General features: G+C 71.4%; 51 protein-coding genes (1 of these 51 cut by a window edge). 26 read left to right on the top strand and 25 right to left on the bottom strand.

Translation table 11 applies throughout. From position 1 onward, the window contains the following. Positions 1-125: 125 nt before the first annotated feature. The 4 genes from ACFV9D_RS17620 to ACFV9D_RS17635 form a co-directional block, all read right to left on the bottom strand. A complete protein-coding gene (locus ACFV9D_RS17620) occupies positions 126-431 on the bottom strand; it encodes a hypothetical protein (RefSeq protein WP_385146410.1) in 306 nt (101 codons plus the stop codon). A 104-nt stretch (positions 432-535) separates the two neighbouring features. Then, positions 536-2,200: a BCCT family transporter gene (locus ACFV9D_RS17625; protein ID WP_385146412.1), complete on the bottom strand. Its 1,665-nt coding sequence runs from the start codon at positions 2,198-2,200 to the stop codon at positions 536-538. Between the two features lie 168 nt (positions 2,201-2,368). Continuing rightward, positions 2,369-3,712: a M14 family metallocarboxypeptidase gene (locus tag ACFV9D_RS17630; protein WP_385146414.1), complete on the bottom strand. Its 1,344-nt coding sequence runs from the start codon at positions 3,710-3,712 to the stop codon at positions 2,369-2,371. Beyond that, complete coding sequence (locus ACFV9D_RS17635) at positions 3,709-5,700, bottom strand: Xaa-Pro dipeptidyl-peptidase (RefSeq protein ID WP_385146416.1); 1,992 nt, start codon at positions 5,698-5,700, stop codon at positions 3,709-3,711. Before ACFV9D_RS17635 ends, ACFV9D_RS17630 begins: the two co-directional genes overlap by 4 nt. A gap of 203 nt (positions 5,701-5,903) precedes the next feature. On the opposite strand from ACFV9D_RS17635, the gene ACFV9D_RS17640 reads away from it, so the two are divergent. The 7 genes from ACFV9D_RS17640 to ACFV9D_RS17670 all read left to right on the top strand — a co-directional run bounded on the left by ACFV9D_RS17640 (position 5,904) and on the right by ACFV9D_RS17670 (position 14,659). Next, positions 5,904-7,427, top strand: coding sequence for a M1 family metallopeptidase (locus ACFV9D_RS17640; RefSeq protein WP_385146418.1), 1,524 nt, complete (start codon positions 5,904-5,906; stop codon positions 7,425-7,427). Between the two features lie 104 nt (positions 7,428-7,531). Continuing rightward, positions 7,532-8,509: an ADP-ribosylation family protein gene (locus ACFV9D_RS17645; protein ID WP_385146420.1), complete on the top strand. Its 978-nt coding sequence runs from the start codon at positions 7,532-7,534 to the stop codon at positions 8,507-8,509. A gap of 263 nt (positions 8,510-8,772) precedes the next feature. After that, a complete protein-coding gene (locus ACFV9D_RS17650) occupies positions 8,773-9,804 on the top strand; it encodes a LacI family DNA-binding transcriptional regulator (protein ID WP_385146422.1) in 1,032 nt (343 codons plus the stop codon). Between the two features lie 156 nt (positions 9,805-9,960). Beyond that, entirely contained in the window at positions 9,961-11,262 is a 1,302-nt protein-coding gene (locus tag ACFV9D_RS17655) for an ABC transporter substrate-binding protein (RefSeq protein WP_385146424.1), read from the top strand. Positions 11,263-11,434: 172 nt separating this feature from the next. Beyond that, positions 11,435-12,403 carry a carbohydrate ABC transporter permease gene (locus tag ACFV9D_RS17660; RefSeq protein ID WP_385146426.1) on the top strand — a complete coding sequence of 323 codons (969 nt, stop codon included), beginning with the start codon at positions 11,435-11,437 and terminating at the stop codon, positions 12,401-12,403. After that, positions 12,400-13,239, top strand: a complete 840-nt coding sequence (locus ACFV9D_RS17665) for a carbohydrate ABC transporter permease (protein WP_385146428.1) — start codon at positions 12,400-12,402, stop codon at positions 13,237-13,239. Before ACFV9D_RS17660 ends, ACFV9D_RS17665 begins: the two co-directional genes overlap by 4 nt. A gap of 52 nt (positions 13,240-13,291) precedes the next feature. Next, positions 13,292-14,659 (top strand): GH1 family beta-glucosidase, encoded by a 1,368-nt coding sequence (locus tag ACFV9D_RS17670; protein WP_385146430.1) that lies wholly within the window; start codon positions 13,292-13,294, stop codon positions 14,657-14,659. Here ACFV9D_RS17670 and ACFV9D_RS17675 read toward each other — a convergent pair. Beyond that, positions 14,649-15,599 (bottom strand): oxygenase MpaB family protein, encoded by a 951-nt coding sequence (locus ACFV9D_RS17675; protein WP_385146432.1) that lies wholly within the window; start codon positions 15,597-15,599, stop codon positions 14,649-14,651. The two genes, ACFV9D_RS17670 and ACFV9D_RS17675, sit on opposite strands and share 11 nt — an antisense overlap. A 126-nt stretch (positions 15,600-15,725) precedes the next feature. Continuing rightward, positions 15,726-16,214 carry a hypothetical protein gene (locus ACFV9D_RS17680; protein WP_385146434.1) on the bottom strand — a complete coding sequence of 163 codons (489 nt, stop codon included), beginning with the start codon at positions 16,212-16,214 and terminating at the stop codon, positions 15,726-15,728. Between the two features lie 162 nt (positions 16,215-16,376). On the opposite strand from ACFV9D_RS17680, the gene sph reads away from it, so the two are divergent. Then, positions 16,377-17,375: a sphingomyelin phosphodiesterase gene (gene sph, locus ACFV9D_RS17685; protein WP_385146436.1), complete on the top strand. Its 999-nt coding sequence runs from the start codon at positions 16,377-16,379 to the stop codon at positions 17,373-17,375. Between the two features lie 579 nt (positions 17,376-17,954). Next, positions 17,955-19,019: an RCC1 domain-containing protein gene (locus ACFV9D_RS17690; RefSeq protein ID WP_385146438.1), complete on the top strand. Its 1,065-nt coding sequence runs from the start codon at positions 17,955-17,957 to the stop codon at positions 19,017-19,019. A gap of 145 nt (positions 19,020-19,164) precedes the next feature. Here ACFV9D_RS17690 and ACFV9D_RS17695 read toward each other — a convergent pair whose 3' ends face one another. Continuing rightward, positions 19,165-19,632, bottom strand: coding sequence for a hypothetical protein (locus ACFV9D_RS17695; protein ID WP_385146440.1), 468 nt, complete (start codon positions 19,630-19,632; stop codon positions 19,165-19,167). 103 nt (positions 19,633-19,735) lie between these two features. Continuing rightward, the gene (locus ACFV9D_RS17700) at positions 19,736-20,218 is read right to left on the bottom strand and encodes a macro domain-containing protein (RefSeq protein ID WP_385146442.1); all 483 of its coding nucleotides are present in this window, start codon (positions 20,216-20,218) and stop codon (positions 19,736-19,738) included. Positions 20,219-20,420: 202 nt separating this feature from the next. Between ACFV9D_RS17700 and ACFV9D_RS17705 the strand changes: the two genes are divergently transcribed. Continuing rightward, entirely contained in the window at positions 20,421-21,173 is a 753-nt protein-coding gene (locus tag ACFV9D_RS17705; protein ID WP_385146444.1) for a MerR family transcriptional regulator, read from the top strand. Positions 21,174-21,369: 196 nt separating this feature from the next. Here ACFV9D_RS17705 and ACFV9D_RS17710 read toward each other — a convergent pair whose 3' ends face one another. From ACFV9D_RS17710 to ACFV9D_RS17725, 4 genes are all read right to left on the bottom strand, one after another. After that, the gene (locus tag ACFV9D_RS17710) at positions 21,370-23,547 is read right to left on the bottom strand and encodes a 3-hydroxyacyl-CoA dehydrogenase NAD-binding domain-containing protein (RefSeq protein WP_385146446.1); all 2,178 of its coding nucleotides are present in this window, start codon (positions 23,545-23,547) and stop codon (positions 21,370-21,372) included. A 62-nt stretch (positions 23,548-23,609) separates the two neighbouring features. After that, the gene (locus ACFV9D_RS17715; protein WP_385146448.1) at positions 23,610-24,824 is read right to left on the bottom strand and encodes an acetyl-CoA C-acetyltransferase; all 1,215 of its coding nucleotides are present in this window, start codon (positions 24,822-24,824) and stop codon (positions 23,610-23,612) included. Between the two features lie 33 nt (positions 24,825-24,857). Then, positions 24,858-26,000 (bottom strand): acyl-CoA dehydrogenase family protein, encoded by a 1,143-nt coding sequence (locus tag ACFV9D_RS17720; RefSeq protein WP_385146450.1) that lies wholly within the window; start codon positions 25,998-26,000, stop codon positions 24,858-24,860. Next, positions 25,997-27,178 carry a CaiB/BaiF CoA transferase family protein gene (locus ACFV9D_RS17725; RefSeq protein ID WP_385146452.1) on the bottom strand — a complete coding sequence of 394 codons (1,182 nt, stop codon included), beginning with the start codon at positions 27,176-27,178 and terminating at the stop codon, positions 25,997-25,999. Before ACFV9D_RS17725 ends, ACFV9D_RS17720 begins: the two co-directional genes overlap by 4 nt. A gap of 152 nt (positions 27,179-27,330) precedes the next feature. Here ACFV9D_RS17725 and ACFV9D_RS17730 point away from each other — a divergent pair, with 152 nt between their 5' ends. After that, positions 27,331-27,846 carry a hypothetical protein gene (locus tag ACFV9D_RS17730; RefSeq protein WP_385146454.1) on the top strand — a complete coding sequence of 172 codons (516 nt, stop codon included), beginning with the start codon at positions 27,331-27,333 and terminating at the stop codon, positions 27,844-27,846. A 70-nt stretch (positions 27,847-27,916) separates the two neighbouring features. Beyond that, the gene (locus tag ACFV9D_RS17735) at positions 27,917-29,122 is read left to right on the top strand and encodes a saccharopine dehydrogenase family protein (RefSeq protein WP_385146456.1); all 1,206 of its coding nucleotides are present in this window, start codon (positions 27,917-27,919) and stop codon (positions 29,120-29,122) included. Positions 29,123-29,140: 18 nt separating this feature from the next. Here ACFV9D_RS17735 and ACFV9D_RS17740 read toward each other — a convergent pair whose 3' ends face one another. Both ACFV9D_RS17740 and ACFV9D_RS17745 read right to left on the bottom strand, forming a co-directional pair. Then, positions 29,141-29,515: a VOC family protein gene (locus tag ACFV9D_RS17740; RefSeq protein WP_385146458.1), complete on the bottom strand. Its 375-nt coding sequence runs from the start codon at positions 29,513-29,515 to the stop codon at positions 29,141-29,143. Positions 29,516-29,649: 134 nt separating this feature from the next. After that, entirely contained in the window at positions 29,650-30,345 is a 696-nt protein-coding gene (locus ACFV9D_RS17745) for an endonuclease V (RefSeq protein WP_385146460.1), read from the bottom strand. An 85-nt stretch (positions 30,346-30,430) separates the two neighbouring features. Here ACFV9D_RS17745 and ACFV9D_RS17750 point away from each other — a divergent pair, with 85 nt between their 5' ends. Then, on the top strand, positions 30,431-30,730 hold the full coding sequence (locus ACFV9D_RS17750; RefSeq protein WP_385146462.1) for a YciI family protein: 300 nt from the start codon (positions 30,431-30,433) through the stop codon (positions 30,728-30,730). Positions 30,731-30,802: 72 nt separating this feature from the next. On the opposite strand, the gene ACFV9D_RS17755 is transcribed toward ACFV9D_RS17750, so the two are convergent. Beyond that, on the bottom strand, positions 30,803-31,897 hold the full coding sequence (locus tag ACFV9D_RS17755; RefSeq protein ID WP_385146464.1) for a WD40/YVTN/BNR-like repeat-containing protein: 1,095 nt from the start codon (positions 31,895-31,897) through the stop codon (positions 30,803-30,805). Positions 31,898-31,972: 75 nt separating this feature from the next. On the opposite strand from ACFV9D_RS17755, the gene ACFV9D_RS17760 reads away from it, so the two are divergent. The 3 genes from ACFV9D_RS17760 to ACFV9D_RS17770 all read left to right on the top strand — a co-directional run bounded on the left by ACFV9D_RS17760 (position 31,973) and on the right by ACFV9D_RS17770 (position 34,928). Then, positions 31,973-32,434, top strand: a complete 462-nt coding sequence (locus ACFV9D_RS17760; protein WP_385146466.1) for a (4Fe-4S)-binding protein — start codon at positions 31,973-31,975, stop codon at positions 32,432-32,434. Positions 32,435-32,560: 126 nt separating this feature from the next. Then, positions 32,561-32,977, top strand: a complete 417-nt coding sequence (locus tag ACFV9D_RS17765; RefSeq protein WP_385146468.1) for an SsgA family sporulation/cell division regulator — start codon at positions 32,561-32,563, stop codon at positions 32,975-32,977. A gap of 283 nt (positions 32,978-33,260) precedes the next feature. Further along, positions 33,261-34,928, top strand: a complete 1,668-nt coding sequence (locus ACFV9D_RS17770) for an ABC-F family ATP-binding cassette domain-containing protein (RefSeq protein WP_385146470.1) — start codon at positions 33,261-33,263, stop codon at positions 34,926-34,928. On the opposite strand, the gene ACFV9D_RS17775 is transcribed toward ACFV9D_RS17770, so the two are convergent. Further along, positions 34,914-35,387: an ATP-binding protein gene (locus ACFV9D_RS17775; RefSeq protein ID WP_385146472.1), complete on the bottom strand. Its 474-nt coding sequence runs from the start codon at positions 35,385-35,387 to the stop codon at positions 34,914-34,916. The genes ACFV9D_RS17770 and ACFV9D_RS17775 overlap by 15 nt on opposite strands. A 169-nt stretch (positions 35,388-35,556) precedes the next feature. Here ACFV9D_RS17775 and ACFV9D_RS17780 point away from each other — a divergent pair, with 169 nt between their 5' ends. The 3 genes from ACFV9D_RS17780 to ACFV9D_RS17790 all read left to right on the top strand — a co-directional run bounded on the left by ACFV9D_RS17780 (position 35,557) and on the right by ACFV9D_RS17790 (position 37,815). Then, positions 35,557-36,408: a helix-turn-helix domain-containing protein gene (locus tag ACFV9D_RS17780; protein WP_385146474.1), complete on the top strand. Its 852-nt coding sequence runs from the start codon at positions 35,557-35,559 to the stop codon at positions 36,406-36,408. Positions 36,409-36,416: 8 nt separating this feature from the next. Beyond that, complete coding sequence (locus ACFV9D_RS17785) at positions 36,417-36,635, top strand: hypothetical protein (RefSeq protein ID WP_385146476.1); 219 nt, start codon at positions 36,417-36,419, stop codon at positions 36,633-36,635. Between the two features lie 205 nt (positions 36,636-36,840). Continuing rightward, positions 36,841-37,815, top strand: coding sequence for an acyl-ACP desaturase (locus ACFV9D_RS17790; RefSeq protein ID WP_385146478.1), 975 nt, complete (start codon positions 36,841-36,843; stop codon positions 37,813-37,815). A gap of 43 nt (positions 37,816-37,858) precedes the next feature. Here ACFV9D_RS17790 and ACFV9D_RS17795 read toward each other — a convergent pair whose 3' ends face one another. The 3 genes from ACFV9D_RS17795 to ACFV9D_RS17805 form a co-directional block, all read right to left on the bottom strand. Then, entirely contained in the window at positions 37,859-39,196 is a 1,338-nt protein-coding gene (locus ACFV9D_RS17795; RefSeq protein ID WP_385146480.1) for an SDR family NAD(P)-dependent oxidoreductase, read from the bottom strand. Positions 39,197-39,294: 98 nt separating this feature from the next. Then, positions 39,295-39,555, bottom strand: coding sequence for a WhiB family transcriptional regulator (locus ACFV9D_RS17800; protein ID WP_385146482.1), 261 nt, complete (start codon positions 39,553-39,555; stop codon positions 39,295-39,297). 66 nt (positions 39,556-39,621) lie between these two features. Then, positions 39,622-40,425 carry a VOC family protein gene (locus tag ACFV9D_RS17805; protein ID WP_385146484.1) on the bottom strand — a complete coding sequence of 268 codons (804 nt, stop codon included), beginning with the start codon at positions 40,423-40,425 and terminating at the stop codon, positions 39,622-39,624. Positions 40,426-40,548: 123 nt separating this feature from the next. Here ACFV9D_RS17805 and ACFV9D_RS17810 point away from each other — a divergent pair, with 123 nt between their 5' ends. Continuing rightward, positions 40,549-41,196, top strand: coding sequence for a TetR/AcrR family transcriptional regulator (locus ACFV9D_RS17810; RefSeq protein WP_385146486.1), 648 nt, complete (start codon positions 40,549-40,551; stop codon positions 41,194-41,196). A 79-nt stretch (positions 41,197-41,275) separates the two neighbouring features. On the opposite strand, the gene ACFV9D_RS17815 is transcribed toward ACFV9D_RS17810, so the two are convergent. From ACFV9D_RS17815 to ligD, 3 genes are all read right to left on the bottom strand, one after another. Further along, entirely contained in the window at positions 41,276-42,016 is a 741-nt protein-coding gene (locus ACFV9D_RS17815; protein ID WP_385146488.1) for a class I SAM-dependent methyltransferase, read from the bottom strand. A gap of 220 nt (positions 42,017-42,236) precedes the next feature. After that, on the bottom strand, positions 42,237-43,145 hold the full coding sequence (locus ACFV9D_RS17820; protein ID WP_385146490.1) for an alpha/beta fold hydrolase: 909 nt from the start codon (positions 43,143-43,145) through the stop codon (positions 42,237-42,239). Between the two features lie 100 nt (positions 43,146-43,245). After that, positions 43,246-44,268: a non-homologous end-joining DNA ligase gene (gene ligD / locus ACFV9D_RS17825; protein ID WP_385146492.1), complete on the bottom strand. Its 1,023-nt coding sequence runs from the start codon at positions 44,266-44,268 to the stop codon at positions 43,246-43,248. A gap of 52 nt (positions 44,269-44,320) precedes the next feature. On the opposite strand from ligD, the gene ACFV9D_RS17830 reads away from it, so the two are divergent. Further along, positions 44,321-45,391, top strand: a complete 1,071-nt coding sequence (locus ACFV9D_RS17830; protein ID WP_385146494.1) for an ATP-dependent DNA ligase — start codon at positions 44,321-44,323, stop codon at positions 45,389-45,391. 15 nt (positions 45,392-45,406) lie between these two features. Here the strand turns inward: ACFV9D_RS17830 and ACFV9D_RS17835 are convergent, their stop codons facing one another. After that, entirely contained in the window at positions 45,407-47,320 is a 1,914-nt protein-coding gene (locus tag ACFV9D_RS17835) for an AMP-dependent synthetase/ligase (RefSeq protein ID WP_385146496.1), read from the bottom strand. Positions 47,321-47,842: 522 nt separating this feature from the next. Between ACFV9D_RS17835 and ACFV9D_RS17840 the strand changes: the two genes are divergently transcribed. Then, positions 47,843-48,040 (top strand): hypothetical protein, encoded by a 198-nt coding sequence (locus ACFV9D_RS17840; RefSeq protein WP_385146744.1) that lies wholly within the window; start codon positions 47,843-47,845, stop codon positions 48,038-48,040. 124 nt (positions 48,041-48,164) lie between these two features. After that, positions 48,165-50,243 carry an MDR family MFS transporter gene (locus ACFV9D_RS17845; RefSeq protein ID WP_385146498.1) on the top strand — a complete coding sequence of 693 codons (2,079 nt, stop codon included), beginning with the start codon at positions 48,165-48,167 and terminating at the stop codon, positions 50,241-50,243. Between the two features lie 49 nt (positions 50,244-50,292). Here the strand turns inward: ACFV9D_RS17845 and ACFV9D_RS17850 are convergent, their stop codons facing one another. Continuing rightward, a complete protein-coding gene (locus ACFV9D_RS17850) occupies positions 50,293-50,745 on the bottom strand; it encodes a YchJ family protein (RefSeq protein ID WP_385146500.1) in 453 nt (150 codons plus the stop codon). Between the two features lie 145 nt (positions 50,746-50,890). Between ACFV9D_RS17850 and ACFV9D_RS17855 the strand changes: the two genes are divergently transcribed. Then, entirely contained in the window at positions 50,891-52,687 is a 1,797-nt protein-coding gene (locus tag ACFV9D_RS17855) for an FAD-dependent oxidoreductase (protein ID WP_385146502.1), read from the top strand. 15 nt (positions 52,688-52,702) lie between these two features. Here the strand turns inward: ACFV9D_RS17855 and ACFV9D_RS17860 are convergent, their stop codons facing one another. Further along, the gene (locus ACFV9D_RS17860) at positions 52,703-53,089 is read right to left on the bottom strand and encodes a VOC family protein (RefSeq protein WP_385146504.1); all 387 of its coding nucleotides are present in this window, start codon (positions 53,087-53,089) and stop codon (positions 52,703-52,705) included. Positions 53,090-53,106: 17 nt separating this feature from the next. Here ACFV9D_RS17860 and ACFV9D_RS17865 point away from each other — a divergent pair, with 17 nt between their 5' ends. Together ACFV9D_RS17865 and ACFV9D_RS17870 are read left to right on the top strand one after the other, a co-directional pair. Further along, positions 53,107-54,450 carry a 6-phospho-beta-glucosidase gene (locus ACFV9D_RS17865; protein WP_385146506.1) on the top strand — a complete coding sequence of 448 codons (1,344 nt, stop codon included), beginning with the start codon at positions 53,107-53,109 and terminating at the stop codon, positions 54,448-54,450. Between the two features lie 77 nt (positions 54,451-54,527). After that, positions 54,528-55,519, top strand: partial view of a M64 family metallopeptidase gene (locus ACFV9D_RS17870; RefSeq protein ID WP_385146508.1) — the 5' portion only. 904 nt of this gene lie beyond the right edge of the window; the window shows 992 of its 1,896 coding nt (coding positions 1-992); it begins with the start codon at positions 54,528-54,530; its stop codon lies off the right edge, out of view.

The raw sequence follows: 55,519 nt of genomic DNA on the forward strand, positions 1-55,519 counted from the left end.
AACCCCCCCCTTGCTCGGGCCCCCTCTCCTTTTTTCAACCCCCCGGCGCCCCGGCCCCCGGCGTCCCCCGGCCCCGCCCCCCCCCCCCCCCCCGCCCCCCCCCCCCCCCCCCGGGCCTGTGGGGGTCAGTTCCAGGGCTTGGGGTTGTTGTCGTCGGCGTCGACGCAGTTGCGGATCTTGCGGTCCAGGGCGTCGGCCTGGGCGCGGGCCTTGCGGGCCTCGGCCGTGGCGCCGAGGCGCTGGAGCTTGGCGGCCTTCGCGCGGAGGTCGGCCGACTGCTGGCGCATCTTGCTCACGTTGCAGACGACCTCCTTGCCGGCCGCGTGCGCGGGCTCGGCGGTCACCGTCTGACCGAGCAGCAGGCCCCCGGCCAGCAGCGTCGTCGCGGTGAGGGCGGTCAGGGTGCGGCGCAGCGGCTTCGCGTACGTCATGGTGCTCTCCAACTTCCGGGCCGTGGGGCCCCTCCCCCAACCCTCGGCCGGGGGACCCCCACGAGGCATGGTCAATACCGGCCGGTAACCTTAACCCACAGCGATCAACTCCCGTCAGCCGGCGTACTGGTACCGGGGCCGATCCGCAGTTCGAAGTCGCCGTCGTACTTCTCGTGGCCCGCGATCACGGCGAGTTCGACCACCTCCACCCCGACTTCGCCGCGGACGATCAGCGGGTCCTTGCGCAGGTCCCGCATCAGCGCCACGCACATGCCGATCATCACGAGCACGAACGGCGCCGCCACGAGGATCGTGAGGTTCTGCAGACCCGCGAGGGCGTCCCCCTGGCCGTCGCCGATGAGGAGCATGATGGCGGCGACCGCTCCGGTCAGCACACCCCAGAACACGACCACGGGGCGCGTCGGTTCGAAGGAGCCGCGCTGCGACAGCGTGCCCATGACGATCGAGGCGGCGTCCGCGCCGGAGACGAAGAAGATGCCGACGAGGATCATCACGATCAGGCTCATGGTTCCGGTGAGGGGGAACTCCTGGAGCACACCGAAGAGTTGGCCCTCGGGAGTGCTCTCCTCCGGCAGCCGGCCCTCCTCGCTCAGCTTCATCGCCGTGCCACCGAAGACGGCGAACCAGACCAGGCTCACCGCGCTCGGCACGAGAATGACCCCGCCGACGAACTGACGGATCGTCCGGCCCCGGCTGATCCGGGCGATGAACATGCCGACGAAGGGCGTCCAGGAGATCCACCACGCCCAGTAGAAGACCGTCCAACTCCCCAGCCACTCGTGGATGTTGTCACCGCTGGTCGCCTCCGTGCGGCCGGCCAGCTGCGGCAGGTCGCCGATGTAGGCGGCGATCGAGGTGGGCAGCAGATCGAGCACGACGATGGTCGGGCCCGCGATGAAGACGAAGAGGGCGAGCACCAGGGCGAGCACCATGTTGGTGTTGGAGAGCCACTGGATGCCCTTCTCGACGCCGGAGACGGCGGAGAGGACGAAGGCGACGGTCAGGACGGCGATGATGCCGACGAGCAGTCCGGTGCCCGTCTTCTCCATCCATCCCAACTCCTCGACTCCCCCGCCGATCTGCAGCGCCCCGAGGCCGAGCGACGCGGCCGAGCCGAACAGGGTCGCGAAGATGGCCAGGATGTCGATGACCCGGCCGGGACCGCCGTACGCCCGTCGCTCCCCCATCAGCGGGACGAAGACGGCACTGATGGTCTGCCGCCGGCGCCGCCGGAAGGTGGAGTACGCGATGGCGAGGCCGACGACGGCGTAGATCGCCCAGGGGTGGAGCGTCCAGTGGAAGAGCGTGGTGGCCATCGCGGTCTGCATCCGCTCGGCCGAGTCGACGGGGTGCGTGCCGGGCGGCGGGGTGCCGTAGTGCGCGAGCGGCTCGCTCACCCCGTAGAACATCAGGCCGATGCCCATGCCCGCGCTGAACATCATCGCGATCCACGAGACGGTCCGGAACTCCGGCCCCTCGTTCTCCTGGCCGAGGGTGATGCGGCCGTAGCGGCTGATCGCCAGCCACAGCGCGAAGACGACGAAGCCGGAGGCGGCGAGCATGAACGCCCAGCCGCCGTTACGGATCAGGCCGTCGAGAAGATCGCTGGAGGCGGTCTCCAGGCTGTCCGTGGCCGTGGCACCCCAGATCACGAAGGCCACGGTCAGGACGGCGGTGACACCGAACACGATCCGGTCGGTGCGGGCGCGGTGGCCGTGCCCGGGCCGGCCGGGGAGGTCCGCCGTCACCGGCAGCCCCTCCCGACCTCCCCGATCGCCGCCGCCTCCGCGGCCGCCCCTTCTCTGATCTTCCTGCGACACAGGTGGCACCTTTCACGGCATTACGGGACGAACTGAACTCACTCCCGTAAGGCAGTACCACATGCGACGCGATTCTCCGGGGACCAACTCAGCCCGTCAGCAGACCTCCACGGGCCGACCGGTGGTGAGGCGGTAGGTCGCTCTGCCGTCCAGCAACAGCGGAACGAGCGCGCGCTGCGACTGCCGCAGGGGTACGAGAACCCCGTCGCCGTCCCGCCGGACCGTGATCCCGTGCAGGGCGAGCTCGTCGCCGAACTCGGCGTACTGCACCCGGTCCAGGCGGTAGCCGCAGGGCGGATCCTGGATCGTCTCGGCGGGCTCGGCCGGGTCGTTGTCGGCGCCGCCGAGCAGCACCGGGCCTCGGTCGGCGAACCCCGTGTGCCGCGCCGCCGCCGTGACCGCGCCCAGCCGTCCGCGCCGCTCGTCGACGTAGGCGAAGGCACCCTTCAGCGCCGCGAGTTGGGTGGTGACGCGGCGCCGCTGGTTACGGGCGGTGTCGTCCTTCTCGGCATCGGTCAGGGCCTCGACGCGGGTCTCGACGAGCAGGCCGACGGAGTGCTTGACGCCGGCCGTGTTGCGCAGGATCCGCTCCTGACCGTCGCCCGCGACCTGCTTGATCGGCTTGCCGGTGAGCGGATCGGTCCAGATGCCGTAGATGCCGCTGCTGAAGCCGGCGGCCCCGGCCGACGGCCGGACGTAGGACTCCGACAGGGTGTGGGCCTCGTCGTGCACGCGGGCGTCGGTGTTCAGGTTGCGGGGCCAGAGCGCGAGCAGGTCCTTGTCGTAGTGGGGCGAGGTCCCGCCGTACTCGTGCAGGTCGTGGACCACCTCCGGGCGGCGGTCGCGGATGAGGGCGGCCAACGCGCGGCCCTCGGCGGTCTGCAGGGCGATGTGGTCGCGGTTGACGTCGACGCCGTCGGCGTTGCCGCGGGTGTCGGCCTCGCGCCCGTCCGGGTTGGCGGAGGGAACGACGAGGACGGTGGTGCGGGAGAGGAAGCCTGGGGGTACCCCCACGCCCCCGGGGCGTAGGGGGAGGGTGTCCGGGTCCCGGGCGTACGCCAGGTCCCGCACGGTGGTGAGGCAGGCCTCCCGGCCCGACGGCTCGTCACCGTGCTGGCTGCAGACCAGCAGCACGGTGGTGCCGGCGTCGGCCGCGCCCACGGTGGCGAGCCGGAGCGGGCGCCCCTGCTTCGTCGTGCCGATGGTGCGCACCGAGACACGGTCGCTGCCCCGGTCGACGGCGGCGAGGAACGCGGTTTCCTCCGGCTCGCTGGTCCACCGGGCGCCCCCGCTCCGTTCGAAGCCCGTCCTCGGGGGCGACGCGGGGGCCGCCGTGCCGGCGGCCTCCGCGGGGACGGCGACGAGCGGGAGGCCGAGGGCGGCGACGCCGGCCATGAGGGCGAGTGTGCGCCGGGAGCGGGGGTGCGGGGTGCGCGTCATCGAACCTCTCCGGGGATGGGGTGGCCCGAGCGCGGGTGTCCGACGCCGGTCAGGCGGCCGGTGGTGGGCGCCGAGCGCGCGGCGTCCGTGCCGGCCGTCGCCCGGCTGAAGGCCTCGGAGCCGCCGACCAGGGGCAGTTTGGCAGAGGTACGGGCGAGATCGAGGGTGATCGTCGGCGTGGCGGACGGAGGGTCGAGCAGGTCCTTGTCGGTACCGCCGACGATCAGCGCGAGCCGGTGCCCGGCCGGGACGACGTGGTCGGTGGCCGCCAGCTTCAGCGTCATCGTGTACGCCCTGCCGGGGGTCAGCAGCCGGCCCTTCGAGGGGTTCGCCCAGGTGCCCAGATCCGCCCAGCCGCGGCTGACGACCGTGAAGTCCACGTCTGCCGTACGGGCCTTGGTCTCCTTGAAGCAGGCGCTGTCGCCGCTCGTGCTCGCGCCCCAGCACGAGCGCTCGGTGAGCGTGGTGATGCCTTCGCCGGCCGCCGCGTAGTCCCGGATCGTGTCCGGGCCGAGGTCGACGAGGACGGCCGTCAGATGAGCGGTCGCGGTCGTCGGGGTGGCCGTGACCGTCACCGTGGAGGAGCCGGAGAGCCGCAGGTCGCGACCGAGCGGCCGGGTGACGAACCCGGCCTTGGCGGGGGTCGACTCGTCGATCCGCGCGGCCCAGTCGATCTCGCCCAGGCCCGGGTCGTCGGTGAAGGTCTCCGTGGCGCCGGGTGCGGCGGGGGTGCGGCCGAGGGTGCCGACGCCGGGCGCGGTCCCCGTGCCCGGGCGCAGGGTGGTGGTCTCGGTGGCGCGCGGCGGCCAGACCCGGTCGGTGGTCCACCGGTCCGGGGCGCGCTCGATGTCGGCCATCGGCTCGCGGTCGATGCCGTTCTCGTAGCCGAGGAGGTAGTGGTCGAACCAGCGGTGCAGGGTGCGGACCCAGTCGGCGCGGCGGAAGTCGAAGGGGTCGACGTGGCCGGTCTGCGAGAGCCAGATCTTGCGCTCGACGCCGTGCGCGGCGAGGGCGTCCCACCACTGGCCGAACTGGTTGGCGCGGACGTTGAGGTCCTGTTGCCCGTGCACGACGAAGACGCTGGCCTTCACCTGGCCCGCGTCCTGGACGTGGTCGCGCTCGCTCCAGGCGCGGGTCCAGTCGCCGCTGTACGGGGTGGCGGCGGTGATGCGCTCCTGAACGGCGCCGCAACGGGCGTTCGCCTCGGGACTGTTGACGTACTCGGAGAGCCAGCTCGGGTTGGCGTTGTAGAGCGGCGCGCCCTGAGAGTGGAAGTAGTCGTACCAGGAGGAGATCGCGCCGATCGGCACGATGGTCTCCAGGCCCTCGACGCCGGTCGCGGCGACGCCGTTGGCGATGGTCCCGTCCCAGCTCTTGCCGATCATGCCGACCTTGCCGGTGGACCAGGTGGTGGCCCGGGCCCGGTCGGAGCCGGTACGGGTGGTGTATCCGCGGGCCCGGCCGTTCAGCCAGTCGACGACGGCCTTGGCGGACTGGACGTCGGAGCGCCCGCCGACGTCGTCGCAGCCGTCCGAGCGGTTGGTGCCGGCGAGATCGACGGCGACGAAGGCGTACCCACGGGGAACGAAGTAGTTGTCGTAGAAGAGCGGGAACTGGACGGGGTTCCCTGCCGCGTCGTACGTCTTCTTCTGGCCTTCGTTGCCACGTCCGCAACAGGCGTAGTACGGGCTGGCGTCCATGATGACCGGGATCTTCCGGCCCGCGGCGGCGGGCTCCCGGGGCCGGACGATGTCGGCGGCGACCCGGTCGGTGCGGCCGTCGCCGTCGCCGTCGAGGCCGGTGTCCACCCAGACGGACTCGCGGATCGCGTCGGCGTAGGAGTGGACGGGCTGCGACTCCCGTACGGGGGCCTGCGCCTGAGCCCCGGTCGGGGACACGAGCGCGGCCATCACGGCGGCCGCGGCGGCCGCCACCAGGGTTCTGCACGACAGACGGGCTCTGCGGGTTCTCCGCACAGGTATCGGCATGGGGCGGAACGTACCCCGGTCAACTCCCGAGCAAAAGAGTGCAGTCGGGAGCAGGAAGACATCGACAGGGGCCCGATCACGCATTTCGGCCGCATGGCGATCGTGTGACAGGTGGGGCCCTGGACATGACGCAGCGTCATGGTCCTGAATAGTGTCGATAAGGACCGAAGACCATTCGTGCTTCTTACTGACTTGGAGCTCTCGTGCACCGCAGACTTGTCGTTCCGAGCGCGCTCGCGGCCTCTCTCCTGCTGGCGATCCCGGCATCGGCCGCCGACTACGCGCCGGGCGCATCGGGCATCGGCGATCCCTACTACCCGGCCAGTGGCAACGGCGGATACGACGTCTCCCACTACGACCTGCGGCTGAAGTACCAGCCCGCGACCGACCTCCTGGAGGGCACGGCGACAATCCTCGCCACGACCACCCAGAACCTCTCCCGCTTCAACCTCGACCTCGGGCTCAAGGTGAGCGAGGTGCGGGTGAACGGCAAGAAGGCGCGGTTCACCACGACCGGCGAGCAGGAGCTGGAGATCACTCCGGCGACCCCGCTGGAGAAGAACCGTACGATCTCGGTCGTCGTGCGGTACGCGGGCAAGCCCTCCGAGGTGAAGATCGGCGGCTGGACCGCCTGGCACCGCACCCCCGACGGCGGTGTCGCCGCCCAGGAACCGGACTCGGCCGCGTGGTGGTTCCCGTCCAACGACCACCCCCTGGACAAGGCGACGTTCGACGTCTCGGTCTCCGTACCGGACGGCACGCAGGCGATCAGCAACGGCGTGCTGCAGTCGCAGTCCTCGAGGCTCGGCTGGACGCGCTACAACTGGCGTTCCAACAAGCCCCAGGCGACCTATCTGGCCACGCTGGCGGTCGGCAGGTTCGACATCACCACCGACAAGACGGCGAACGGGCTCCCGGTCCTCAACGCGTACAGCAAGGACCTCGGCGACAACGCGGGTGCGGCGCGGGCGTCGATCGAGCGGACGACCGAGGTCGCGGAGTGGCTGGAGGAGGTCTTCGGGCCGTACCCCTTCAACGCGCTGGGCGGCTACGTCCCCAACGTGACCAGCGGCTACGCCCTGGAGACGCAGACCCGGCCGTTCTACAGCCCGCGGCAGTTCGCCAACGGGGCGAACGTGTCGGTGGTCGTCCACGAGCTGGCGCACCAGTGGTACGGCGACAGCGTCTCGGTCGACCACTGGAAGGACATCTGGGTCAACGAGGGCTTCGCCCGCTACAGCCAGTGGCTGTGGTCGGAGAAGGAGGGCGAGGGCACGGCCCAGGAACTGGCCGACTACGTCTACGAGACCCGCAGGGCCGAGGACCCGTTCTGGAAGGTCGAGCCGGGTGACCCGGGGCCGGAGAACCAGTTCCACATCGCCGTGTACGACCGGGGCGCACTGGCGCTCCAGGCGCTGCGCAACGAGATCGGCGACGAGGACTTCTTCGCGATCCTGAAGGGCTGGCCGACGGAGTTCGCGTACGGCAACGCCAAGGTCGCCGACTTCGTCTCGTACGCGGAGCGTGTCTCGGGCAAGCCGCTGGCCGCTCTCTTCGACACCTGGCTGTACCAGCCGGTGAAGCCGGCGTCGTCGACGGCGGCGGAGGCCGGGCTGTCGGCTCGGTCCGCGGGAGCGGACACGGCGCCCACGGCGAAGCCGGTCGAGCCGAAGTCCTGGAAGAAGATCGCGGAGACGAACACGATCCACGAGCACGACGAGCACTGACGCCGCACCGCGCGCCCTGCCGTCGCCCTGAAGGGGCGGGGCAGGGCGCGCGTCCGTGTCCCGGTTAGGCTCGCGGCCGGACGGAGCGGGAGCGGAGGACGGTCATGGGCGTGGAGCGGTACGGCGATCCGGTGGTACGGGAGGCCGTCGCGCGACGGGTCGATGCGGCGTGGGGGCTCGAACTGCCCCGCTCCTTCTTCCGGTTCCTGGACTTCCTCGCCTCCCTCGGGCCGGCCGAGGAGCGGGCGATGCGGGACCTGGAACTCGCGCCGTACGGCGTCATGGACCTGTTCGCGGATCCCTCGGCGCTCCCCGGCGAGGGTCTCGACATCCGGGTGCACGGGCGGTATTACCGCGATCCGCCGGAGTTCCTCACCTTTCTGCACGGTGGGACGGACGGGCTCCATTTCGGGCTCTGGTCCGACGACGGGCGCGGCTGCGACGGAGTCGCCTCGTACTGGACCAACGACGGCGGCGACATCGAGCGCCGCCACCACACCCCGCTGGAGGCAGTGCGGGCGCAGATCGAGTCGGCGGAGCGCGACCTCGCGGACATGGTGGCCGACGGGGAGGACGTGCAGGAGCGGCTCGAGGGTGTCGGGCGCCTGCGGGTGGCCCTGACGGGCTTCGAGACCGGGGAGCGTACGGAGACGGGGCTCGCGTACTCCGAGGCGTACGAGCGTCGTCGGCCGGCCGTCGACACGGACCGGATCACGACCCTGGACGGTGCAGGCGCTCTGGTGTCCGGGGCGACGGCGCTCGACCGCCCGCCGCTTGGCGCGGCGGACGAGTACCGCTTCGGCACGTTCATGGAGAAGCTGTTCGAGGACGCGGAAGCTGTGCGGGCTGCCCGCGACGAGGCCCTGCGGCGGGCCGCCGCAGGCGATCCGGCGGAAGCGCTGGTGCTCGGGCGGGACCTGCACTGGGCGTCGTACGGCGAGCCGGAGCGCGAGGGGTACGCGCGCGAGCTGCTGGCCCTGGCCTACCGGGAGCTCGGCCGCCCGGCCCTCGCGGAGATCGCGGCGGCCCACGACCGTCACCGCGCGCTCGCGAACGTGGAGGTGCTGCGGCGGACGCGCTGAGGCGGCGCGACCGACGGGCCGAAGCCCTGAGTGGCGCGGACCGACCGTCGGCGCCCTGCGCGGCGCGGACCGACCGTCGACGCCCTGGGGCGGCGGGGACCGACCGTAGGCGCCCTGAGGCGGCGCGGACCGACCGTCGGCTCCCTGAGCGGCGGGGACCGGGCCCGCGAGAGCGCTTTCCCCGGGCGGGCCCGCCGGTCCCGCCACCGGATACCCTCGACGCTGTCAACACCGTCACCCACCGTGCCCGTGAGGAGCCACCCTTGAGCGAGTCGACGACGTCCGGGACGCGCCCGACCCTGGAAGCCGTCGCCGCGCGCGCCGGGGTGTCCCGGGCGACGGTGTCCCGTGTCGTCAACGGCGGGGCCGGGGTCCGCGAGGCCCTGGCCGAGAAGGTGCGCGAGGCCGTCGAGGAGCTCGGCTACATCCCCAACCACGCGGCGCGGACGCTGGTGACCCGGCGCAACGGAGCCGTCGCCGTGATCATCGCCGAGCCCGAGTTCCGGATCTTCTCCGACCCGTTCTTCGAGCAGCAAGTGCGTGGGATCAGCCGCGAACTCACGGCGCACGACGCCCAGTTGGTCCTGTTGTGGGTGGAGGGCCCGGGCGATCACGAGCGGATCGCGCGCTATCTCGGGGGCGGCCATGTCGACGGAGCGCTTGCCTTCTCGCTCCACAACGACGATCAACTGCCCGAGATCGTCCGACGCGTCCAGGTGCCCACGGTCTTCGGCGGACGCCCGGGCTGGACCGGACCGGCGGACGAGCCGCCGGTGCCGTACGTCGACTGCGACAACCGTGGCGGAGCCCGCGCCGCCGTGCGCCATCTGCGCGCGCTCGGCCGCCGGAACATCGCGCACATCACCGGCCCGCGCGACCAGACCTCCGCGCTCGACCGCCTCGACGGGTACCGCGACGAGCTGCCGGACGCCGGGCCCGACCTGGTGGCCGAAGGGGCGTTCACGAAGGAGAGCGGGGCCCGGGCGATGAGCGAGCTGCTGACCCGCCGCCCCGACCTGGACGCCGTGTTCGCGGCCAACGACCTGATGGCCTCGGGTGCGCTGCGGGTACTGCGCGAGCACGGCCGCCGGGTGCCGGAGGACGTGGCACTGGTCGGCTTCGACGACATGCTGCCGGTGGCCGAGGCGACCGATCCCCCGCTCACGACGGTCCGTCAGGACATCGAGGGCATGGGCCGGTTGATGGTACGGCTCCTGATGCGCACTCTCGACGGCGCGGGCGTCGCCGAGCCCGTGATCACGCCGACCGAGCTGGTCCGGCGCGCCTCCGCGTGAGGATCGCGCACCGGAACTCCGCGTAAGGGCCTTGAAGTCCGGGGCGAACTGCCCCGGTAAATCGAGCTGTTACGCGTTCGACTCTTGACGGGAACCTCGCCGGGAAGGCACGCTCCTGACGCATTCCTGAGAGCGCTCTCACGACGGAGGCTTCCCATGCCCACTGCCCGAGCCGCCAGAACGACCGCCGTCCGTCTGGGCGCCGTCGTTCTCACCGGCGCCCTGCTCGCCGCCTGCGGACCCGGTGGATCCGGCGCCTCCGACGGCGCGGGCGGCAAGGTCACGATCACCGTCGACCTCTACGGCGCCTTCGGCTTCAAGGAGGCCGGGCTGTACGCCGCGTACGAGAAGCTCCACCCGAACGTCACCATCAAGCAGACCGACACCGAGGACGAGCAGGACTACTGGAAGTCGCTCCAGACCCGGCTGGCCGGCGGGGGCGGACTCGCCGACGTCCAGGGCATCGAGGTCGGCCGGATCGCCTCGGTCACGCAGCAGCAGGCGGACAAGTTCGAGGACCTGACGAAATACGGCGCGGAGAGCCTGAAGGGCGAGTTCGCCGACGCCAAGTGGTCCGCCGCGACCACCAAGGACGGCAAGGTGCTCGGCCTCGGCACGGACGTCGGGCCCGAGGCGATCTGCTACCGCACGGACCTCTTCAAGCAGGCCGGACTCCCCACCGACCGCGCCGAGTTGGCGCAGAAGTGGTCCACCTGGGACGGCTATCTGGAACTCGGCCGGCAGTACAAGGCCAAGGCCCCGGCCAAGAGTGCCTGGATGGACAGCGTCGGCAGCCTGTTCACGGTCATGATCGGTCAGGAGAAGGAGCGGTACTACGACGCCTCGGGCACGCTGATCTACGCCGACAACCCGGCTGTGAAGACGGCCTGGGAGACCTCGGCGAAGGCCGCGGAGGAAGGCCTGAGCGCCAAGCTCGACCAGTGGTCGCCGCAGTGGAACCAGGCGTTCTCCACCGGCTCCTTCGCGACGCTCCCCTGCCCCGCGTGGATGCTCGGCTACATCAAGGGCCAGGCCGGCGACGCGGGCAAGGGCAAGTGGGACATCGCCAAGCTGCCCGGCAGCGCCGGGAACTGGGGCGGCTCCTATCTCTCCGTACCGCGCGCGGCGAAGCACAAGAAGGAGGCGTACGAGCTGATCAAGTGGCTCACCGCCCCCGAGCAGCAGGCCACGCTCTTCACGAAGCAGGGGAACTTCCCCTCCTCCACCGACGCCATCGCCCAGGTCGCGTCGGCGACGGACCCGTACTTCTCCGGTGCGCCGATCGGCCAGATCTTCGGCGACGCGGCCAAGGCGGCTCCGGTGCAGGTGCTGGGGGTCCACGACAAGAACGTCGCCGATCAGATCACCAACGCGCTGAGCGAGGTGGAGCGCAAGGGCACCAGCCCCGACAAGGCCTGGTCGAACGCGCAGAAGGGCGTCGAGAACGCCATCGGCTGAGCGCGCGCGGGGGCCGCGGCCGTGGCCCCGGCCCGCCCCGGCACCCGAGCTGCTGCTCGCGCTGCCGGGCGCCGCGCCGCCTAGGGCACCCGCCCGGCACCCGCGGGGCGGGCCGCCGACCCATCGGCCCCGCCGACCCGTCCCCTCCGCACCCGACCCGAAGGGCCGCACTGTGACCCTCACCGCCTCCGGGCCGGCGACGGCGCCCGTCCCGCCGCCGCCGGCCCGGTCCACCCGCACGGCGGCGCGCCGCAGATGGGGCGCCCTCGTCCCGTACGCCTATCTCGCCCCGTTCTTCACCCTGTTCGCGGCGTTCGGTCTCTTCCCCCTCCTCTACACCGCGTTCGTCTCGCTCTACCGGGTCGAGTTGCAGACCCCCGGCGACATGGAGTGGCGCGGCCTCGGCAACTACGCGGCGCTGCTCACCGACGAGTTCTTCTGGACCGCGCTGCGCAACACCTTCACCATCGGGGTCCTGTCGACGGTGCCGCAGCTCGCGATGGCGCTCGGCCTCGCGCATCTGCTCAACTACAAGCTGCGGGGCCGGACCTTCTTCCGTACCGCGATGCTGCTGCCGTACGCGACCAGCGTGGCCGCCGCCACGCTCGTCTTCGCCCAGCTCTTCGGCCAGGACTTCGGGCTCGTCAACTACGCGCTCTCCCTGGTCGGTTTCGGCCCCGTCGACTGGCAGAACGGCACGCTGGCCTCGCAGATCGCCGTCTCCTCGATCGTCGTCTGGCGCTGGACCGGGTACAACGCCCTGATCTATCTCGCCGGGATGCAGTCCATCCCCGCTGAGCTGTACGAGGCGGCGGAGATGGACGGCGCCTCGCGGTGGCGGCAGTTCTTCCACGTCACCCTGCCCGGGCTGCGCCCCACGATCGTCTTCACCACGGTCGTCTCCACCATCGGCGCGACCCAGCTGTTCGGTGAGCCGCTGCTCTTCGAGGGCTCGATCTCGGGCGGCATCTCGCACCAGTACCAGACCCTCGGGCTCTATCTGTACGAGCAGGGCTGGGGCTTCTTCCACCTGGGCCGGGCCGCCGCCATCGCCTGGCTGATGTTCCTGCTGATTCTCGTCCTGGTCGGGGTCAACGCCCTTGTCCTGCGCCGTCGTTCACGGAAGGAGGTCCGGGCATGAGCGTGCGCGTCGCCGGCCGTACGGGCCACGGGGGCCGGATCACGTACGCGATCCTCGTCCTGGCCGTTCTGGTCTCCGCCTTTCCCTTCTACTGGACGATCGTCGCCGCGAGCCGTTCCAACGCCGAGCTCGCGCAGGTGCCGCCGACCCTGCTGCCGGGGCCGAACCTCTTCCGTAACTTCGAGGCGGTCATGGAGGAGGCCGACATCGGCACGGCGCTCCTCAACTCCTTCGTGGTCTCGGGCTCCATCACCGTCGGCACCGTGCTGTGCTGCACGCTGGCCGGGTTCGCCTTCGCCAAGCTGCGCTTCCGCGGCCGTGGCGCGCTGCTCGCGATCACGGTCGGCACGATGATGATCCCGCCGCAGCTCGGGGTGATCCCGCTCTTCATGCTGATCGCCGAACTGGGCTGGGTGAACCAGCTGCAGTCGGTGATCCTGCCCGGTCTCGTCTCGGCCTTCGGGGTCTTCTTCATGCGCCAGTTCCTGGTGCAGTCGCTGCCGGACGAACTGATCGAGGCGGCCCGGGTCGACGGGGCGTCCTCCGCCCGGATCTTCTGGTCGATCGTGGTGCCCGTCGCCCGGCCCGGGATGGCGGTCCTCGGCCTGCTCACCTTCATGGCCGCCTGGAACGACTTCTTCTGGCCGATCATCGCCCTCTCCTCGCAGGAACCGACCGTCCAGGTCGCGCTGCGCCAGCTCGGCGGCGGCTACGTCCACGACCAGTCCGTGATCATGGCGGGCACCCTGCTCGGCACGCTGCCGGTGCTGCTCGTCTTCGGTCTGCTCGGCCGCCAGATCGTGGGCGGCATCATGCAGGGCGCCGTCAAGGGCTGAGCCGTTCAAGGCCGTCCCGAATTCCCCTTCCTCTCATAGGAGTTCTCCGTACATGAACGCTCTCTTCCCTGACGGATTCCGCTGGGGCGCGGCCACCGCCGCCTACCAGATCGAGGGCGCGGCGGCCGAGGACGGCCGTACGCCGTCCATCTGGGACACGTTCAGCCGGACACCGGGCAAGGTGCGCAACGGCGACACGGGTGACATCGCCGCCGACCACTACCACCGGATGCGCGAGGACGTGGCCCTGATGCGGGAGCTGGGCCTGACGGACTACCGCTTCTCCCTCTCCTGGTCCCGGATCCAGCCGACCGGGCGGGGCCCCGCGGTGCAGAAGGGGCTCGACTTCTACCGCGGACTGGTCGACGAGCTGCTCGAAGCCGGGATCCGCCCCGTCGCCACCCTCTACCACTGGGATCTGCCTCAGGAGTTGGAGGACGCCGGTGGCTGGCCGGAGCGCGCGACGGCGGAGCGGTTCGCCGAGTACGCGGGCCTCGCCGCCGAGGCGCTCGGCGACCGCGTCACCACCTGGACGACCCTCAACGAACCGTGGTGCGCTGCCTTCCTGGGCTACGGCTCCGGGGTCCACGCCCCGGGCCGTACCGACGACGCGGCCGCGCTGCGCGCCGCCCATCACCTCAATCTGGCCCACGGCCTGGCCGCCCGGGTCCTGCGCGCGTCCGTGCCCGCCACGGCGGAGCTGTCGCTCACCCTCAACCTCCATGCGATCAGGGCTCTTTCGGACTCCCCGGAGGACGTGGACGCGGCCCGCCGCATCGACGCCGTCGGCAACCGGATCTTCCTCGACCCGGTCTTCCACGGCCGCCTGCCGGCCGACCTGGTCGAGGACACGGAGCCGATCACGGACTGGTCCTTCGTGCGGGACGGCGACCTGGAGGTGATCTCCACACCGATCGACTCGCTCGGGATCAACTACTACTCCCCCTCCGTCGTCGCCGCCGGCACTTCGGAGTCCCCGTCGCCGTGGCCGGGTGCGGCCGACCGGGTGCGGTTCCTGCCCGCGCCCGGGCCGCGCACGGCGATGGACTGGCCGGTGGACGCCGACGGCCTGCACGAGCTGCTGATGCGACTGCGCGACGAGCTGCCCGGCGTCCCGCTGCTGATCACCGAGAACGGCGCCGCGTACGACGACTACGCCGACCCGGAGGGCCACGTCCACGACCCGGAGCGGGTGGCGTACGTCGACGCTCATCTCGCCGCCGTGCACCGGGCGATCGCCGACGGCGCCGATGTGCGCGGGTACTTCCTGTGGTCGCTCCTGGACAACTTCGAGTGGGCGTACGGCTACGGCAAGCGGTTCGGCATCGTCCACGTGGACTTCGCGAGCCAGCGCCGTACGCCGAAGGACAGCGCGCGCTGGTACGCGGAGGTCATCGCGCGCGGTGGTCTCACCCGCTGATCCTGGCTTCGCGGCGGTCCGATCCGCTGATCCTGGCCTCGCGGCGCGCCCTCCTCGCCAGGGGCAGGTAACGCAGCCGCTCGGGGAGTACGGGCACAACGGCCCGTACGATCCGGGCGAAGCGGCGCAGCCGTCGTTCCTGCTCGTCGGTCCACTCCAGGCCGATGGCCTCGCGGGCGTCCGGCGGCAGCAGGCCGACGGTGACGAAGGAGCGGAAGCGGGCGAGGCGCGGCAGGATCACCGGCCACAGCGCCTTGAGCAGGAGCCGCAGCGGCAGGGGACCGCGGTCGGGCGGGGGGACGGGCTGGTCGGTGGCGACGAGCTCGCGCACGACGACGGTGGCCTCCAGCTCGCCGAGCATCTTGCGGTAGTACGGCCAGAACTCCTCGATCGTCTGGGGCATGTCCCGGTCGTGGATGCCGAGGATGCGGCCGACCTGGAGCCACTCGGCGTAGAGCCGCCGTTCCTGGGCCTCGGTGAGCGGGCGGTGGAGCAGACGCAAGCCGTGGTGGTAGACGGGGAAGCCGGTGGCGTGGACCCAGGCGTAGTTCGAGGGGGTGAGCGCGTGGTAGGGGCGGCCGTGGGCGTCGACGCCCTGGATGTTCCGGTGGAGCGCGCGCAGCCGGCGCCCTTCCTCGGCCGCGGCCTCGCCTCCGTACACCCAGAGCAGGGCGGAGCGCAGCGAGCGCTCGCCGCGGCCCCAGGGGTCGGTGCGGAAGACGGAGTGCGCGTCGACCCCCGCGCCGACGGCCGGGTGGGCGACCTGCAGCGTGAGCGCGGCGGGCAGCATGAGCAGCCCCCGGACGTCCCCGGCGACGCTCCACAGCACCCCGCCGACGGGCGGCGGCGCGGGAGCGGCGGCGACGCGCCGCGCGGTGGCCTTCTCATGGGGCCTCGCCGCGGAACGCTCCGGGCTCGCGGGCTCCTGCGCTCCGGTCATGGGGCACTCTCCTTACGTTCTCAGCCTGCCCCGGCCGGGCTTTTCCGGCAAAAGGCACACATGAGGTCGGGGCCGCGTCCCGGGCCTCAGCCCGGGGCGCGGCCCCGACCTCATGGTGCGTGGATGTCAGCCGCGGTCGGCGCCGACCGGCTCGCCGACGATGCGGCCCGCCAGGGCGTGAGCCCAGGCGTCGACGTCGGCGGAGAGCTCGCGCTCGGCGGCGGCGCGCTCGGCGGCGATGCGCTCGGCACCGGCGGCCAGGATCGCGTCGCGCTCTCGCATACCCTCGGCGCGGGCGGCGGCGATGGCGGCCGTGCCGTCCTCGGTGGCCTTGGAGCGGATACGGGCGGCGTCGTGGCGGGCCTCGGCGAGCTCCGCCTCGTACTGCTCACGGATCTGCGTGGCCTCGGCGCGCAGGTCGTCGGCGCGCTCGGTGCCGCCGGCGATGGCGTCGTCGCGCTCGGCGAGGGTGCGGTTGATCTTCGGCAGGATGCCCTTCGCCAGGATGAGGAAGGTGAGGGCGAACAACACCACGCCGAGGATGAGCTCAGCCGTGACGGGGTTGAGCGGACCGAGGTCCATGTCGAAGATCGTCGAATTCTGCGCGAGGGTCATGCGCGCATGATACCTGCTCGGAAAAGGGCCGATTTCCGCGGCCGTCGAGAGGCGACGGGTTCGTGCTGACATGACCGCGCAAGATTCCCGGCATCCAATGGCTACCGCAAGGTAACTACGGCTGATTTGATGTGCGGCGCCGCTCCAACCCCCCACCTACACATGGGAGTTTCCGTGCCGCTCGCCGCACACCGCCGTCGTGCCTCCGGCGCCGCCCTGTCCCTGACGCTCGCCGCCGCGACCCTCGCCACGGCAGCCCCCTCGGCCTCGGCCGCCGAGGCCCCCCGTCTGAAGGTGCTCAGCTACAACACCTTCCTGTTCAGCAAGACGCTCTACCCGAACTGGGGACAGGACCACCGGGCCAAGGCGATACCCGCCGCCGGCTTCTACCAGGGCCACGACGTCGTCGTGATCCAGGAGGCCTTCGACAACTCCTCGTCCGACGCCCTCAAGGCGAATTCCGCCGCCCAGTACCCGTACCAGACCCCGGTCATGGGTCGCAGCAAGACCGGCTGGGACGCCACCAGCGGCGCCTACTCCGCGACGACGCCGGAGGACGGCGGCGTGACGATCCTCAGCAAGTGGCCGATCGTCCGCAAGGAGCAGTACGTCTACAAGGACGCGTGCGGCGCGGACTGGTACTCGAACAAGGGCTTCGTCTACACCGTCCTGAACGTGAACGGCACCAAGGTCCACGTCGTCGGCACCCACGCCCAGTCCACCGACCCGGGCTGCTCGGCGGGCGAGGCGGCGCAGATGCGCAGCCGCCAGTTCAAGGCGATGGACGCCTTCCTCGACGCCAAGAACATCCCGGCGAACGAGCAGGTCATCGTGGCCGGCGACTTCAACGTGGACTCCCGGACGCCCGAGTACGGCACCATGCTGAGCGACGCGGGCCTCGCCGGCGCGGACGCCCGCACCGGCCACCCGTACTCCTTCGACACCGAGCTGAACTCGATCGCCTCCGAGCGCTACCCGGACGACCCGCGCGAGGACCTCGACTACGTGCTGTTCCGCTCGGGCAACGCACGCCCGGCGGGCTGGACGAACAACGTCGTCCTGGAGCAGAGCGCGCCCTGGACGGTCTCCAGCTGGGGCACGCAGTACACGTACACCAACCTCTCCGACCACTACCCTGTTGTGGGTACTTTCGAAGAGTAAGTGTGGCGGTTGGCTGTCGCGCGTCCGAAGGTACGTGTCTCGGGGGACGTCCCCGAGATACGTACCCCACGGCGATGCGGTACGGCCGGCCGCTCGACGACGCACCCGCGGCGCCGCCGACCGCCGGTCCGTCGGTCGAGTTCGAGCGGGCCGCCGCCGAGGCTGTCGGTGACACGGTTCTTACCGGCACTCCTCCATGGCGAGTGCCTCGTCCCACCGATCCGCGCCCAGCAGATCGTCGGCCGCCGGCGGCGGCCGGTCGAGACGGCCTCGTATGCCAAGACTCAGGGACGGCTGGTCACCTCGGCCGGGGGTGGGCGATGGAAGAGTCACTGCAGGGGTCGGCCAGGACGGCACCCCCGTGCTTCACTCCAGGCGAGTAGACGGGGCCTCCCAAGTCGTCCTCGAACAGCCACAAGAGCTCGTGTGGCCGATGTGCCGGTCAGTCGTTTGCCGCAACCCGGCCCCGGTGTCGGTGTCGCCCCGCACCTTCTGTCACTTGATGAATCACCGTGGTCAGTCCATGTAGGAGCCAGCCGACACGGCCGCTCATCCCCACACCACACCCCGAGGTGACACATGCGACTGCTCCAAACACGACGGCGCAGACCGAGAACTGCCCTGTCTACGGGACTGCTCGTCCTGACCGCCCTGGCTGCGTGGGCGTTGCCCGCCGCGCCGCCGGCCGCCGCCCAGGTCCAGCGAGTCGAGTCCTGGGGCTACAACGGCTTCGGCCAGCTCGGCGACGGCACCACCGACAACCGGCACACCCCGGTCACCGTGGCCGGACTGACCGCCGCCAACACCACCGGCCTCGCCGCAAGCACTCACGGCTTGGCCGTGCTGTCCAACGGCACCGTCAAGGCCTGGGGCGCCAACGACTACGGGCAGCTCGGCGACGGCACCACCTCCGACCTCTCCGACCCCGACCACCTCACGCCCGGCACGGTACCCGAGCTGAGCGGCGTGACGGCGGTTGCCACCGGCTGCCTCCACAGCCTTGCCCTGCTGTCCAACGGCACCGTCAAGGCCTGGGGCAACAACTTCTCCGGCCAGCTCGGCGACGGCACCACAGGCTCCATCAGCACCACTCCTGTCACCGTCATCGACCCCAGCAACCCCAGCGTCCCCCTCAGCGGCGTAACCGCGATCGCCGCCGGCTGCGACCACAGCCTCGCTCTGCTGTCCAACGGCACCGTCAAGGCCTGGGGCGACAACAGCGCCGGGCAGCTCGGCAACGGCAGCACCGGCGGCACCAGCGGCACCCCCGTCACCGTCGTCAACCTCACCGGCGTCCGAGACATCGACGCGGGGGACTCGCACAGCCTCGCCCTGCTGTCCAACCAAACCGTCCGAGCCTGGGGCGACAACAGCGACGGCCAGCTCGGCAACGGCAGCACCGGCGGCACCAGCGGCACCCCCGTCACCGTCGTCAACCTCATCAGGGTCCGAGGCATCTCCGCCGGCCGCTCCCACAGCCTGGCGCGCCTGTCCGACGACACTCTCAGAGCCTGGGGCGGCAACGACCAGGGGCAGCTCGGCAATGCCAGCACCACCGGCAGCGACACTCCCATCACCGTGCGCACCGGCATCGGCACCATCAGCCTCATCGTCGCGGGCAGCTTCCACAGCATGGCGGCCTGAGGCCCCACGCCGCACCCCACATAGACGGTCCCTGGTACCGCGGCGCGGGCGTCCCTGAACCCGTGATCGCCCTCGGCCCGCCGCGCCCCCTCTGCCCGGCGGGCCGAGTCGTCCGCCGGGCCGTTTCGTCCCCGCGTCCTGACGCCTAGTACCCGTACATACCGAACTGGGCATAGGCCCAGAGCCCCACGACCCCCGCCACGCAGATGAGCACCACCCAGGAGCCGAAGCTCGTGTGGCGGCTCTTGCGGGGGCGGACCGGCCTGGCCGGGCGCTCCGCGCGTGCGGCGCGCTCGGTGCGGGAGCGGGGCGGCTCGCTGTCGGCGGCGGCGACATCGGCGAGCAGGCGGCGGCAGACCGCAGCCAGTTCGCCCGTCCCGACGGTGAGGTCGACGACTGTCTCGGACCGGGCCGGCGCCGTGGTACCGCCGTCGAGGAGGCGTCCGGCCCGGACGCGCGCCTGGTCCTTCCCACCGGTCGGGGCAAGGCTTATCCAGCGCCCCACGTGCTCTCCGCGGATCACCACCCCGCCGCCCCGCTCCCGGTACACGGTGTGCTCCCGCCACAGGACCGCGGCCAACTCCGTGGCCGTCTCCCTGAGTTCCGTGTACATGACCCTCCCCAGTCACCATTCCCCGTATTCGAACAAGCACGTGACTCTAGCGGCAGGTACACGCCATCCGACGCGCGGGTGGGGCGGTGCCCCTTACGGCCGGTTACGCCTCGAAGTCGTACACGGTGACCGGTATCCCCCGCTCCACCAGCCGCGCGACGATCAACGGCTCCACCCGCGCCCACTTCCCCCCGGCCAGCCCGCACCCGATTCGCGGCATGTGCACGGAGGCCCCCAACTCCGCCGCCTTGTCGGCGAGCAGCCCGAGCGCCGCGTCGATCGCCTCGTACCGCACCGGCACGCCCGTACTCCGACCGGTCCGTATACCGCGCTGCCCCACCAGATTGGCCACCCAGACATACGCCCCGACCTGCACGAACTGAGCGGCGCCCAACCCGAAGTCGTTCCGCGCCCGCTCCCGGTGCCACCGCCGAAAGGCCACCTCCGGCTCGGCCCAGCGGCGCGACACCGCCAGCACGAACCCCTTGCCCCACCCACCCAGGTCGTTGCAGACGTGCGCGATGATCTTGACCCCCTTGCCCTGCGGCGCGGTGGCGTCCCCTTGTACATACGTGATCCCCGACATGCCCCCACCGTACGAGTCGCCTGTGACAGAGCACCGCGCTCGGCAGCGCTCGACCGTCCAGGGTGGCGCCCGGCGGCGCCCGGCCCGCGGGTCGCCCTCGCGTGCATACGGCAATGACCTGATGCTTTTACAACGCTGGTGAGACAGCAATACTGTTGCACTGACGGGGGAACCGCACGGCACCGGAAGCGAGGCACCTCAGATGGGCACCGAGGCCGAGGAGCAGATGCCGACGTTCACCGTCGACGAGCTGGCCGCGCGGGCGGGGGTCACCGTGCGGACCGTTCGGTTCTACAGCACCAAGGGGCTGCTGCCGCCGCCGGCCATCGGGCCGCGGCGGGTCGGGCGATACGGGGCCGACCATCTCTCCCGGCTCGCGCTGATCGAGGAGCTCCAGCGACAGGGCATGACGCTCGCCGCCATCGAACGGTATCTGCACCAGCTGCCGCCCGATCTCAGCGCACGGGATCTCGCCGTCCACCGGGCCCTGGTCGCCTCCTGGGCGCCCGAGTCCGCCGAGGAGATCACCCGGCGCGAGCTGGAACGGCGCGCCGGGCGGACCCTGGCCGACACGGACGTCGACCGGCTCGCCGCCATGGGTGTCCTCGACAAGGGCGCCGAACCCGACGTCTTCCGGCTCGACTCCACGCTGCTGCGGCTCGGGGTCGAGCTCCTCGACGTGCCCATCGCGCACGAGACGATCCTCGCCTCCCGCACCGTCCTGCTCGAACACGCCCGCGCCGCCGCCCAGGAACTGTCCCGGCTCTTCCGGGACGAGGTGTGGAACCCGTACCGGGAGAGCGCCGAGGACCCGGATCACCTCGCCGCGATGAAGTCGCTCTCCGCGCACATGCAGCCGATGGTGATCCAGGCCCTCGTCACCGCGTTCCAGCGCTCCCTGAGCGAGGAACTGCGGGCGGCGTTCGGTGCGGAGACGGCCGCGAAGAACGACTAGCCGAGCAGCTTCGGGAGGGTGCCCGGGGTCAGGCCGCCCACCAGGATCGGGATCCTCCGGCAGGACGGGAGGCTTGGGCGCGACGGGTGTCGGCGGCTGGCTGAAGCCGGCGGATCCACGCGTAACGGCCCCGCCGCACCGCTCGATCGGATGATCGAAGGGGGGCGCGACGGGGCCGTTCAGCAGATCGGAGGCGTCACGCGTCCGTGAAGACCTCGCCCCGCTCGGCCTTCTCCACCAGGAGCGCGGGCGGCTGGAAGCGGTCCCCGTACTTCTCCGCCAGCTCACGCGCGCGTGCCACGAAGCCGGCGAGGCCGCCTTCGTAGCCGTTGATGTACTGGAGCACACCGCCGGTCCACGCGGGGAAGCCGATGCCCATGATCGAGCCGATGTTGGCGTCGGCGACCGAGGTCAGGACGTTCTCCTCCAGGCAGCGGACCGAGTCCAGCGCCTCGGAGAACAGCATCCGCTCCTTCATGTCCTCGAAGGGGATGGTCACGTCGGAGCGTGTGAAGTGCTCGCGGAGGCCCGGCCACAGCCCGACCCGCTTGCCGGTCTCGTCGTACGCGTAGAAGCCCGCGCCACCGCTGCGTCCCGTACGCCCGAACTCGTCGACCATCCGGTCGATCACCGCGTCCGAGGGGTGCCCGGCCCACGTCCCGCCGGCCTCCTCGATCGCGCGCCGGGTCTCATTGCGGATCTTGCGCGGCAGGGTGAGCGTCAGCTCGTCCATCAGGGAGAGGACCTTGGCCGGGTAGCCGGCCTGCGCCGCCGCCTGCTCGACGGAGGCCGGGTCCGCCCCCTCGCCGACCATCGCGACACCCTCGTTGATGAACTGGCCGATCACCCGCGAGGTGAAGAAGCCGCGCGAGTCGTTCACGACGATCGGGGTCTTGTTGATCTGCCGCACCAGGTCGAAGGCGCGCGCCAGCGCCTCGTCGCCGGTCTGTTCGCCCTTGATGATCTCGACCAGCGGCATCTTGTCGACCGGCGAGAAGAAGTGCAGTCCGATGAAGTCGACCGGGCGGGTGACTCCCTCGGCGAGCACGGTGATCGGCAGCGTCGAGGTGTTGGAGCAGAGCAGCGCGTCCGGCTCGACGACGTCCTGGATCTCCTCGAAGACCTTGTGCTTGAGCGCGGTGTCCTCGAACACGGCCTCGATCACGGCGTCGCAGCCCGCCAGGTCCGCCGGGTCGGCGGTCGGGGTGATCCGGGCGAGCAGCTCGTCGCGCTTCGCCTCGGTCGTACGACCCCGCGAGAGCGCCTTGGCGAGCAGCTTCTCCGAGTACTCCTTGCCGCGCTGCGCCGCCTCCGCCGTGACGTCCTTGAGGACGACCTCGATGCCCGCGCGGGCGCAGGAGTAGGCGATGCCCGCGCCCATCATGCCCGCGCCGAGGACGGCGACCTTGCGGACGGGCCGCGGCTCGATGCCCTGGGGGCGGTTGGCGCCGGAGTTGACGGCCTGGAGGTCGAAGAAGAACGCCTGGATCATGTTCTTCGCCGTCTGGCCGGTGACCAGCTCGGTGAAGTAGCGGGCCTCGATGGTCAGCGCGGTCTCGAAGTCGACCTGCGCGCCCTCGACGGCGCACGCGAGGATGTTGCGCGGGGCCGGGTAGGGGGCGCCGTTCAGCTGCTTCTTCAGGTTGGCCGGGAAGGCCGGCAGGTTGGCGGCGAACCGCGGGTTCGACGGGGTCCCGCCGGGGATCTTGTACCCCTTGACGTCCCAGGGCTGCTGCGACTCGGGGTTCGCGTCGATGAAGGCGCGCGCCTTGGCGAGCATCTCCTCGGGCGTGGCGGCCACCTCGTGGATCAGGCCGTTCTCCAGGGCGCGCTGCGGGGAGTACTGGGCTCCCTGGAGCAGCACCTTGAGCAGGGCGTCGGCGATGCCCATGAGCCGTACGGTACGGGTGACGCCGCCACCCGCCGGGAGGAGACCGAGGGTGACCTCGGGCAGGCCGATCTTGGAGCCGGGCGCGTCGAGCGCGACACGGTGGTGGGAGGCGAGCGCGATCTCGTAACCGCCGCCGAGCGCCGCACCGTTGACGGCCGCGACGACCGGCTTGCCGAGCGTCTCGATCCGGCGCAGGGACTTCTTGATCTCGGTGCCGGTGTCGAAGGCGATCTGCGCGTCCTCCGGTCGCAGCCGGATCATGTCCTTGAGGTCGCCGCCCGCGAAGAAGGTCTTCTTGGCGGAGGTGTAGATGATGCCGCGGATCGAGTCCTTCTCGGCCTCGGCGCGGTCGGCGATCGCCGCGATGGAGTCCTTGAACGCCTGGTTCATGGTGTTCGCGGACTGGTTGGGGTCGTCGAGGACGAGGGTGACGACGCCGGTCTCGTCCTGCTCCCAGCGGATGGTGGTGCTCTGGCTGCTCATTGCTGCTTCTCCGTAAGGCTGCTGAAGGCCTGTGAAGGCTGGTGGAGGCTGGGGACGGACGGTCAGACGCGCTCGACGATCGTGGCGATGCCCATGCCGCCGCCGACGCACAGCGTGGCCAGGCCGTAGCGCTTGTCCTGGCGCTCCAGCTCGTCGACGAGGGTGCCGAGGATCATCGCGCCGGTCGCGCCGAGGGGGTGGCCGAGCGCGATCGCGCCACCGTTGACGTTGACCTTGTCCAGGCTGATGCCCATGTCCTTGACGAAGCGGAGCACGACGCCGGCGAAGGCCTCGTTGATCTCGACGAGGTCGATGTCGTCCATGGTCAGGCCGGCCTTGGCGAGCGCCTTGCGGGTCGCCGGCGCGGGGCCGGTGAGCATGATGGTCGGCTCGGAGCCCGAGACGGCGGCGGCCACGATCCGCGCGCGCGGGGTCAGCCCGTACCGCTCGCCGACCTCCTTGGAACCGATCGCGACGAGCGAGGCGCCGTCGACGATGCCGGAGGAGTTTCCGGCGTGGTGGACGTGGTCGATCTTCTCCACCCAGTGGTACTTCTGCAGCGCGACCGCGTCGAAGCCGCCCATGTCGCCGATGGTCGCGAAGGACGGCTTGAGGGCGGCGAGCGAGTCCGCGGTGGTGCCCGGGCGCATGTGCTCGTCGTGGTCGAGGACGACCAGGCCGCTGCGGTCCTTCACCGGGACGACGGAGCGGTCGAAGCGACCGTCCTTCCAGGCGGCCGCGGCGCGCTCCTGGGAGAGCGCCGCGTACTCGTCGACGTCGCGGCGGGAGAAGCCCTCGATGGTGGCGATGAGGTCGGCGCCGATCCCCTGGGGGACGAAGCCGGTCTCGAAGTTGGTCATGGGGTCGGCGAACCATGCGCCGCCGTCGGAGGCCATCGGCACCCGCGACATGGACTCGACACCGCCGGCGAGGACGAGGTCCTCCCAGCCCGAACGGACCTTCATCGCGGCCATGTTGACGGCCTCGAGGCCGGAGGCACAGAAGCGGTTCTCCTGGACGCCCGCGACGGTGTCGGGGAGACCGGCCGCGATGGCGGCGACCCGGGCGATGTCGGAGCCCTGGTCGCCGACCGGGCCGACGACGCCGAGGACGATGTCGTCGATCGCCGCCGGGTCGAGCCCGGGGAAGCGGGCGCGGATCTCGTGGATGAGGCCGACGACCAGGTCGATGGGCTTGGTGCCGTGCAGGGCGCCGTTGGCCTTGCCGCGGCCGCGCGGGGTGCGGATCGCGTCGTACACGTACGCTTCGGTGCTCACGAGAAGCCTTTCACGATGAGGGTGGAGAGGGAATCAGCCCAGCAGGGAACGTCCGATGATCTCCTTCATGATCTCGGTCGTCCCTCCGTAGATGGTCTGGATACGGCCGTCGGTGAAGGCCCTGGCGACCGGGAGCTCGGCCATGTAGCCGTATCCCCCGTGCAGCTGGAGGCAGCGGTCGGCGACCCGCTTCTGCAGTTCGGAGGCCCACCACTTGGCCATCGAGGCATGGACGGCGTCGAGTTCCCCGTTCGAGTGATCGACGATGCAGCGGTCGAGGAACGTGCGGGTGACGGCGCACTCGGTCGCCATCTCGGCGATCTCGAAGCGGACGTGCTGGAGCTTGGCCAGCGGTCGCCCGAACGCCTCGCGTTCCTTCACGTACGTGGTGGTGATCTCCAGGAGGTGTTCGGCGGCGGCGATGCCGGCCACGGCGATGGCCATCCGCTCCTGGGCGAGATTGGTCATGAGGTGGACGAAGGCGCCGTTGAGCTCGCCGAGGAGGTTCTCCTTGGGGACGCGGACGTCATGGAAGAACAGCTCGGCGGTGTCCTGCGACTTCTGCCCGATCTTGTCGAGGTTGCGGCCGCGTTCGAAGCCCTCCATGCCGCGTTCGACGACCAGCAGCGAGAGGCCGTGGGCGCCGCCCTCGGGCGTCGTCTTCGCGACGACGATCACCAGGTCGGCGAGGATGCCGTTGGAGATGAACGTCTTGGAGCCGTTGAGCACCCAGTGGTCGCCGCGGTCCTCGGCGCTGGTCCGGATCCCCTGGAGGTCGGATCCGGCGCCCGGCTCGGTCATCGCGATGGCGGTGATCAGCTCGCCGGTGCAGAAGCCTGGCAGCCAGCGGCGCTTCTGCTCCTCGGTGGCCAGCGAGGTGAGGTACGGGCCGATGATGTCGTTGTGCAGACCGAGGGCGATGCCGGGTGCGCCGGCGCGGGTGAACTCCTCGGCGAGCACGGCGCTGTAGCGGAAGTCGGCGTTGCCGCCGCCTCCGTACTCCTCGTCGACGGCGAGGCCGAGCAGCCCCTGACGTCCGGCGGCGCGCCAGGCCTCGCGCGCGACGATGCCGTCCTTCTCCCACTGCTCGTAGTGGGGCAGCACCTCCTTGGCGAGGAAGGTGCGGACGGTCTCGCGGAACGCCTCGTGGTCGGCGGTGTAGAGCTGACGCTTCATGCTTGGGGCTCCTGAGGGGCTTCGTCGCGGGTCGGCCGAGGGGCTTCGGCGCTGGTCAGGGCGGGGACGGCCCAGTCGCGGGCGACCGCTTCGGTGTCGGCGCCGGGCCGGGCGGGTCCGGACCGGACGGTGCCGGGGGTGGCGGAGAACCGGGGCGCGGGTGCGGGCTGGGTGAATCCGGCGTGCTCGACGAAGGTGCCCCGGGCGGCGAGATGCGGGTGGGCGGGGGCCTCGCGCATCGAGAGCACCGGCGCCACACAGGCGTCCGTCCCTTCGAAGACGGCCGTCCACTCGTCGCGCGTGCGGGTACGGAAACGGTCGGCGACGGCGGTGCGCAGCTCGTCCCAGCGTCCGAAGTCCTTACGGGCGGGGGCGACGTCCTCGATGCCGAGCAGGCGCGTGAACTCGTCGTAGAACTGCTGCTCCAGCGCGCCGACCGCCATGTACTGCCCGTCGGAGGTCTCGTAGGTGCCGTAGAAGGGGCAGCCGCCGTCCAGCAGGTTGACGCCGCGCCGGTCCTGCCAGCCGCCGGCCGCCAGCATGCCGTGGATCATGGTGGCGAGGTGGGCGGTGCCGTCGACGATGGCCGCGTCGACGACCTGGCCCTCGCCGTGCGTGCGCGCGTGCTGGAGGGCTGCGAGCACGCCGATGACGAGGTAGAGCGAGCCGCCCGCGTAGTCGCCGACGAGGTTGGCGGGGACGGTGGGCGGGCCGTCCGGGTCGGGTCCGATCATGCCGAGGGTGCCGGTGATCGCGATGTACGCGATGTCGTGTCCGGCGCTCGCGGCGAGCGGGCCGTCCTGGCCCCAGCCGGTCATCCGGCCGTAGACGAGCTTCGGGTTGCGGGCGAGGCAGGCGTCGGGGCCGACGCCGAGGCGTTCGGCGACACCGGGACGGTAGCCCTCGACGAGGATGTCGGCGCGTTCGACCAGGTCGAGGACCGTGGCGGGGCCGCCGTCGGCCTTGAGGTCGACCAGGACGGAGCGCTTGTTGCGGTTGGTGAGGTCGTACGCGGGGTCGATGCCGAGCCCCGAACCGCCGGGACGGTCGATCCGTACGACGTCGGCGCCGAGATCGGCCAGGAGCATGGCGGCGAACGGACCGGGCCCGATCCCCGCAAGCTCCACCACGCGCACCCCGGAGAGCGGGCCGTTCCCACCGTTCGCCTGCGCTGCCATCGAGCCCCCAGGACCGTGTGTGACACCAATGATGTAACACCGGTGATGCTAGGAACGTGTTCCACTCCGCACAAGCCCCCCGGCCGAGCAAGCGCTTGGAAATTCGACGGATCGGCCAGGTCCGGACCGGCGTCGCCCTATAGGGTCCCGGCATGCTCACATCACGACGCCGGATCACCGCCCTGCTCGCGGCACCACTCATCGCCACCCTGCTGATCTCCTGCTCCGCCCAGGGGGACGACACCACGACCGACGCGGCACCGAACTCGACCGCATCGGCGCTCGCCACCGCCGAAGCGAGCGCGGACAACGGGGCCGGCGCGGGCACCGAGGCGGCGGAGGACGACCCCTCCCCCACACCCGGTCCCGAACTGGTGCGGGACGCCTTCGCCGGGCTGCAGGCCACGCTCAACGACAGCTGCGCCACCGACTGCGCGTACTTCCTGGGCCGCGTCCATGACGAGCTCGACCGGCTCGACCGCGCCATGAAGGCGGACCCGAAGGGGCCCGGCCACTTCCCCGAGCCGATCGCCTGGATCGAGAAGCTGCGCACCACCCTGGCCGGCGACCGTACGTACGCGAACCTGAAGAAGCACCAGACCCTGCTGATCGGCACGCGGGACCGCATCAACACCTGGATGCAGGACCACCCCGACGACTACCGCTGACGTACCCCGCCGGAGCTACCGCTAGGCTCCGCGCTCGCAGGGGAAGCCGTAGGCGAAGGCGAGGGGCTGGATGGACACCGGAAACGGCACGGGGCGGGACGCGGCGGAGCGGCCGTACGACGTGGTCCTCTTCGGAGCGACGGGGTTCGTGGGCGAGCTCACCGCGGAGTATCTGGCCGAGCACGCTCCGACCGGCTGCCGGTGGGCGCTCGCCGGGCGCAGCCGCGCGAAGCTGGCGGCCCTGCGGACGCGGCTCGCCGCCCGGTGGCCGGGATGCGCGGAGCTGCCGCTGCTGGTCGCGGACTCCGCCGACGAGGACGCCGTGCGCGAACTGGCCGAGTCCACCCGGGTGGTGGCCACCACGGTCGGCCCCTACGTCTGGTACGGCGAGGGCCTGGTCGCCGCGTGCGCGGAGGCCGGCACGGACTACGTGGACCTCACCGGCGAGGCGGAGTTCGTCGACCTGATGTACGTACGGCACGATGCGCGCGCCCGGGAGACCGGGGCGCGGATCGTGCACGCGTGCGGCTTCGACTCCGTACCGCACGACCTGGGCGTCTACTTCACCGTCCAGCAGCTGCCGAAGGACGTGCCGCTGCGGATCGACGGATTCGTGCGCGCGGGAGCGATCTTCTCGGGCGGGACCTTCGCGTCCGCCCTCACGGCGATGGGGCGCGGCCGGGAGATCCTGCGGGCGGCGCACGAACGACGCCTGCACGAACCCCGGTTGGTCGGCCGACGGGCGCGGGCGCCGCTGAGCGGGCCGCGCTTCAGCCGGGAGACCGGCACCTGGGCGCTGCCGCTGCCGACGCTCGATTCCCAGGTGGTGGCGCGGTCGGCGCGGGCCCTCGAGTCGTACGGCCCGGACTTCCGCTACCGCCACTACGCCTCGGTGAAGACCCTCCCGATGGCGCTCGGCGGCGCAGCCGCGGTCGGCACGGGTGTGGTGGCGGCCCAACTGGCGCCCGTACGCCGCTGGCTGATGGAACGTTACGAACCCGGTCAGGGGCCGAGCGCGGAGCGGCGCGCACGGAGCTGGTTCTCCGTGCGGTTCGTCGGTGAGGGCGGTGGGCGACGGGTGTTCACCGAGGTGTCGGGGGGCGACCCCGGATACGACGAGACGGCGAAGATGCTCGCCGAGTCGGCCCTGTGCCTCGCCCTCGACGATCTACCGAAGACCGCGGGGCAGGTCACGACGGCGGTGGCGATGGGCGACGCGCTGCTCGACCGGCTGCGGTCGGCGGGCATCCGCTTCCGGGTGGCGTACGAGGGCTGACCGGGCCGGCCCTCGTGCTCAGTGGCGGATGAGACAGAAGGGATGGCCGGCCGGGTCCGCGTAGATCCGCCAGCCCCGGTCGCCGTCCCCTTCGTCGAGCTGCCACGCCCCGAGCGCCAGGACCGCGTGGTGTGCGGCCTCCAGATCGGCGACCCGCACGTCCAGGTGGAACTGCTGCTCGGGCGCGCCCCAGACCGGGGGCCGGTGGTCGGCCACGCCCTGGAAGGCGAGCACCGGCGCGCCCGCGGCGTCGTGCAGGGTGGCCCAGCCGTCGCCGACGGCCCACTGGGGGTCGGGACGGTTGATCTCGCCACCGAGCAACTGTTGGTAGAAGCGGGCCAGTTCCAGCACGTCGGTGCAGTCGAGCACGACGCACTGCAGGGTGCCGATCATGCGATCACCCCGCCCGCGACGACGTGGATCGAGCCGCGTTCGAAGGGACGCGGCGAGGTGGGAACGGGGGTTGTCATGCACCCCACTCTGCCGCCCATGATCGCGTCCCGCCATCCGTACTCGTACTCAGGCGCCTACTCAGGTCCCAGCGCCTCCTTCAGGGCGCGGCGACAGAGGGAGTCGGCGTGACGGGTGGTCTCGGGGATGCGGTAGCGCGGGGAGAGGAGGAGGGTGTGGGCGCAGGCGTTGTCCAGGGAGACGCGATGGCCGACGGAGACGAAGACGGGCTTCACGCCGGCCTGGGTGCGCAGGGCGCGGCCGACCTCCTCGTCGCCGGCCACGAGCGGGCTGGAGTCACCCCGAGCGGCGCCGGGTTGGTCGTACGTGAAGGTGAAGGGGTTCTTCGCGACGCCGATCGACGGCCGCCCGGTCAGCACTCCGAGGTGGCTGGCGAGGCCGAAGCGGCGCGGGTGCGCGAGGCCGTAGCCGTCGCAGACGAGGAGACCGGGGTCGGCCTCCAGCGAGGCGAGCGCGGCGAGCACCGTGGGGATCTCGCGGAAGGCGAGGAGTCCCGGGACATAGGGGAACGAGACCCGGCCCACCGCCGTGGCCTCCTCCACCACGTCGAGCGTCCGGGCGTCGAGCACGACGGCCGCCGCCGCGACGAGGTCGCGCTCGTCGTCGTACGCCACGTCCAGACCCGTGACATGCCCCGTGCCGGGCACAGGGCCCGGCTCGTCGAGCACGAGGCGGCCGCGCAGTTCTCCCTGCACGGCACGGGCGGCGGACTCGTCGGCGGGCCAGCCCGAGGGAATGTCGATGATCATCATGGTGACGGCCAGCCTACGGCGCCCCTCCGTCCGACTGGCGAGCGGTTTTCCCGCCACCGCCCGGCTCCCCGGTAGCCTGGCGATCATGTTCGTACTGGAATTGACCTACACGGCCCCCGTCGAGCGGGTCGACGCCCTGCTCGAGGCGCACATCGAGTGGCTCGACGCGCAGTACGCCGCGGGCGTCTTCATCGCCTCGGGGCGGAAGAACCCGCGCGACGGCGGGGTCGTCCTCGCCGCCGGGGTCGACCGCGCGGAGATCGAGAAGATCGCAGCGGCCGACCCCTTCAGCGTCGAGGGCGTCTGCGCGTACCGGATCACGGAGTTCTACGCGACCAAGACGGCCGACGCCCTCGCCCCGTACCGGGAGCAGCTGCCCGGCTAGGCACGACTGGGCAGAGGACGGGCAGGGGCAGAGCACCGGCTAGGCGATCACGTTCAGGCTTCAGTTCGCGCTTCACCAGCGGCCCAGCCGGGCGATCCTGCCCTTCTCGCCGGAGGCCCAGCACGCGCCGTCCCGCGTGCAGTCGACCGTGTCGTACGAGCCGGTGTCGACCGTCCGCCAGGTGCGGCCGCCGTCCGTCGTCAGGTCCGTGCCCGTGGGGCCGACGGCGAGCGCGGCCGACCTGCTGTGCGGGAGCCAGGCGACACCGGAGCGGTAGGCGGGCGGCGGGACGGAGGAGGCGTTCCAGCTGCGCCCGCCGTCGCCGGTGACTGCGGCCGCCCGCGGGGACGGCTGGTCCTTGCGGTAGTCGCCGCCCACCGCGATCCCGTGCGTACGGTCGCGGAACGCGAGTCCGAAGACGCCCCGCGCCGAGTCGCCCGCCGGGATCGTCGTATCGGCGACGGTCCAGTTCAGGCCCCGGTCGCCGGAGTGCAGCACGCGCGCCGTGGCCCCGCCGCCGGTCGCCAGCCACACGTCCTTCGGTCCGGAGGAGACCAGACACTGGCCGCTCGCCGCGAACGCCGCCTCGCCGGGCAGCGCCGCCGGCATCCCCGCGTCCGGCAGCACCTCCCACGTACGGCCGCCGTCCCGCGTGGACAGGATCCGGTACTTCCCGTCCACCGGGTCGCTCATCGCGAGCCCGTGCCGGTGGTCGAAGAAGGTCATGCAGTCGTAGAACGCCCGCGGGTCGGTGTTGCGGAAGGACTCGGTCCAGGTCGCCCCGCCGTCGTCGGTGCGCAGCACGCGCGACGCCTCGCCCTCACCGATCGCGAGGACCACCGCGCGCCGGGCGTCGAACGCCTCCACATCGCGCAGTTCCAGCTCCGCCACCCCTGGCGGCGACACGTTCCGCCAGCTCCGGCCGCCGTCCGTGGTCCGCAGCACCGTCCCCTTCGAGCCCGCGGCCCAGGCCGTCGTACGGTCGACCGCCGCGAGCCCGCGGAAGCGGGCGTCCGTCCCGGTCTCCGTCAGTCGCCAGGTCACCCCGTGGGCCGCGCCCTGCTCCGCGCTGTGCGCCGATCCCGCCGGAATCGCCACGGCCAGGGCGAGCACCGCCCCGCTCAGGCCCACCGACACCATTCGTCTCGTCTTCCCCATGGACGTCATGGCGCCGGAAGCTAGCCCACCCCGGTGATCCCGTCCAGAGTGCGTCCCGCCGCGCCCCTTCCTAGGCTGGACGGCATGACCGAGGAGAAACGGAAGCTCAAGGAGTACGAGGGCGAGGGCCTCACCGTCACCTTCGAGCCGCGCCGCTGTCTGCACGCGGCCGAGTGCGTCCACGGTCTGCCGGCGGTCTTCGACCTGGGGAAGCGCCCGTGGATCCAGCCCGACGGCGCGGACGCCGGTCTGGTCGCCGAGGTCGTCCGCCGCTGCCCCTCCGGCGCGCTGCAGTACCACCCGGCGGACGGCTCCGCCGAGCCGCCCGACTCCCCCACGACCGTGCGCAGGAACCCGGCCGGGCAGCTCGTGATGCGCGGCGACCTCGCGATCGAGGTCGCCGGCGAAGAGGGCGTGCGCCACGAGACGCGCGTGATGCTCTGCGGCTGTGGGGCGTCCGGGAACCAGCCGTACTGCGACCATTCGGGTCCGTGTGCCGCCCCGCCGAGCGATGATCCGGTGGACCGCCCCGCCGAGTCGAGGTGAAACGCGCAGGTGAACGCGCGGTGACACAGCTCACGTAACCCTCCAGTGCACGTTCCGGTCCGATCGTTCGTCTTCCCTTGTGTCAGGGAGACGTCAGGAACCGAAGCCGCGCGACAGGAGCTGGCCTTGTCCACCGTCATCGAGCAGGCCGTCCAGGCCCGTCTGGTCGCATCCGCTCCCCGGATGGAAACCGTCCCCGCCACGCTGCGGTACGACCGCGAGGATCCCTTCGCGGTGAGCATGGCCTTTCCGGCGCCCGCGACGCTGGAGGGCGTCGATGTGTCGTGGGCGTTCTCCCGGGAGCTGCTGGCGCAGGGCGTGGACGGCCCGGCCGGCCTGGGCGACGTCCGCGTACGCCCGTACGGCTACGACCGCACCGTCGTCGAGTTCCACGCGCCCGAGGGCGTCGCCGTGGTGCACATCCGCACCGCCGAACTGCGCCGCTTCCTCAAGCGGTCGCAGCACTTGGTGCCGGCCGGCCACGAGCACCAGTACCTGGACTGGGACCAGGACCTGGCCCAACTCCTCGACGACTACGCCTGAGCCGCCCTACTCCCCGCTCGCACCCCTGGGTCGTCCGCCCGTAAATCGCTTGTCCTCCGCTCGGCGCCCGGCGTACCGTCCTGACCTGGCCCTGTTGTCGCCCGATCGGAGAAGGCCGTTGCTCGTCTGAGGTTTCGAGACACCGTGCCGCGCGTGCCCCTTGCTGCCCTTCGCAGTGCCGCGTGTGCCGTCTTCGACCTCGGCGTACGAGCTCCCTCGCCTGCCCGCGCCCCGGTGTCTCACCCGTTGCCCCAGCCCACGCTCTTGCAACAGGGAGGCCCCCATGGCGACCCATCCCACGTTCATCACCTGCTCGTCCCTGTCCTTCTCCTGGCCGGACGGCACCGAGGTCCTGGACGACTTCGGAATCGCGGTCGGCCCCGGCCGAACCGGACTGATCGGCCTGAACGGCTCCGGAAAGTCCACGCTCCTCAAGCTCATCGCGGGTGAGCTGACGCCCACCGACGGCACGGTCCGCACCGTCGGCGAGGTCGGCTACCTCCCGCAGAACCTGGTTCTGGACACCGCGCTCCGGGTCGACCAGGCTCTCGGGATCGCGGAGACCCGGGCCGCGCTGCACGCCATCGAGGCGGGCGACCCGGCCGAGGCCCACTTCGCCGCCGTCGGCGACGACTGGGACGTGGAGGAGCGGGCCCGCGCCACGCTCGACCAGCTCGGGCTCGGCCACATCGGGCTCGACCGGACCATCGGCGAGGTGTCGGGCGGTGAGTCGGTGCTGCTGCGGCTCGCCGCGCTGCTGCTCGCCCGGCCGGACATCCTGCTGCTCGACGAGCCGACGAACAACCTCGACCTGCACGCCCGTCGCAGGCTGTACGACGCGGTCGACGCCTGGTCCGGGGTGCTCGTCGTGGTCAGCCACGACCGCGAACTCCTGGAACGGGTCGACCAGATCGCCGATCTACGGGACGGGGAGGTCGGCTGGTACGGCGGCGCGTACTCCGCGTACGAGGAGGCGCTCGCCGCCGAACAGGAGGCGGCCGAGCGGATGGTGCGGGTCGCCGAGGCCGACGTGCAGCGGCAGAAGCGGGAACTCTCCGATGCTCAGCTGAAGTTGGCGCGGCGCAAGCGGTACGCGCAGAAGAGCGCCGCGAACAAGGTGGTCCCGAAGATCGTCGCCAACAACCGCAAGAGCGAGGCGCAGGTGTCGGCGGGCAAGCACCGCGCCCTTCACTCCGAGCGGCTCGCCGAGGCTCGGTCACGCCTCGACGCGGCGGTGGAGGCGGTACGGGACGACGACGAGATCCGCATCGAGCTGCCGCGCACCACGGTCCATCCGGGCCGCGGGGTGCTGTCGTTGCGCGAGGTGGAACTGCGCTACGGAGCCCGGGTGGGTGGTGAGTTCGAGCTGCGCGGACCGGAGCGGATCGCGCTCGTGGGCCGCAACGGGGCCGGCAAGACGACGCTGCTGCGGACGATCGCCGGGGAGCTGGAGCCGCTGTCGGGCGAGGTGGTGACGCAGGTGCCACTGCGTTTCCTGCCGCAGCGACTCGACGTGCTCGACGACGGCCTCAGTGTGGTGGAGAACGTCGCCCGGTTCGCGCCCTCGGCGACGGTCAACGCCATCAGGGCGCGGCTCGCTCGCTTCCTCTTCCGGGGCGCGCGGGCGGATCAGGCCGCCGGGACGCTGTCGGGCGGGGAGCGGTTCCGGGCGACTCTGGCGGCGCTGCTGCTCGCCGAACCCGCTCCGCAACTGCTGATGCTGGACGAGCCGACCAACAACCTGGACATGGCTTCGGTCCGGAAGCTGACGGCGGCGCTGGAGTCGTTCGAAGGGGCGCTGATCGTGGCCAGTCACGACGTGCCGTTCCTGGAGTCGCTGGGGATCACCCGCTGGCTGCTGCTCGACGGTGAGCTGCGGCCGACGACGCCGGATGCGGTGCGCGAGGGAGTGCTGGACGAGGCGCGGGAGCGGGGGTCAGCGGTGCAATAACGCCCAGGACTTCGTGCCCCCGCCCGGGGTGAGGACGGGCGCGAGGCCCCAGTCCCCGCCGTGCGTGTCGACCGCCGCGGCCAGCAGCCACATGCTGCGGCTGCGGCGGTCGCGGCATTCCTCTGCCTTCTCGGCCGAGGAATGGGCTGGATGCTGGTCGTAGAGGACGATCCGCAGCGTCTCGAACGGCCAGCGGACGCGCAGGATCATTTCCCGGTCCGGGGTGAAGCGGTAGGCGGCGGCGACCAGTTCCGAGGCCGCGAGGGCCGCGGTGTCGCAGAGTTCGGCGAGGCCGTGCCGCGTCAGCAGGGTCCGGACGGCCTGCCGGGCCAGCCCGGCGCACCAGGCCCCACCGGGCAGCAGCATCGAGTAGCTGAGGTTCTCCGTGACCGGAGATATGGGACCGGCCGCGGCGGCGGACGGGAGGCAACGCAGGGCGCCCTTCATCGTGTTGCTCACATTTCCTGTGCGTGTGGGGGTGCTCACACACAGACACGGTCGCCGCGTGTGAGACTTGCGCTACCGACCGTAGCGTACGACCGGAGCACGGTGCTACTACTTGCGGGTAATTGCATCATTCCGGGCCAAAATGCCGGCGCTTCGGCCGACCAGAAGGGGGAGAACGAGCGTGCCACCCAGGAGCACCCCGACCGCGCGTCAGCAGCGCCTCGGAAGCGAACTGCGCAAGCTGCGCGAACAATCGGGCATGTCGGTCCAGCAGGCCGCCGCCCTCCTGGGCGTCGACCGCACCCGCATCCCCAACATCGAGTCGGGCCGCTTCGGCATCAGCGCCGAGCGCGTCCGTACCCTCGCCTTCAACTACGGCTGCCCGGACACCGCCCTGATCGACATCCTCGCCGCCACCGCCCAGGAGCGCGACCGCGGCTGGTGGGAGGAGCATCGCGACCTACTGCCGCCCGGACTGCTCGACATCGCCGAACTCGAGTTCCGCGCCTCGGAGTTGCGGACGGCCGTCACCACCCACATCCCCGGCCTGTTACAGACCGAGGAGCACGCGCGGGCCGTCTTCGACACCGCGGACCCGCCGCTGCCGGGGCCGGATCTGGAGGCCCGGGTGGCGCTGCGGCTGCGCCGCCAGGAGATCCTCGACCGGGACCGGCCCACGCCGTACGAGGCGGTGATCCACGAGGCCGCGCTGCGGATGCAGTTCGGCGGCCCGAAGGTGGCCAGGGCGCAGCTCGAGTACATCCTTGCGCGCTCGGAGCGGGACACGATCACCGTGCGCGTCATCCCGTTCACGGCCGGCGGTTTCCCGGGAGCGGGCCAGTCGTTCACCTATGTGTCGGCGGCGGTGCCGCAGCTCGACAGCGTGCAGCTCGACTCCTCCCACGGCTCGATCCTGCTCGACTCCGACATGCAACTCCGGCGCTATCGCGGACTGTTGGACCAGCTGCGGGGACTCGCCCTGCCCGCCCCCGACTCACGCGCCTTCATACACACGCTCACCCAGGACCTGTAAGGACCCCCATGAACGCCACGCACGACGCCTCCGCCCCCGAGAAGATCGACTGGAACGAGGCCTTCTGCAGTGAGGGCGCCAACTGCTTCCGCTTCGGTCTCGACGACGCCGGGCGCGCCTACATCGGCTCGACCCTGACACCCGGCGCGTACGTCAGCGACTCGGTCGAGGCGCTGCGGGCGCTGATCTCCGCCGTGAAGGCCGGGGAGGCGGACCATCTGCTCTGAGTAGCCATGATCGCGACCGGCGCGGCGCGTCGACGGCGTGACCTGGCTCTCCGTGGGAGCCCACCAGCTGGTCGCATAACGGAACGTAACCGGACATCGCCGAGACGGGCTTGGCCGATGCCTTACGGGGCTTTAACCTACGGTTTCGTAACCTACGAGTGCGTAGGTAATTTCCGTACCCCCTTCTCCGTCCCCAGGAGTCCTCGTGACGCTCACTTCTCCCCACCTCGGCAGCTCGACCGGGTGGACCGACGCCCGCCTGCTGTACGCGCTGGAAGAAGTCGTGGAGAAGGAGCTCAACCGGCACCTCAAGGTCACCAAGGACTGGATGCCGCACGAGTACGTCCCGTGGTCCGACGGCCGGAACTTCCCGGGCTTCTTCGAGGACGGCGAGGCCTGGGAGCCGTCGCAGTCCAAGGTCACCGAGGTCGGCAAGATCGCCCTCGTGGTGAACCTGCTCACCGAGGACAACCTGCCCAGCTACCACCACGAGATCGCCAGCCTCTTCGGCCGCGACGGCGCCTGGGGCACCTGGGTGCACCGCTGGACCGCGGAGGAGGGCCGCCACGGCATCGTGATGCGCGACTACCTGCTGGCCTCGCGCGCGGTCGACCCGGACAAGCTGGAGCAGTTCCGGATGGCGCACATGAGCGAGGGCTTCGAGTCCGACAACCGGCACTCGATGCTGCACTCCGTCGCGTACGTCGCCTTCCAGGAGCTCGCCACCCGCATCTCGCACCGGAACACCGGCCACCAGTCCGGCGACCCGGTCTGCGACCGGATGCTGGCGCGCATCGCCACCGACGAGAACCTGCACATGGTCTTCTACCGCAACCTCCTGGGCGCGGCCTTCGAGATCGCCCCCGACCTGACCATGCAGGCCGTGCGGGACGTCGTCGTGAACTTCCGGATGCCCGGACACGGTATGCCCGGGTTCGAGCGGGCGGCGGCGCAGATGGCGATCGGCGAGATCTACAACATGCGCATCCACCACGACGACGTCATCCAGCCCGTGCTGCGCTTCCTCAAGGTGCTCCAGATCGACGGCCTGGGCCCCGAGGGCCTGAAGGCCCAGGAGGAACTGGGGCTCTACATGGCGGGCCTGGACAGCGAGGCGAGCAAGTTCGACGAGAAGCTCGCGGCCCGCAAGGCGCGGATGGCGGCGCGCGCGGCGGGCTGACCCGCCGGCACGCGGGGCCCGGCCTGAGCCGGGCCGACCGCGTCTACCAGGCGGCTTCCCGGTAGTCCTTGAGGAAGACGCCCGAGACGGGCTCTCCGGCCTCGCCGCGCACGATCGGGTCGTAGATCCGGGCCGCGCCGTCGACGACGTCGAGCGGCGTACGGGTCCCCACGGCCGCGATCCGGGCCTTGCGGGGCGCCGGGTTCTCGTCCGTGATCCAGCCCGTGTCCACGCTGCACATGTGCACACCCTGCTCGGCCAGCTCGCCGGCGCTGGTGCGGGTGAGCATGTTGAGGGCGGCCTTCGCCATGTTGGTGTGGGGGTGGCCGCCCGTCTTGTTGCGTACGGCGAAGCGCCCCTCCACGGCTGACACGTTGACGATGTAGCGGCGCGGGCGCGGGGAGGCCAGCAGCAGCGGCAGCAGCCGGTCGCAGAGCAGGGTCGGTGCGAGGGCGTTGACGAGCTGGGTCTCCAGGAGCTCGGCGGCGTCGAGGTCGCCCAGCCGCACGGACCAGGAGTTCCGGTCCGAGAGGTCGGGCAGCAGCCCCGCCTCGTCCGGCTCGCCCACCCCGAGCACCCCGCCCGTCTCGGCGAGTTCGAGCGCGGCGAGGACGGGGGCGGTCTCGCCCGTCTCGTACCCCGGCGCGGGGACGACTCCCTCGGGGAGTGCCTTCCGCTCCCCCGCCGCGAGCAGGGCGTACGACTCCGGGGGCCGGCGTATCGTCTGCGCGGCGTTGTTGACGAGTATGTCCAGCGGCCGCCCGTCCGCGCGCAGCTGCTCGCAGAGGCCGAGGACCTGGCGCGGGTCGCGCAGGTCGATGGCGACGACGGTGAGCCGGTCCAGCCACTGCTCGCTGCCCGCGGCGGCGCGGAAGCGGCGCAGGGTGTCGTGCGGGAAGCGGCTGGTGACGAGCACCTCGGCGCCGTCGCGGAGCATCATGAGCGCCAGCTGGAACCCGATCTTGACGCGGCCGCCGGTGAGCAGGGCCCGGCGGCCGGTGAGGTCGGTGCTCAGGGCGCGGCGGGCGGTGTTGTCGGCGGCGCAGGGCGGGCAGAGCCGGTGGTAGAAGGCGTCGGCCTGTCGATAGGCCGACTTGCAGACATAGCAGTGCCGCCCTTTCAGGAACACTCCCGGTGACTCTCGCCGCTCGACCGCCAGGGGCGCGTCCTCGCGCCGGTCGAGCGCCCCGGTCGCGGTGCGCGCGGTCAGCGCGGCGTCGGCAGCGGCCTGCTCGGCGCGGCGTGCCTTGCGGCGCTTGTTGCGGCTCTCACGGGCGAAGGTGGCGGCGAGCGCCTCGCCGCGCATCCGGGCGGGGTCGCCGAGGGGCAGGCCGCGCAGCCTGCTGATCGTGCGCTCGAAGGCGGCGAGTTCCTGGTCCATGGATCGTTGATCGTAGTGAGGGCGGGCGCGGGTCAGCATCCGTATATCGCCTCACTCGCGGGCGTGACGGCTCTTCTCCCCTTCGGCGGCTCCGAAGGTCAGCCCCGCTGGCGCTTCAGCCGCACCCGCTCCTTCTCCGAAAGCCCGCCCCACACCCCGAACCGCTCGTCATGCTCCAGCGCGTACTCCAGGCATTGCACCCGCCCCTCGCACGCTCCGCACAGCAGCTTCGCCTCGCGGGTGGACGAGCCGGGGGCGGGGAAGAAGAATTCGGGGCCCGCCTGGGCGCACAGGGCGTTCTCCTGCCAGGACATGTCGGGGGCCGGGGCGGTCAGTACGGCGGTGGTGTCGGTCTGCATGGCCGACACGTTGCCCCGTGGCCGTAAACGGCCCATCAACGTTCGATCAATGCGGCGCGCCGAGGGCTACGCCGCCTCCTCGCGCGGCGCGGAGGTGATGACCGCGAAGCGGGCGCCGTAGGGGTCGGTCAGTTTGGCCATGCGGCCGACGCCCTCCATGTCCGTCGGGGCGAGGCGGACCGTGCCGCCGAGGCGTTCGGCCGTCGCCGCCGCCGTGTCGGCGTCCGGGACCTCGAAGTACGGGAGCCAGGACGGTCCGTCGGCCGCCTCGACCGGGTCGAAGTCCAGCGGGACGACGCCGCCGAACATCGCCTCCTCGCCCTGCCCCGCCGGGTGCAGCATCACGTACGAGCCCGCGTCGCCGGGCAGCGGCATGCTGGAGGTCTCCAGGCCGAAGACGGAGCCGTAGAAGGCGAGGGCCGCGTCGACGTCCGGCGTGTAGAGCTCGGCCCAGGTCAGCGCGTTGGGGGCGTCGACGAGGTCCAGGCCCTTGTTCCTGCCGGGCTGCCAGGTGGCGAAGCCGACGCCCGCGGGGTCGGTGAAGACGGCCATGCGGCCGAGGTCGAAGATGTTCATCGGCTCGAAGAGGACGGTGCCGCCGCCCGACTGGACCGCCTGGGCCGTGGCGTCGGCGTTGGGGGACTGGAAGTAGAGGGTCCAGCCGGGCGGTCCCTGCTCGGGGGTGACGGTCATGCCGCCGGCGACGACGGCGCCGGCGGAGCGGAACATGCCGTACCCGCCCGCCTCGGGCCCCGCGGAGACGAAGTCCCAGCCGAAGACGCTCTCGTAGAAGGCGGTGGCGCCATCGATGTCGGGGGTGCCGAGGTCGATCCAGTTCGGAGAGCCGGTGACGTAGTGCGTCGTCAGCATGGGGGTGCTCCTTGGTGGGATCCCACGGTCGGCCGGTCGTACGCCTTCGAGTCTCCCCCTGGCGATGGACGTGCGCATGGTCAGGAGCGCCGAGGATGTCCGCACGACCGTGCGTTCATTAGGATGGACGGCATGAAGACGGACGGGCGCGTCGAGCGCGGCAACCAGACCCGGCGCCTGGTCCTCGGCCGGACGATGGACATCGCGTCGGTGGAGGGCCTCGAGGGCCTTTCCCTGGGCCGGATCGCGACCGAGCTGAACCTCAGCAAGAGCGGTGTCTTCGCGCTCTTCGGCTCCAAGGAGGAGCTGCAGCTCGCCACCGTCCGCGCGGCCGTCGCCGTCTTCTCCGGCAGCGTCGTCGCGCCGCTCGCCGACCTGCCGGCGGGTCCCGGCCGGGTCTGGGCGCTGTGCCGGAACTGGCTCGCGTACTCCTCGGAGCGGGTCTTCGCGGGTGGCTGCTTCTTCTACGCGGTCTCCGCGGAGTTCGACGCCCGCACCGGCCCCGTCCACGACGCGATCGCCCAGGCGCGCCGCGACTGGGTCACGTACATGGAGCAGACCCTGGACGACGCCCGCCTCGCGGGCGGCCTGGTCGCGGACGTCGACGTCCCGCAGGTGGCCTTCGAGGTCATCGCCCTGATGGAGGCCCCCACCGCGCTGGGGTCCCTGCCGGGCTACCCGCGGCCCACCGCGGGCGCGCGCGGGGCAATCGCCCGGCCCCCCGGCGGGGAGGCGACGGACGGGGCCCGCGACGACATCGGCGATTCCTGAGTCCGCGCTCGACGTCAGCTCTCGGCGTCAGCGCTCGACGTCAGCTCTCCGCGTCGGCTCTCCGTGTCGGTTCTCGGCGTCAGCTCTGCGCGTCGCGCCGCCGGAACAACGCCGTCCACAGGAAGGGCTCACCGAAGTTCGGCGACTCGGCCGACTCGTCCCGCATGCGCCGCAGTTCGACCTCGGTGAGGTCGGAGAAGATCCAGCGCAGTGACTCGGGCGTGTAGGCGAGCCCCCCGTGGAGTCCCGGCTCGCGGTAGAAGTCGGCATCGGGCAGCTCGGAACCCATCCCGCCGGACGCGAAGCAGGTCAGGGCGAGATGGCCGCCGGGCGCGAGCAGCCGGTCGAGGAGGGTGAGGTAGCTGACGCGGCGGTGCGGCGGCAGGTGGTGGAAGCAGCCCGAGTCGTAGATCAGGTCGTACGGGCCGGTGAGCCCGGTCCCGGCCAGCTCGAACGCGTCCCCGTGGTGGAAGCGGACGTCCGCTCCGGCCTCCTGGGCGCGCTGTTCGGCCCAGGTGATCGCCTCCTGCGAGAGGTCCACCGCGTCCACGGCGAAGCCCTCCGCCGCCAGGTGCAGTGCGTTGCGCCCCGGGCCGCACCCCAGATCCAGGGCCCGGCCGGGCGCGATCAGGCCGCGATCGAGGTAGGAGACCAGGCTCTCGTCCGGCTTCGCGACGAAGAACGGCACCGGCTTGGAGCGGTCACTGTAGAAGCCGTCCCACCAGCCGGCCCCGTCGGCGGTCCAGCGATCGGCCTCCGGTTCGAAGAGCCCGTCGAGGAGCTTCATCACGTCGTCCACGCTGCGTATGTTCCGGTCCATCCGGCACCCCTTTCCCGTTGCGTCGACGGTAGAGATGATCACCGTAAAAGACCAGCTCAAGATGGGTTTCAGGGGGAACTCGGACGGCCGCGAGCGGGCTCCGGAGGGGCGGGCACGCGCCGGGGGATCCCCCCACCCCGGACCCCCGGTGCGCGCGTGCCGACGCCCCCGCGTGAGGCCGCCAGGGGCCATGTCCGCGTCACGCCCGGGCAGGTTTCCGTCAGCCCCGCGGGCCCGCCACCGGCACCGCCCGTTTCTCCGAGACCGGCGTCGGCACCGCCGCCCGGTCTGTCACGAAACGGAGGGTATCTGCCACCACCTCCGGATCCTTGAGGATCCGCCGGTGGCCGAGACCGTGGGTGACGATCAGCCGGGCACGGTCGCCGTGCGCCTCCGCCGTCGCGCGGGAGTGGGCGAGGGAGACCATGTCGTCGATGTCGTCGTGGAACAGCAGGACGGGGGCGCCCAGTTCGGCCGGCTCGTAGGTCGCGTTCAGCCGCTGCCAGATGTCCGGTTCGCCACGGAAGAGCCTGCGCTCGACGTGGCGGCGCAGCTGCCGGACGGCCCGGTCGCTCAGTCCCCACCCCGCCTTGAACTCCTCGACGAGGAGGTCGAATCGGCCGACTCCGCCGATACCCACGAAGCGTCCCGTTCGCACTCCGTCGCGCAGCGCGAACAGCGCGGCGAGCATGCCGAAGGAGTGCGCGACCACCGCGTCGAAATCGCCGTGCTCGCCGTGGAGTTCGCGGATGATGCGGCGGTACTCGAGGATGTTGGTGGCCCGCCCCTCCGAGGCGCCGTGGCCGGGCGCGTCGAAGGTGACCGGGCTGTAGCCCCGGGCGCGCAGCGCCTCGACGAAGGCCGAGAGGCGCGAGGCGCGCGAGGACCAGCCGTGCACCAGGAGCACGGGCCGTGCGCCGTCACCCCAGGCGTACGTGACGACCCTCTTGCCGTTGATCAGCAGGCGACCCGTTCGGGCCTCGGCGAAGAGGGGCTCCTCCTCCGGTCGCAGCCGGGACCGGCCGAGCGGGCGGACGAAGAGGGCGAAGGCGGCGCGTCCGGTGGGGCCCGGGGCTATGAGCGCGGAGCTGTTCAGGGCGGTGCGCACGAGCGAAGTCGTGGGAGTCATGCCGGATCTCCTCGGTCGGCCGGAGCGATAAGAAAATGCTAGCACGATCGTTCGTGTTGTTTTAGGGACGCAAGAGAGCCCCCTGACCCCCGGGGATCCGTCAGCCGTCTTCCTTCTTCGCCCGGCTCGGCTGCACCCGCTTCGGCTCCCCCGGCATCTTCGGGTACTCCGGCGGGTACGGCAGGTCACCGAGACCGTGCTCCGCCTCGTCGCGACGGGCCAGCTCCAGCAGGCTCTCCAGGCTGAACCGCTGGTCGTCCATGTCGGCATGGACGTCCCCCAGCTCGGCGTACCGGGTCGGCATCGTCTTGATGTCGAAGTCCCGCGGAGTCGCGTCGTCGATCTCGTCCCAGCGCAGCGGCGCGGAGACCGGAGCGTGCGGGCGCGGCCGTACGGAGTAGGCGGAGGCGATGGTCCGGTCGCGGGCGGTCTGGTTGTAGTCGACGAAGATCTTCTCGCCGCGTTCCTCCTTCCACCACTTGATGGTCACGCGCTCCGGCATCCGGCGTTCCAGCTCACGGCCGCACGCGATGGCCGCGCGACGGACCTGGGTGAAGGTCCAGCGGGGCTCGATCGGTACGAAGACGTGCAGGCCGCGCCCGCCCGAGGTCTTGGGCCAGCCGCGCAGCCCGTGCTCGTCGAGGACCGCGCGCAGCTCGTGCGCGGCGCGCACGGCGTCGGTGTAGTCCGTGCCCGGCTGCGGGTCGAGGTCGATGCGCAGCTCGTCGGGGTGGTCGGTGTCCTCGCGCCGCACCGGCCACGGATGGAAGGTGACGGCGCCGAGGTTGGCCGCCCACAGGACGGCCGCGGGTTCGGTCGGGCACATCTCGTCGGCGGACCGGCCACTGGGGAAGGTGATGTGGGCGGTGGGGATCCACTCCGGGAGGTACTTGGGAGCACGCTTCTGAAAGAAGGACTCACCGGTCACCCCGTCGGGGTAGCGCTCCAGGGTCGTGGGACGGTCGCGCAGCGCGCGGGTGATGCCGTCCCCGACGGCCAGGTAGTAGCCGACCATGTCGAGCTTGGTGTAGCCGGGTTCGGGGAAGTACACCTTGTCCGGATTGGACACGCGTACGGTCCGCTCGCCGACTTCCAGTTCCACCGCTGCCGCCTTGCTCGCCATGCGAGCCAGCGTAGGGCTCGCCGCCATTCCCCGCATACCGGACAATCAGTCCATGGATCTGCCGGTGATGCCGCCCGTGAAGCCGATGCTGGCCAAGGCCGTGAAGAAGATTCCGCCGGGTATGCAGTACGAGGCGAAATGGGACGGCTTCCGGGCCATCGTGCACCGCGACGGCCCGGACCTGGTCATCGGCAGCCGTACGGGCAAGCCGCTGACCCGATATTTCCCCGAGCTGGTCGAGGCTCTGCTCCCCCGGCTCCCGCAGCGCTGCGTGGTCGACGGCGAGATCGTGATCGAACACGGCGGACGGCTCGACTTCGACCGGCTCACCGAGCGCATCCACCCTGCCGACTCGCGGGTGCGGATGCTGGCGGAGAAGACCCCTGCCCGGTTCATCGCCTTCGACCTGCTCGCCCTCGGCGACGACTCCCTCCTCGACACCCCGCTCACCGACCGCCGGGCCGCCCTGGAGGAGGCCCTGCGCGGGGTCGACGCCCCCGTCCATCTGGCGCCGGCCACGACGGACCCGGAGCTCGCGGCGCGCTGGTTCGAGCAGTACGAGGGCGCGGGTCTGGACGGTGTGATCGCCAAGCCGCTTGATCTGCCGTACCGGCCGGACGCCCGGCTGATGTACAAGATCAAGCACGAGCGGACCGCCGATGTGGTCGTGGCCGGGTACCGCTTCCACAAGAGCGGGCCCGTGGTCGGCTCGCTACTCCTCGGCCTGTACGACGAGGGCGGCACCCTCCAGCACGTCGGCGTCTGCGCCGCCTTCACCGCCAAGCGCCGCGAGGAGCTGATCACGGAGCTGGAACCGCTGCGGATGGACCCGCCCGACGGCCACCCCTGGGCGGCATGGGCGGAGGAGGCCGCACACGCGGGGGCACGGCTGCCCGGCGCGCCGAGCCGCTGGTCCGGGAAGAAGGACCTGTCGTGGGTGGCGCTGCGGCCGGAGCGGGTCTGCGAGGTGGGCTACGACCACATGGAGGGCGACCGGTTCCGGCACACGGCGCAGTTCAAGCGGTGGCGGCCGGACCGGGCGCCGGAGTCCTGCGGGTACACACAGCTGGAGGAGCCCGTCTCGTACGACCTGTCCGAGGTGCTGTCACCCGCTCACCCATAGCGCCCGCCCGCGAACTCACCCGTAGAGCCGCTCGATCTCCGCCCCGTACGCGGCCGCCACCGCGTGCCGCTTGACCTTGAGCGAGGGGGTGAGCATCCCGTTCTCCTCGGAGAACTCCCCCGGCACGATGCGGAACCTGCGGATCGACTCGGCCCGGGAGACGGCCTGGTTGGCGTGGTCGACGGCCTTCTGGACGTCCGCGACCATCTCCGGGTCCTCGCGGAGCTCGGCCATCGGGGTGTCCACGGGCCGTTTCCGGACGGCCAGCCAGTGCTGGACCGCCTCGGGTTCGAGGGTGACGAGCGCCGCTATGTAGGGGCGGTTGTCCCCCACGACCAGACATTGCCCGACGGGAGGGCGGCTGCGCAGCCGGTCCTCGAGGACGGCCGGGGAGACGTTCTTGCCGCCGGAGGTGATCAGGATGTCCTTCTTGCGGCCGGTGATGACCAGATAGCCGTCGTCGTCGAGGGCGCCCAGGTCGCCGGTGGCGAGCCAGCCGTCCCGCAGGACCTCTTCGGTGGCGTCGGAGTCGTTCCAGTACGCGGTGAAGACGATGCCGCCCTTGACGAGCACCTCGCCGTCGTCGGCGATGCGGACCGCGGTGCCGGGGACGGGCCGGCCGACGGTGCCGGGCCGGGGCCGCAGGGGCGGTGTGACGGTGGCGGCGGCGGTCGTCTCGGTGAGGCCGTACCCCTCGTAGACGAGCACCCCGGCGGCGTAGAAGAAGAGGCTGAGGCGGCGGTCGAGCGGGGAGCCGCCGCTGATGGCGTACCGCAGGTTCCCGCCCAGTTCCTTGCGGATGCGCCGGTAGACGAGGAGGTCGTACAGGGCCCAGGCGGCGGTCAGTCCGAGCCCGGGGCGGCGGCTCTGGTCCAGGAGATGACCCAGCGCCGCCTCGCCGAAGCGTACGGCGATGGAATCGGCGCGGTCGAAGGACGAGCCGCGGCCGAGCTTCTCGGCGGTGGCGCGGCCGGTGTCGTGGATCTTCTCGAAGAGGTAGGGCACGCCGACGACGAAGGTGGGCCTGAACTGTCGTAGCTCCGCGCGAAGTTCGTCGGGCTTGATACTGGGGAAGTGCCCGATCTCGATGCGGGCCATGAGACAGGCGAGCTGGATGGCGCGCCCGAGGATGTGGGCGAGCGGCAGGAAGAGGAGGGTCGAGGCAGCCTGCCCCGTGACCTCCTTGAAGACCGGGTGCAGCAGCTCGACGGTGCCGGACGCTTCCGCGTGGAGATTGCCGTGGGTGAGGACACACCCCTTGGGGCGGCCGGTGGTGCCGGACGTGTAGCAGAGGGTGGCGACGGTGTCCGGCGTGAGCGCGGAGCGCCGCTTGGCCACCTCCTCGTCCGGCAACTCCACACCGAGGGACGCGAGTTCGGCCACGCCGCCGGAGGCGATCTCCCAGCTCCGGACCGGCTCGGGCAGCGTGGCGGCGGCTTGGCGGACCGCGTCGGTGTGCTCGGCTGCCTCGCTGACGGCATGGCGGGCGCCCGAGTCCTGGAGGATCCAGGCGATCTGTTCGGCCGAGGAGGTGGGGTAGACGGGGACGGTCTGCCCGCCGGCGGCCCAGATGGCGAAGTCGAGCACGGCCCACTCGTAACTGGTGCGCGCCATCAGCACGACCCGTCCGCCCGGCTCGACCCCTGCGGCGATCAGCCCCTTCGCGACGGCCGCGACGTCACCGGCGAACTCGGCCGCGCTGACGGTCCGCCAACTCCCGTGCTTTTGACGGCGCATGACGACGGCGCCCGGATCCTCGGCGGCGTTGACGAAGGGGATGTCAGCCGGGGTGCCGGTCGGCGGCGGCCCGTCCGGGAGGGCCGTGCGCGCCTCGCGTACGACACCGTTCTCGCGCACCAGCTCGACCGGGAAGCGATCGAGGAGGTCGCTGCGCCTCTTGGCCTGCTTCAGATCCTTGCGTACGCCCATGGCGGGCTCCTGTTCGCGGCATGCGGGCGGGGAGTGACCGGATCTCTGGACTTACTGCCCAGTCAACTTACTCGGGCGTAACGAGATTTCAACCATCCGCGCACGATCTCCCGCAGGCGCACCCTGCCCGCCGATCGGTCGTGCACCGGCGTGAGATGCTTCACATTCCTCCACGGGAAGTCCGCCGCCGGACACGGATTCTCGACCCCGCGTTCGACGTACGCCCGAGCGATCCCGATCGCCGGCTTCTCGTGAAGATCGCACCGCGCGCCGCGCACCTGCGAGAACGTTCCGCGCCGTCGGCCGGCACCTCCGGAGCGGGCCGACGAGCCGGTCCGCACACCCCGCCGAACGATCTTCCGGCCGTTGCGCCACGGAGACATCCCCGTCGACGAACCCGGAACCCCATCCTGTACGTATGGAGAGGAGACCCCACCTCGCCACCGGACCCACAAGGACTGACCCGTGATCACCTCGCCCTCGCCCCTCGTCCCCGTCCCGATCCCCGACCGTGTGGCCGCGATGATCGGTTCCTGTCTGCCGCTGCACGTCCTGCAGGCGGAGGTCGACGCCGACTGCGCGGCGCGCGAGGTGCTCCGGTTCCGCGGGCCGCTGTGCGCGGAGGACCGCGCGGACCGCGAGCACGCCCTGGCCGCGCTCGCCCGCGCCAACAAGGTGCTGGCGAAGCACCACCCGTTGCTGCCGGTGGGCCCGCAGTAGCACCGCCGGGCCCGCGACAGCACCGCCCGGGCCTCCGTACTCCGTTCGGGGTGCCGCCCCGCCACCGCACCGGTTCGGCCGTCCCCCACATGCGGGCGGCGCCGCCCGGTGTGAGGCTGCGAGGGTGACCACCACCAGCGAAGCCGCGCCCGCGCCCCCGGCCGCCGAGCCCCCCGTGCTCGACAGCCGCCGCCGCAACATCGTCTTCGGCACGATCATGCTCGGCGTGCTCCTCGCGGCGCTGGACCAGACGATCGTCGGGACCGCCCTGCCGACCATCGTCTCGGACCTCGGCGGCGCCGCCCACATGTCCTGGGTGGTCACTTCCTATCTGCTCGCCGAGACGGTCGCCACCGTCCTGGTCGGCAAGTTCGGTGACCTCTTCGGGCGCAAGGTGATCTTCCAGATCTCCGCGATCGTCTTCATCACCGGCTCGTTCCTCTGCGGCCTCGCCACGAACATGACGCTGCTGATCGTCTGGCGCGGACTGCAGGGCATCGGCGCCGGCGGCCTCATGGTCACCTCGATGGCACTGATCGCCGATGTGATCCCGCTGCGCGACCGCGGCAAGTACCAGGGCGCGATCGGCGCCGTCTTCGGCGTCTCCACGGTCATCGGGCCACTGCTCGGCGGGCTGTTCACCGACCATCTGAGCTGGCGCTGGGCGTTCTACGTCAACGTCCCGATCGCGATCCTGGTCGTGATCGCCGCCGCCCGCACGATCCCCTCCGTACGCTCCGCGAGCAAGCCGATCATCGACTACGCGGGCATCGCGCTGGTCGCGGCCGGTTCCAGCGCCCTGATCCTGGCGACCAGTTGGGGCGGGAACGAGTACGCCTGGGGGTCCGGCGTCATCATCGGTCTCTTCGCCGGCGGCCTGATCGCGCTCGCGCTGTTCTGCTGGGTGGAGACCCGGGCCGCCGAACCGATGCTGCCCATGCGGCTGTTCGCCAATCCGGTGTTCACCGTCTGCTCCGTGCTGAGCTTCGTCGTCGGCTTCGCGATGCTCGGCTCGATGACCTTCCTGCCGTCCTACCTCCAGTACGTCGACGGGGACTCGGCCACCGTCTCCGGCATCCGGACGCTGCCGATGGTCGTCGGCCTGCTGATCGCCTCGATCTACAGCGGCAACGTGGTCAGCAAGACCGGCACCTACCGGATCTTCCCCATCGTGGGCTGTCTGGTGATGGGGATCGGTCTCTTCCTCCTGTCACTCATGGACACGGGCACCAGTGCCTGGCTGGAGTCGCTGTACATGTTCGTGCTCGGCGCCGGCATCGGCCTGTGCATGCAGGTGCTCACCATCGCCGTGCAGAACACCGTGGACTACGCCGATCTCGGCACCGCCACCTCGGGCGTCACCTTCTTCCGCACCCTGGGCAGCTCCTTCGGCACCGCCGTCTTCGGCACGATCTACGCCAACTCCCTGAAGCCCAACCTGGCCGAGGGGGTCGCCGAGGCCGCGATCGTCGCCGGAACCCAGGATTCGACGATCGCCCAGGCCGCGACGAGCCCTTCCGGCGTCCACGGGCTACCGGACGACGTGGCGGCGCCGATCGTCCAGGCGTACGCGGACACCCTGCACACGGTCTTCCTCTGGACGGTGCCGGTCGCCGCGATCGGCTTCGTCGTGGCGCTGTTCCTGAAAGAGGTGCCGCTGCGGGACACGGCCCGGGCCTCGGCACCGGACATGGGCGAGGGCTTCGGCTCCCCCACCATGTCCGGCGACTCGGCCAAGCTGCTCGAGCTCTCCGTCGGAAGGATCCTGCGGAGGATGGACCTCGACACCGCGCGCCGGATCGTCGCCGACTCCGACACCCGGCTCGACACGGCGGGCGCGTGGGCGGTGATGCAGGTGGAACTCTTCACCCGGCTCGTCGGGCACGCCAGCCTCGGGCTCATCTCGGCCGGTCGGCGCGTGCCTCCGGAGGTCCTGCTCCCGGTCTTCGAGCGCATGGTCGACGAGGGCTTCCTCACCCGGGACGGCAATCTGCTCTCGCACACCGCGGCGGGGAAGCGCGAGGCCGAGGTCATCACGCACGCCTGGGGGGACTGGCTCAGGGACCGGATCGAGCGGGAGACCGGCCGGCCGAGCGGGCCGGAGCTCCGGGCGGCGACGGACGCGATCACGAAGAAGCTGATCGCGGAGGACCTGGCGCAGGGCATGCCACGCAGCCGCGAGCCGGTCGGTGTCTCGTCCTGATCAGCCCTCGTCCTGATCAGGCCTCATGTCCGATCAGGCCTCGACCTGATCATGCCTCGTCGATGAAGTCGCCGTCCACGTACACCCAGGCGCCGTCGTGGCGCCGGAAGCGGCTGCGCTCGTGGAGCGAACCCTTCTCGCCCGCCTGGGTGTAGCGGGCGACGAAGGTGACCGTCCCGGCCTGGTGGAAGGCGGTCCCGTCGGTGGTGTCCCGGATCTCCAGGCCCGCCCAGCGCAGTGACGGGTCGAAGTCGACCTCGCCGGGGCGGGTCTCCGGCGCCCACGTACGCAGCAGATACGCCGCGTCGCGTACGACGAAGGCGCTGTAGCGGGAGCGCATGAGGAGTTCGGCGGTGGGGGCGGTCGCCGGCCCGGAGTGGAAGCGTCCGCAGCACTCGCCGTAGGGAGCGGTCAGGCCGCAGGGGCACGGCGAGCTCGCGGTCACGGCGGGCGCGGTGGGCGTGGCGGGGCGCCGCTTGGGGCGGGTGGTGCGTCGGGACATGACGTCATTGTCCCTTGTACGGGAGGGGCGGGATCGCGCCATGTGTACGGCGTGACCCGCAGAACGCTTCCGGGACCCGATGGACGCCCCTATGCTCCTGCGCCGAACGTGACCGTTACCGCCGGTAAGGCAAAGGGGCTGGGGCATGAACCGTACGGGCACCTCGCGACGCACCTTCGTGACCACGGCCGCCGCGGCCGCGGCGGTCACCGCCACGGCCGCCGTGGGAGCCGTACCGGCCGAGGCGGCAGGCGCCGCAGAGGCCGAAGCCACGGCCGCGCCCCTCTCCGTCGCCGTCCTCGGCGGCGGAGTCGCCGGTCTGACCGCCGCCCACGAGCTCGCCGAACGCGGCTACCGCGTCACGGTCTACGAACGCCGGGCGCTCGGCGGAAAAGCACGCTCGATGGACGTGCCGGAGAGCGCGCGCGGCGGCCGACGGCCGCTCCCCGCCGAACACGGCTTCCGCTTCATCCCCGGGATCTACCACAACCTCCCCGACACGATGCGGCGCATCCCCTTCCCCGGCAACGCCAACGGCGTCTGGGACAACCTCGTCGCCCCGGCCGAGATGTCCTTCGCCCGCACCGGCCGCGAAGACCTGCGCATCCCGCTCCCCTGGCCCGGCCACCGGCCCGCCGAGCTCACCCTCGACGAGATCCGCCGCGCCCTGACCGCACTCCTGGAGACCGCCCGCTCGATCCCGCTCCACGAGGCCGCCTACTTCGTCAACCGCTTCCTGGTCTTCCTCACCAGCTGCGACGAGCGGCGCGACGAGACCTGGGAGGCCACGCCCTGGTGGGAGTTCCTGCGGGCCGAGCGGATGAGCTACGACTACCAGCGCATCCTCGCCGTCGGACTCACCCGCAACATCGTGGCCACCAAGGCCGAGGAGGCCAGCACCCGTACGGTCGCCACGCTCCTTGAGGCCTTCGCCTTCAACGCGCTCGGACGCGGCGCGGACGGGCCCCTCGACCGGATCCTCGACCTGCCCACCAACGAGGCCTGGATCGATCCCTGGGTCACCCATCTGACCGGCCTCGGCGTGGAGTTCCGGGTCGGCTGGACCGTACGGGAGATGGCGTACGACTCCGCCGCCGGGCGGATCTCCGCGGCCCTGATCGAGGACCCGCAGGGGGTGCGCCGCTCGGTGACCGCCGACCATTACGTCTCCGCCATGCCGGTGGAGCACGCACGGCGCACCTGGGGCGCCGCGCTGCGGGCGGCGGATCCCCAACTGGCGTGCTGCGACAAGCTGGAGACGGACTGGATGACGGGCATTCAGTTCTATCTGACCGAGCGGGCCCCGCTCCTCGCCGGGCACGCCAACCTGATCGACTCCCCCTGGTCCCTGACGTGCATCCAGCAGGCCCACCACTGGCCGACCCGCGACTTCCCCGCCGACTACGGCGACGGGACGGCCGTCGACTGCCTCTCGGTGGACATCTCGGAGTGGGACCGCCCCGGCATCCTCTACGGCAAGACGGCCAAGCAGTGCACCCGTACGGAAGTCGCGCGCGAGGTGTGGGCGCAACTGAAGGCCGGGTTCAACGACACCGGGCGGACGGTGCTGAAGGACGGCGCGCTGCACTCCTGGTTCCTGGACCCGGGCGTGGACGGCCTCGGCACCCCGAACCCGACCAACGACGACCAGCTCCTCATCCACCCGGTCGGCACCTTCCACAACCGCCCCCAGGCCGCCACGAAGGTCCCGAACTTCTATCTCGCCGGCGACTACGTGGCCGTCGACATCGACCTGGCCACCATGGAGGGCGCCAACGCCTCCGCCCGGCAGGCCGTCAACGCGCTCCTCGACCGTACGGGTTCGACGGCAGCGCGCTGCACGGTCCAGCCGCTGTTCCGCGCACCCGAGCTGGAGTCCCTCAAGCGCCACGACCGGCTGCGCCACCGGCTCGGTCTGCGCAACGCGCTCGACGTGGGGTGACCCGTACGCCGTACCTCAGGGGCGGTAGCGCAGCGGATGGTCCTCGGGGACCTCGACGACGACGATCTCGACGCCGTCGGGGTCCGCGATCCACATCTCGACCAGTCCCCACGGCTCGGTCACCGGCTCCCGCAGGATTTCGACGGCCCTGTCGAGGAGCTCCCGGTGCACGGCCCGCACATCCGCCACCTGGAGCCAGAGCCGCAGCCGTGACGGGGTCTCGGTCGGAGCGGCGCGCCCGGAGATCTCCAGGAAGCCGCCCCCCAGGAAGTAGACGGTGCCCCGATCGGGCCCGGTGCCGAACTCGCGGTACACCGTCAGCCCGAGCATCTCGCCGTAGAAGCGCCGGGAAAGCTCGGGATCGGCCGGCCGGAGCAGAATCCGGCTGCTCAATACGTGCATCCCAGTAGCGTACGACCATGAAACTGACGATTCTCGGAGGCGGCGGATTCCGGGTCCCGCTCGTGTACGGTGCCCTGCTCGGCGACCACGCCGAGGGGCGGGTCACCCAGGTGACGCTGCACGACCTCGACGGTGCGCGACTCTCGGCGATCGCCCGGGTCCTCGCCGAGCAGGGCGCGGACGTGCCGGACGCCCCGTCGGTGACGGCGACGACGGATCTGGACGAGGCGCTGCGCGGAGCGGACTTCGTCTTCTCGGCGATCCGGGTCGGCGGTCTGGAAGGCCGGGCGGCGGACGAGCGGATCGCGCTCGCCGAAGGGGTCCTGGGCCAGGAGACGGTCGGGGCGGGCGGGATCGCGTACGGGCTGCGGACGGTGCCGGTCGCCGTGCACATCGCGCGGCGGATCGCCGAACTCGCCCCGGACGCCTGGGTCATCAACTTCACCAATCCGGCCGGTCTGGTGACCGAGGCCATGTCCCGGGTGCTCGGCGACCGGGTCGTCGGCATCTGCGACTCCCCCGTCGGACTGGGCCGCCGGGTCGCCCGGGTCCTCGGCGCGCACCCGGACGAGGCGTGGATCGACTACGTCGGTCTCAACCACCTCGGCTGGCTGCGCGGTCTGCGCGTCGGCGGCCGCGACGAGCTCCCCCGGCTGCTGGCGGACGAGCAGGCGCTCGGTTCCTTCGAGGAGGGCCGGCTCTTCGGCCCCGAGTGGCTGCGCGCGCTCGGGGCGATCCCCAACGAGTATCTGCACTACTACTACTTCAACCGCGAGGCCGTCCGCGCCTACCAGCAGGCCGAGCGGACCCGCGGGGCCTATCTGCGTGACCAACAGGCCGGTTTCTACGAGGAGATGGGTAAGCCGGACACCCCTCCGCTGGCCGCCTGGCACCGTACGCTCGCCGACCGGGAGGCGACCTACATGGCCGCCAACCGGGAGGCGGCGGGGATCGGCGAGCGCGACGAGGAGGACCTGGAGTCGGGTGGGTACGAGAAGGTGGCGCTGGCGCTGATGCGGGCGATCGCACGCAACGAGCGGGCCACCCTGATCCTCAACGTCCGCAACGGCAGCACTCTTTCGGTGCTCGACGCAAACGCGGTGATCGAGGTGCCCTGCTTCGTGGACGCGGCCGGCGCCCATCCGGTGTCCGTGGCGCCGCTTCCGTACCACGCGGTGGGACTGGTGACGGCGGTCAAGGCGGTCGAGCGCGAGGTGCTCGCGGCGGCGGAGAGCGGATCGCGGGCGACGGCGGTGAAGGCGTTCGCGCTGCATCCGCTGGTCGACTCGGTGTCCGTGGCACGCCGGCTGGTCGACGGCTACACGGCCGAGCACGCGGGTCTCGCCTATCTGCGCAGCTGATCGTCCGGCCGAGGACGGCCGAGGACGGCCGACGGACATCTTTACGCCCCATGGGGCGCGGCATACGCTCGCGCCCCATGACCTCACATGGCATACGTTTTCGAAGGACGGTTGCCCGACTGGCGGTGGGCTGTCTGCTGACCGCCGGTCTGCTGGGAGCCGGACCGGCGGTCGCGGAGACGGCGGATCCCGTCACCGAGACCGCCTCCGTCGTTCCCGTCCAGACCACCGGGCCGGCGGACAAGCGCTTCAACCTGGTCCTGATGGGCGACGGCTACACCGCCGAGCAGCTGCCCGCGTTCCGGGCCGACATCGAGAAGCACCTGAACGTGCTGTGGAGCATCGAGCCGTTCGCCTCGTACCGCTCCTACATCAACGTCTGGGCGGTGGAGGTCCCTTCACCGGAGTCGGGGGTCGACTGCGACCCCGGCCTCGACGCGCCCCGGCGTGACACCCCGCTGAACATGGGCTTCTGGGGCGGCTGCAACCCGGACAGCGTGCAGCGGCTGCTGACGGTCGACAGCGCGAAGGCGGCCGCCCTGGCCGATCTCGTCCCGGGCACGAGCGCCGCCAACCGGCAGATCGTGGCCCTGGCCCACAGTGACACCTACGGTGGAGCGGGCGGCAGCTACGCCACCGCGTCCGGCGGCAACGCGCTCTCCTCGCTGATCACCCCGCACGAGATAGGGCACTCGCTGGGCAAGCTCCAGGACGAGTACGACTACTACGCGCGTGGGGTCGCCGGCGGCACCTACGCCGGTCCCGAGCCGTCCTCGGTGCACCACACCCTGCTGACCGAAGAACAGATGCGCGAGCAGCGCGCCAAGTGGTGGCGCTGGCTGGGCGATCGGAGCGAGGCGGGCGGTGTCATCGGGCGCTTCGAGGGCGGGCTGTACAGCACCAAGGGCGTCTGGCGGCCGAGCAAGCACTCGATCATGAAGACACTCGGTTACGCCTTCGACCAGGTCGAACGCGAGGTGATGGTCCAGGCGATCTCGGCGAAGGTGAACCTCGTACAGGCGCACACGCCCAACACGGCGCCGATCGGGGCCGATCGGGCGGTGTGGGT

It is taken from the genome of Streptomyces sp. NPDC059875 (assembly GCF_042731085.1).
Lineage (GTDB): Bacteria > Actinomycetota > Actinomycetes > Streptomycetales > Streptomycetaceae > Streptomyces.

Bases quoted from the DNA above. Each gene is read 5' to 3' on its own strand.
- ACFV9D_RS17620 (WP_385146410.1), bottom strand. From the start codon at position 431: ATGACGTACGCGAAGCCGCTGCGCCGCACCCTGACCGCCCTCACCGCG.
- ACFV9D_RS17630 (WP_385146414.1), bottom strand. From the start codon at position 3,712: ATGACGCGCACCCCGCACCCCCGCTCCCGGCGCACACTCGCCCTCATG.
- ACFV9D_RS17635 (WP_385146416.1), bottom strand. From the start codon at position 5,700: ATGCCGATACCTGTGCGGAGAACCCGCAGAGCCCGTCTGTCGTGCAGA.
- ACFV9D_RS17645 (WP_385146420.1), top strand. From the start codon at position 7,532: ATGGGCGTGGAGCGGTACGGCGATCCGGTGGTACGGGAGGCCGTCGCG.
- ACFV9D_RS17655 (WP_385146424.1), top strand. From the start codon at position 9,961: ATGCCCACTGCCCGAGCCGCCAGAACGACCGCCGTCCGTCTGGGCGCC.
- ACFV9D_RS17665 (WP_385146428.1), top strand. From the start codon at position 12,400: ATGAGCGTGCGCGTCGCCGGCCGTACGGGCCACGGGGGCCGGATCACG.
- ACFV9D_RS17670 (WP_385146430.1), top strand. From the start codon at position 13,292: ATGAACGCTCTCTTCCCTGACGGATTCCGCTGGGGCGCGGCCACCGCC.
- ACFV9D_RS17675 (WP_385146432.1), bottom strand. From the start codon at position 15,599: ATGACCGGAGCGCAGGAGCCCGCGAGCCCGGAGCGTTCCGCGGCGAGG.
- ACFV9D_RS17680 (WP_385146434.1), bottom strand. From the start codon at position 16,214: ATGACCCTCGCGCAGAATTCGACGATCTTCGACATGGACCTCGGTCCG.
- sph (WP_385146436.1), top strand. From the start codon at position 16,377: ATGGGAGTTTCCGTGCCGCTCGCCGCACACCGCCGTCGTGCCTCCGGC.
- ACFV9D_RS17690 (WP_385146438.1), top strand. From the start codon at position 17,955: ATGCGACTGCTCCAAACACGACGGCGCAGACCGAGAACTGCCCTGTCT.
- ACFV9D_RS17695 (WP_385146440.1), bottom strand. From the start codon at position 19,632: ATGTACACGGAACTCAGGGAGACGGCCACGGAGTTGGCCGCGGTCCTG.
- ACFV9D_RS17700 (WP_385146442.1), bottom strand. From the start codon at position 20,218: ATGTCGGGGATCACGTATGTACAAGGGGACGCCACCGCGCCGCAGGGC.
- ACFV9D_RS17705 (WP_385146444.1), top strand. From the start codon at position 20,421: ATGGGCACCGAGGCCGAGGAGCAGATGCCGACGTTCACCGTCGACGAG.
- ACFV9D_RS17710 (WP_385146446.1), bottom strand. From the start codon at position 23,547: ATGAGCAGCCAGAGCACCACCATCCGCTGGGAGCAGGACGAGACCGGC.
- ACFV9D_RS17720 (WP_385146450.1), bottom strand. From the start codon at position 26,000: ATGAAGCGTCAGCTCTACACCGCCGACCACGAGGCGTTCCGCGAGACC.
- ACFV9D_RS17725 (WP_385146452.1), bottom strand. From the start codon at position 27,178: ATGGCAGCGCAGGCGAACGGTGGGAACGGCCCGCTCTCCGGGGTGCGC.
- ACFV9D_RS17730 (WP_385146454.1), top strand. From the start codon at position 27,331: ATGCTCACATCACGACGCCGGATCACCGCCCTGCTCGCGGCACCACTC.
- ACFV9D_RS17735 (WP_385146456.1), top strand. From the start codon at position 27,917: ATGGACACCGGAAACGGCACGGGGCGGGACGCGGCGGAGCGGCCGTAC.
- ACFV9D_RS17740 (WP_385146458.1), bottom strand. From the start codon at position 29,515: ATGATCGGCACCCTGCAGTGCGTCGTGCTCGACTGCACCGACGTGCTG.
- ACFV9D_RS17745 (WP_385146460.1), bottom strand. From the start codon at position 30,345: ATGATGATCATCGACATTCCCTCGGGCTGGCCCGCCGACGAGTCCGCC.
- ACFV9D_RS17750 (WP_385146462.1), top strand. From the start codon at position 30,431: ATGTTCGTACTGGAATTGACCTACACGGCCCCCGTCGAGCGGGTCGAC.
- ACFV9D_RS17755 (WP_385146464.1), bottom strand. From the start codon at position 31,897: ATGACGTCCATGGGGAAGACGAGACGAATGGTGTCGGTGGGCCTGAGC.
- ACFV9D_RS17760 (WP_385146466.1), top strand. From the start codon at position 31,973: ATGACCGAGGAGAAACGGAAGCTCAAGGAGTACGAGGGCGAGGGCCTC.
- ACFV9D_RS17770 (WP_385146470.1), top strand. From the start codon at position 33,261: ATGGCGACCCATCCCACGTTCATCACCTGCTCGTCCCTGTCCTTCTCC.
- ACFV9D_RS17785 (WP_385146476.1), top strand. From the start codon at position 36,417: ATGAACGCCACGCACGACGCCTCCGCCCCCGAGAAGATCGACTGGAAC.
- ACFV9D_RS17795 (WP_385146480.1), bottom strand. From the start codon at position 39,196: ATGGACCAGGAACTCGCCGCCTTCGAGCGCACGATCAGCAGGCTGCGC.
- ACFV9D_RS17800 (WP_385146482.1), bottom strand. From the start codon at position 39,555: ATGCAGACCGACACCACCGCCGTACTGACCGCCCCGGCCCCCGACATG.
- ACFV9D_RS17805 (WP_385146484.1), bottom strand. From the start codon at position 40,425: ATGCTGACGACGCACTACGTCACCGGCTCTCCGAACTGGATCGACCTC.
- ACFV9D_RS17810 (WP_385146486.1), top strand. From the start codon at position 40,549: ATGGACGGCATGAAGACGGACGGGCGCGTCGAGCGCGGCAACCAGACC.
- ACFV9D_RS17815 (WP_385146488.1), bottom strand. From the start codon at position 42,016: ATGGACCGGAACATACGCAGCGTGGACGACGTGATGAAGCTCCTCGAC.
- ACFV9D_RS17820 (WP_385146490.1), bottom strand. From the start codon at position 43,145: ATGACTCCCACGACTTCGCTCGTGCGCACCGCCCTGAACAGCTCCGCG.
- ligD (WP_385146492.1), bottom strand. From the start codon at position 44,268: ATGGCGAGCAAGGCGGCAGCGGTGGAACTGGAAGTCGGCGAGCGGACC.
- ACFV9D_RS17830 (WP_385146494.1), top strand. From the start codon at position 44,321: ATGGATCTGCCGGTGATGCCGCCCGTGAAGCCGATGCTGGCCAAGGCC.
- ACFV9D_RS17835 (WP_385146496.1), bottom strand. From the start codon at position 47,320: ATGGGCGTACGCAAGGATCTGAAGCAGGCCAAGAGGCGCAGCGACCTC.
- ACFV9D_RS17840 (WP_385146744.1), top strand. From the start codon at position 47,843: ATGATCGGTTCCTGTCTGCCGCTGCACGTCCTGCAGGCGGAGGTCGAC.
- ACFV9D_RS17850 (WP_385146500.1), bottom strand. From the start codon at position 50,745: ATGTCCCGACGCACCACCCGCCCCAAGCGGCGCCCCGCCACGCCCACC.
- ACFV9D_RS17855 (WP_385146502.1), top strand. From the start codon at position 50,891: ATGAACCGTACGGGCACCTCGCGACGCACCTTCGTGACCACGGCCGCC.
- ACFV9D_RS17860 (WP_385146504.1), bottom strand. From the start codon at position 53,089: ATGCACGTATTGAGCAGCCGGATTCTGCTCCGGCCGGCCGATCCCGAG.
- ACFV9D_RS17865 (WP_385146506.1), top strand. From the start codon at position 53,107: ATGAAACTGACGATTCTCGGAGGCGGCGGATTCCGGGTCCCGCTCGTG.